The sequence below is a fragment of the Streptomyces sp. NPDC048521 genome (assembly GCF_043199855.1).
Classification (GTDB): Bacteria; Actinomycetota; Actinomycetes; order Streptomycetales; family Streptomycetaceae; genus Streptomyces.
The window spans coordinates 40,576-96,461 of sequence record NZ_JBICWR010000025.1; the positions used below are offsets into that span (position 1 = coordinate 40,576).

The 55,886-nt window shown below is 71.6% G+C and carries 53 protein-coding genes, 9 tRNA genes, 1 other RNA gene and 1 pseudogene (1 of these 64 running past the window's edge); 40 read left to right on the top strand and 24 right to left on the bottom strand.

Annotated features, from left to right (window positions below):
* The coding region (locus ACGFRF_RS37185; protein WP_393747784.1) for a DEAD/DEAH box helicase at positions 1-1,966 on the bottom strand (1,966 nt) is incomplete at its 3' end.
* A gap of 289 nt (positions 1,967-2,255) precedes the next feature.
* The gene (locus ACGFRF_RS37190) at positions 2,256-2,768 is read right to left on the bottom strand and encodes a hypothetical protein (RefSeq protein WP_393747867.1); all 513 of its coding nucleotides are present in this window, start codon (positions 2,766-2,768) and stop codon (positions 2,256-2,258) included.
* 352 nt (positions 2,769-3,120) lie between these two features.
* Between ACGFRF_RS37190 and ACGFRF_RS37195 the strand changes: the two genes are divergently transcribed.
* The 5 genes from ACGFRF_RS37195 (at position 3,121) to ACGFRF_RS37215 (ending at position 5,598) form a co-directional block, all read left to right on the top strand.
* Entirely contained in the window at positions 3,121-3,471 is a 351-nt protein-coding gene (locus ACGFRF_RS37195) for a metallopeptidase family protein (RefSeq protein WP_393747786.1), read from the top strand.
* Between the two features lie 196 nt (positions 3,472-3,667).
* On the top strand, positions 3,668-5,236 hold the full coding sequence (locus ACGFRF_RS37200) for a metallophosphoesterase (RefSeq protein ID WP_393747788.1): 1,569 nt from the start codon (positions 3,668-3,670) through the stop codon (positions 5,234-5,236).
* 80 nt (positions 5,237-5,316) lie between these two features.
* Positions 5,317-5,389, top strand: a tRNA-Glu gene (locus ACGFRF_RS37205).
* Positions 5,390-5,425: 36 nt separating this feature from the next.
* A tRNA-Asp gene (locus tag ACGFRF_RS37210) sits at positions 5,426-5,500 on the top strand.
* Positions 5,501-5,524: 24 nt separating this feature from the next.
* Positions 5,525-5,598, top strand: a tRNA-Phe gene (locus ACGFRF_RS37215).
* A gap of 198 nt (positions 5,599-5,796) precedes the next feature.
* On the opposite strand, the gene ACGFRF_RS37220 is transcribed toward ACGFRF_RS37215, so the two are convergent.
* Complete coding sequence (locus tag ACGFRF_RS37220) at positions 5,797-6,855, bottom strand: ABC transporter permease (protein WP_393747790.1); 1,059 nt, start codon at positions 6,853-6,855, stop codon at positions 5,797-5,799.
* A 144-nt stretch (positions 6,856-6,999) separates the two neighbouring features.
* Between ACGFRF_RS37220 and hrpA the strand changes: the two genes are divergently transcribed.
* From hrpA to ACGFRF_RS37235, 3 genes are all read left to right on the top strand, one after another.
* Positions 7,000-10,944, top strand: coding sequence for an ATP-dependent RNA helicase HrpA (gene hrpA, locus ACGFRF_RS37225; protein WP_393747792.1), 3,945 nt, complete (start codon positions 7,000-7,002; stop codon positions 10,942-10,944).
* A gap of 96 nt (positions 10,945-11,040) precedes the next feature.
* Positions 11,041-11,115 (top strand) — tRNA-Asp (locus tag ACGFRF_RS37230).
* Positions 11,116-11,390: 275 nt separating this feature from the next.
* Entirely contained in the window at positions 11,391-11,582 is a 192-nt protein-coding gene (locus tag ACGFRF_RS37235) for a DUF6274 family protein (RefSeq protein ID WP_393747794.1), read from the top strand.
* Between the two features lie 459 nt (positions 11,583-12,041).
* On the opposite strand, the gene bldC is transcribed toward ACGFRF_RS37235, so the two are convergent.
* Positions 12,042-12,248: a developmental transcriptional regulator BldC gene (gene bldC, locus ACGFRF_RS37240; protein WP_003949541.1), complete on the bottom strand. Its 207-nt coding sequence runs from the start codon at positions 12,246-12,248 to the stop codon at positions 12,042-12,044.
* A gap of 561 nt (positions 12,249-12,809) precedes the next feature.
* The gene (locus ACGFRF_RS37245; RefSeq protein ID WP_393747796.1) at positions 12,810-13,652 is read right to left on the bottom strand and encodes a hypothetical protein; all 843 of its coding nucleotides are present in this window, start codon (positions 13,650-13,652) and stop codon (positions 12,810-12,812) included.
* 200 nt (positions 13,653-13,852) lie between these two features.
* Here ACGFRF_RS37245 and ACGFRF_RS37250 point away from each other — a divergent pair, with 200 nt between their 5' ends.
* Both ACGFRF_RS37250 and ACGFRF_RS37255 read left to right on the top strand, forming a co-directional pair.
* Positions 13,853-14,950: a Leu/Phe/Val dehydrogenase gene (locus tag ACGFRF_RS37250; protein ID WP_393747798.1), complete on the top strand. Its 1,098-nt coding sequence runs from the start codon at positions 13,853-13,855 to the stop codon at positions 14,948-14,950.
* A gap of 319 nt (positions 14,951-15,269) precedes the next feature.
* Positions 15,270-15,521 carry a DUF3073 domain-containing protein gene (locus tag ACGFRF_RS37255; RefSeq protein ID WP_393747800.1) on the top strand — a complete coding sequence of 84 codons (252 nt, stop codon included), beginning with the start codon at positions 15,270-15,272 and terminating at the stop codon, positions 15,519-15,521.
* A 63-nt stretch (positions 15,522-15,584) separates the two neighbouring features.
* Here ACGFRF_RS37255 and purM read toward each other — a convergent pair whose 3' ends face one another.
* The 7 genes from purM to purS form a co-directional block, all read right to left on the bottom strand.
* A complete protein-coding gene (purM, locus tag ACGFRF_RS37260; protein WP_393747802.1) occupies positions 15,585-16,655 on the bottom strand; it encodes a phosphoribosylformylglycinamidine cyclo-ligase in 1,071 nt (356 codons plus the stop codon).
* Positions 16,656-16,697: 42 nt separating this feature from the next.
* Positions 16,698-18,227 carry an amidophosphoribosyltransferase gene (gene purF / locus ACGFRF_RS37265; protein WP_393747804.1) on the bottom strand — a complete coding sequence of 510 codons (1,530 nt, stop codon included), beginning with the start codon at positions 18,225-18,227 and terminating at the stop codon, positions 16,698-16,700.
* Positions 18,228-18,428: 201 nt separating this feature from the next.
* The gene (locus tag ACGFRF_RS37270; protein ID WP_393747806.1) at positions 18,429-18,884 is read right to left on the bottom strand and encodes an META domain-containing protein; all 456 of its coding nucleotides are present in this window, start codon (positions 18,882-18,884) and stop codon (positions 18,429-18,431) included.
* Positions 18,885-18,948: 64 nt separating this feature from the next.
* Positions 18,949-19,746 carry a sterol carrier family protein gene (locus ACGFRF_RS37275; RefSeq protein ID WP_393747807.1) on the bottom strand — a complete coding sequence of 266 codons (798 nt, stop codon included), beginning with the start codon at positions 19,744-19,746 and terminating at the stop codon, positions 18,949-18,951.
* A 185-nt stretch (positions 19,747-19,931) separates the two neighbouring features.
* Entirely contained in the window at positions 19,932-22,190 is a 2,259-nt protein-coding gene (gene purL / locus ACGFRF_RS37280) for a phosphoribosylformylglycinamidine synthase subunit PurL (protein ID WP_393747809.1), read from the bottom strand.
* The gene (gene purQ / locus ACGFRF_RS37285; RefSeq protein ID WP_393747811.1) at positions 22,187-22,867 is read right to left on the bottom strand and encodes a phosphoribosylformylglycinamidine synthase subunit PurQ; all 681 of its coding nucleotides are present in this window, start codon (positions 22,865-22,867) and stop codon (positions 22,187-22,189) included. Before purQ ends, purL begins: the two co-directional genes overlap by 4 nt.
* Positions 22,864-23,127, bottom strand: coding sequence for a phosphoribosylformylglycinamidine synthase subunit PurS (gene purS / locus ACGFRF_RS37290; protein WP_015659417.1), 264 nt, complete (start codon positions 23,125-23,127; stop codon positions 22,864-22,866). The genes purQ and purS overlap by 4 nt, the downstream gene beginning before the upstream one ends.
* Positions 23,128-23,437: 310 nt before the next feature.
* Here purS and ACGFRF_RS37295 point away from each other — a divergent pair, with 310 nt between their 5' ends.
* The 8 genes from ACGFRF_RS37295 (at position 23,438) to ACGFRF_RS37330 (ending at position 28,040) form a co-directional block, all read left to right on the top strand.
* Positions 23,438-23,755 carry an Lsr2 family protein gene (locus ACGFRF_RS37295; RefSeq protein ID WP_031164632.1) on the top strand — a complete coding sequence of 106 codons (318 nt, stop codon included), beginning with the start codon at positions 23,438-23,440 and terminating at the stop codon, positions 23,753-23,755.
* Positions 23,756-23,922: 167 nt separating this feature from the next.
* Positions 23,923-23,994, top strand: a tRNA-Gly gene (locus tag ACGFRF_RS37300).
* An 82-nt stretch (positions 23,995-24,076) separates the two neighbouring features.
* Positions 24,077-24,149, top strand: a tRNA-Gly gene (locus ACGFRF_RS37305).
* A 127-nt stretch (positions 24,150-24,276) separates the two neighbouring features.
* Positions 24,277-25,215, top strand: a complete 939-nt coding sequence (locus ACGFRF_RS37310) for an ABC transporter ATP-binding protein (RefSeq protein WP_393747813.1) — start codon at positions 24,277-24,279, stop codon at positions 25,213-25,215.
* The gene (locus ACGFRF_RS37315) at positions 25,212-26,000 is read left to right on the top strand and encodes an ABC transporter permease (protein WP_393747815.1); all 789 of its coding nucleotides are present in this window, start codon (positions 25,212-25,214) and stop codon (positions 25,998-26,000) included. The genes ACGFRF_RS37310 and ACGFRF_RS37315 overlap by 4 nt, the downstream gene beginning before the upstream one ends.
* Positions 26,001-26,019: 19 nt before the next feature.
* Complete coding sequence (locus ACGFRF_RS37320; RefSeq protein WP_393747817.1) at positions 26,020-27,330, top strand: sensor histidine kinase; 1,311 nt, start codon at positions 26,020-26,022, stop codon at positions 27,328-27,330.
* The gene (locus ACGFRF_RS37325; RefSeq protein WP_393747819.1) at positions 27,327-27,941 is read left to right on the top strand and encodes a response regulator; all 615 of its coding nucleotides are present in this window, start codon (positions 27,327-27,329) and stop codon (positions 27,939-27,941) included. The genes ACGFRF_RS37320 and ACGFRF_RS37325 overlap by 4 nt, the downstream gene beginning before the upstream one ends.
* Positions 27,942-27,964: 23 nt before the next feature.
* Positions 27,965-28,040 (top strand) — tRNA-Gly (locus ACGFRF_RS37330).
* Between the two features lie 42 nt (positions 28,041-28,082).
* Here ACGFRF_RS37330 and ACGFRF_RS37335 read toward each other — a convergent pair.
* From ACGFRF_RS37335 to ffs, 6 genes are all read right to left on the bottom strand, one after another.
* The gene (locus ACGFRF_RS37335) at positions 28,083-28,982 is read right to left on the bottom strand and encodes a phosphoribosylaminoimidazolesuccinocarboxamide synthase (RefSeq protein ID WP_393747821.1); all 900 of its coding nucleotides are present in this window, start codon (positions 28,980-28,982) and stop codon (positions 28,083-28,085) included.
* Between the two features lie 146 nt (positions 28,983-29,128).
* Positions 29,129-30,631, bottom strand: a complete 1,503-nt coding sequence (locus tag ACGFRF_RS37340) for a N,N-dimethylformamidase beta subunit family domain-containing protein (protein WP_393747823.1) — start codon at positions 30,629-30,631, stop codon at positions 29,129-29,131.
* Positions 30,632-30,876: 245 nt separating this feature from the next.
* Complete coding sequence (locus ACGFRF_RS37345; protein ID WP_393747825.1) at positions 30,877-32,679, bottom strand: hypothetical protein; 1,803 nt, start codon at positions 32,677-32,679, stop codon at positions 30,877-30,879.
* Between the two features lie 301 nt (positions 32,680-32,980).
* A complete protein-coding gene (purD, locus tag ACGFRF_RS37350) occupies positions 32,981-34,231 on the bottom strand; it encodes a phosphoribosylamine--glycine ligase (RefSeq protein ID WP_393747827.1) in 1,251 nt (416 codons plus the stop codon).
* 175 nt (positions 34,232-34,406) lie between these two features.
* On the bottom strand, positions 34,407-36,716 hold the full coding sequence (locus tag ACGFRF_RS37355; protein ID WP_393747829.1) for a DNA polymerase III subunit gamma and tau: 2,310 nt from the start codon (positions 36,714-36,716) through the stop codon (positions 34,407-34,409).
* A 55-nt stretch (positions 36,717-36,771) separates the two neighbouring features.
* Positions 36,772-36,870: signal recognition particle sRNA small type (gene ffs, locus ACGFRF_RS37360), an RNA gene on the bottom strand.
* A gap of 96 nt (positions 36,871-36,966) precedes the next feature.
* Here ffs and ACGFRF_RS37365 point away from each other — a divergent pair.
* The 5 genes from ACGFRF_RS37365 (at position 36,967) to ACGFRF_RS37385 (ending at position 40,033) form a co-directional block, all read left to right on the top strand.
* Positions 36,967-37,054 (top strand) — tRNA-Ser (locus tag ACGFRF_RS37365).
* A 146-nt stretch (positions 37,055-37,200) separates the two neighbouring features.
* Complete coding sequence (locus ACGFRF_RS37370; protein ID WP_393747831.1) at positions 37,201-37,542, top strand: MerR family transcriptional regulator; 342 nt, start codon at positions 37,201-37,203, stop codon at positions 37,540-37,542.
* A gap of 277 nt (positions 37,543-37,819) precedes the next feature.
* On the top strand, positions 37,820-38,023 hold the full coding sequence (locus ACGFRF_RS37375) for a cold-shock protein (protein ID WP_007383480.1): 204 nt from the start codon (positions 37,820-37,822) through the stop codon (positions 38,021-38,023).
* Positions 38,024-38,203: 180 nt separating this feature from the next.
* Positions 38,204-39,664: a DEAD/DEAH box helicase gene (locus ACGFRF_RS37380; RefSeq protein WP_393747833.1), complete on the top strand. Its 1,461-nt coding sequence runs from the start codon at positions 38,204-38,206 to the stop codon at positions 39,662-39,664.
* Positions 39,665-39,733: 69 nt separating this feature from the next.
* On the top strand, positions 39,734-40,033 hold the full coding sequence (locus ACGFRF_RS37385) for an SCO5918 family protein (protein ID WP_393747835.1): 300 nt from the start codon (positions 39,734-39,736) through the stop codon (positions 40,031-40,033).
* A 57-nt stretch (positions 40,034-40,090) separates the two neighbouring features.
* On the opposite strand, the gene ACGFRF_RS37390 is transcribed toward ACGFRF_RS37385, so the two are convergent.
* The 4 genes and pseudogenes from ACGFRF_RS37390 to ACGFRF_RS37405 all read right to left on the bottom strand — a co-directional run.
* Positions 40,091-41,824 (bottom strand): copper resistance protein CopC, encoded by a 1,734-nt coding sequence (locus tag ACGFRF_RS37390; RefSeq protein WP_393747869.1) that lies wholly within the window; start codon positions 41,822-41,824, stop codon positions 40,091-40,093.
* A 336-nt stretch (positions 41,825-42,160) separates the two neighbouring features.
* Entirely contained in the window at positions 42,161-42,922 is a 762-nt protein-coding gene (locus ACGFRF_RS37395; protein WP_393747837.1) for an SDR family NAD(P)-dependent oxidoreductase, read from the bottom strand.
* Complete coding sequence (locus ACGFRF_RS37400; RefSeq protein WP_393747871.1) at positions 42,919-43,377, bottom strand: cupin domain-containing protein; 459 nt, start codon at positions 43,375-43,377, stop codon at positions 42,919-42,921. The genes ACGFRF_RS37395 and ACGFRF_RS37400 overlap by 4 nt, the downstream gene beginning before the upstream one ends.
* Before the next feature lie 104 nt (positions 43,378-43,481).
* Positions 43,482-43,697, bottom strand: a pseudogene (locus ACGFRF_RS37405) (GNAT family N-acetyltransferase); the annotation flags it as partial.
* Positions 43,698-44,009: 312 nt separating this feature from the next.
* Here ACGFRF_RS37405 and ACGFRF_RS37410 point away from each other — a divergent pair.
* The 6 genes from ACGFRF_RS37410 (at position 44,010) to ACGFRF_RS37435 (ending at position 47,750) form a co-directional block, all read left to right on the top strand.
* Entirely contained in the window at positions 44,010-44,603 is a 594-nt protein-coding gene (locus tag ACGFRF_RS37410) for an HhH-GPD-type base excision DNA repair protein (protein WP_393747839.1), read from the top strand.
* Positions 44,604-44,905: 302 nt separating this feature from the next.
* On the top strand, positions 44,906-45,574 hold the full coding sequence (locus ACGFRF_RS37415) for an HdeD family acid-resistance protein (RefSeq protein ID WP_393747841.1): 669 nt from the start codon (positions 44,906-44,908) through the stop codon (positions 45,572-45,574).
* 94 nt (positions 45,575-45,668) lie between these two features.
* Positions 45,669-45,989: a hypothetical protein gene (locus tag ACGFRF_RS37420; RefSeq protein ID WP_393747843.1), complete on the top strand. Its 321-nt coding sequence runs from the start codon at positions 45,669-45,671 to the stop codon at positions 45,987-45,989.
* A 50-nt stretch (positions 45,990-46,039) separates the two neighbouring features.
* Positions 46,040-46,165 carry a hypothetical protein gene (locus ACGFRF_RS37425; protein ID WP_393747845.1) on the top strand — a complete coding sequence of 42 codons (126 nt, stop codon included), beginning with the start codon at positions 46,040-46,042 and terminating at the stop codon, positions 46,163-46,165.
* A gap of 551 nt (positions 46,166-46,716) precedes the next feature.
* The gene (locus tag ACGFRF_RS37430; RefSeq protein ID WP_004943146.1) at positions 46,717-47,013 is read left to right on the top strand and encodes a type II toxin-antitoxin system VapB family antitoxin; all 297 of its coding nucleotides are present in this window, start codon (positions 46,717-46,719) and stop codon (positions 47,011-47,013) included.
* Between the two features lie 98 nt (positions 47,014-47,111).
* Positions 47,112-47,750, top strand: a complete 639-nt coding sequence (locus ACGFRF_RS37435; RefSeq protein WP_393747847.1) for a LytR C-terminal domain-containing protein — start codon at positions 47,112-47,114, stop codon at positions 47,748-47,750.
* A 104-nt stretch (positions 47,751-47,854) separates the two neighbouring features.
* On the opposite strand, the gene upp is transcribed toward ACGFRF_RS37435, so the two are convergent.
* Positions 47,855-48,490, bottom strand: a complete 636-nt coding sequence (gene upp / locus ACGFRF_RS37440) for a uracil phosphoribosyltransferase (protein ID WP_393747849.1) — start codon at positions 48,488-48,490, stop codon at positions 47,855-47,857.
* A gap of 95 nt (positions 48,491-48,585) precedes the next feature.
* On the opposite strand from upp, the gene ACGFRF_RS37445 reads away from it, so the two are divergent.
* From ACGFRF_RS37445 to ACGFRF_RS37485, 9 genes are all read left to right on the top strand, one after another.
* Complete coding sequence (locus ACGFRF_RS37445; protein ID WP_393747851.1) at positions 48,586-48,849, top strand: hypothetical protein; 264 nt, start codon at positions 48,586-48,588, stop codon at positions 48,847-48,849.
* A gap of 324 nt (positions 48,850-49,173) precedes the next feature.
* Positions 49,174-49,707: a hypothetical protein gene (locus ACGFRF_RS37450; RefSeq protein WP_393747873.1), complete on the top strand. Its 534-nt coding sequence runs from the start codon at positions 49,174-49,176 to the stop codon at positions 49,705-49,707.
* A gap of 65 nt (positions 49,708-49,772) precedes the next feature.
* The gene (gene tadA / locus ACGFRF_RS37455) at positions 49,773-50,204 is read left to right on the top strand and encodes a tRNA adenosine(34) deaminase TadA (RefSeq protein WP_393747875.1); all 432 of its coding nucleotides are present in this window, start codon (positions 49,773-49,775) and stop codon (positions 50,202-50,204) included.
* Positions 50,205-50,249: 45 nt separating this feature from the next.
* Positions 50,250-50,334 (top strand) — tRNA-Ser (locus ACGFRF_RS37460).
* Between the two features lie 207 nt (positions 50,335-50,541).
* A complete protein-coding gene (locus tag ACGFRF_RS37465) occupies positions 50,542-50,721 on the top strand; it encodes a hypothetical protein (protein ID WP_366016427.1) in 180 nt (59 codons plus the stop codon).
* A gap of 10 nt (positions 50,722-50,731) precedes the next feature.
* Positions 50,732-51,025 (top strand): Dabb family protein, encoded by a 294-nt coding sequence (locus tag ACGFRF_RS37470; protein WP_393747853.1) that lies wholly within the window; start codon positions 50,732-50,734, stop codon positions 51,023-51,025.
* Positions 51,026-51,199: 174 nt separating this feature from the next.
* Positions 51,200-52,036 carry an RNA polymerase sigma factor SigF gene (locus ACGFRF_RS37475; RefSeq protein WP_393747877.1) on the top strand — a complete coding sequence of 279 codons (837 nt, stop codon included), beginning with the start codon at positions 51,200-51,202 and terminating at the stop codon, positions 52,034-52,036.
* Between the two features lie 360 nt (positions 52,037-52,396).
* On the top strand, positions 52,397-53,341 hold the full coding sequence (locus ACGFRF_RS37480) for an RNA polymerase sigma factor SigF (RefSeq protein WP_393747855.1): 945 nt from the start codon (positions 52,397-52,399) through the stop codon (positions 53,339-53,341).
* A gap of 638 nt (positions 53,342-53,979) precedes the next feature.
* Positions 53,980-54,165, top strand: a complete 186-nt coding sequence (locus tag ACGFRF_RS37485; RefSeq protein WP_393747857.1) for a hypothetical protein — start codon at positions 53,980-53,982, stop codon at positions 54,163-54,165.
* Positions 54,166-54,225: 60 nt separating this feature from the next.
* Here the strand turns inward: ACGFRF_RS37485 and ACGFRF_RS37490 are convergent, their stop codons facing one another.
* Complete coding sequence (locus ACGFRF_RS37490; RefSeq protein WP_393747859.1) at positions 54,226-54,423, bottom strand: hypothetical protein; 198 nt, start codon at positions 54,421-54,423, stop codon at positions 54,226-54,228.
* 206 nt (positions 54,424-54,629) lie between these two features.
* Here ACGFRF_RS37490 and ACGFRF_RS37495 point away from each other — a divergent pair, with 206 nt between their 5' ends.
* Together ACGFRF_RS37495 and ACGFRF_RS37500 are read left to right on the top strand one after the other, a co-directional pair.
* On the top strand, positions 54,630-55,133 hold the full coding sequence (locus ACGFRF_RS37495; RefSeq protein ID WP_393747861.1) for a MarR family winged helix-turn-helix transcriptional regulator: 504 nt from the start codon (positions 54,630-54,632) through the stop codon (positions 55,131-55,133).
* Positions 55,134-55,146: 13 nt separating this feature from the next.
* Positions 55,147-55,886 carry the start of an MFS transporter gene (locus tag ACGFRF_RS37500; RefSeq protein WP_393747863.1) on the top strand. Its footprint extends 1,792 nt past the window's final position, so 740 of the gene's 2,532 nt are visible here — the first part of the coding sequence; the start codon lies at positions 55,147-55,149; its stop codon lies beyond the right edge, outside the window.

Sequence of the window (55,886 nt, forward strand, 5' to 3'; positions counted from 1 at the left end):
CACCACGGTCACCCCGGTCGTCCCGGCGCTCGAAGCCCCGCTCGCGGTCACGGTCGAACGGACGGCGCTCGTCGCGCCGCTCGAAGGAACGGCCACCACGGTCACCCCGGTCGTCCCGGCGCTCGAAGGAGCGGCCACCGCGGTCGTCGCGGCGCTCGAACCCACGGTCGCGGTCACGGTCCCGGTCGAACGGACGGCGGTCGTCGCGGCGCTCGAAGGAACGGCCACCACGGTCACCCCGGTCGTCCCGGCGCTCGAAGCCCCGCTCGCGGTCACGGTCGAACGGACGGCGCTCGTCGCGCCGCTCGAAGGAACGGCCACCGCGGTCGCCGCGGTCCTCGCGCCGCTCGAAGCCCCGCTCGCCGCGGTCGTCCCGGCGGTCGAAGCCGCGCCGCTCCTTGCGCTCGTACGGCGCCGAGGCCGCCGGGCGCTCCTCGCGCTCGGTCTCGCGCGACGCCGACTGCTCGGTGGCGACGGACGCCTCGACCACGGCCTCCGCCGCGGCCGCCTGGGCCTCGGCCACCGCGGCCTCCGGGTCCTCGCCGCGCTCGCGGGCGACCCGGGCGACCAGCCGGTCGGCCTCCTCGCGCAGCTCGGTGGCGCGGCGCTGGGCGCGCTCCAGCTGCTTGGTGAGCTGGGCGACATCGCGCTCGGCCTGCTGGGCGGCGTTGTTCGCGGACTCGGCCTGGACCTCGGTCATGGAGCGGGCGCCGGTGATCTCGGCGACCTCCGGGTCGAAGGCGCCGGCGCCCTGGATGATGTGGCGGGCCGCGTCGACGCCGGCGTCCTCCATGAGGCGGAAGATCTGGCGCCGCTGGTGCGGCAGGGAGAGGGAGACGACCGTGCCGGTGCGGCCGGCGCGGGCGGTGCGGCCGGCGCGGTGCAGGTAGTCCTTGTGGTCACCGGCCGGGTCCACGTTCAGCACCAGGTCGATGCCGTCGACGTGGATACCGCGCGCGGCGACGTCCGTGGCGACCAGGACGTTGACGTACCCGTCCTTGAAGTCGGCCAGGGTGCGGGTGCGGGCGCCCTGGGTCATGCCGCCGTGCAGCGCGTCGGCCTTCACGCCGGCCTCGCGCAGCTGCTCGGCGACGCGGTCGGCGCCCAGCTGGGTGCGGACGAAGATGATCGTGCGGCCCTTGCGGGAGGCGATCGCGGCCGTGACCGGCGCCTTGTCCTTGGGCTTCACGATGAGGATGTGGTGCGACATGGTCGTCACCGCGCCCTGGGCCGCGTCCACCTCGTGCAGGACGGGCTCGTTCAGGTAGCGGTCGACGAGGGTCTTGATCTCGTTCTCCATCGTGGCGGAGAAGAGCATCCGCTGGCCGCCGGCCGGGACCTGGTCGAGCAGTTCGGTGACCTCGGGCAGGAAGCCCAGGTCGGACATCTGGTCGGCCTCGTCCAGGACGGCGATCTGCACGTCCTCCAGCGAGCAGGCGCCGCGGTTGATGATGTCGCGCAGGCGGCCCGGGGTGGCGACGAGGATGTCGACGCCGCGCTCGAGGGCGTAGATCTGGTTGCCCATCGAGGTGCCGCCGCAGACGACCTTCATCTTCAGGCCGAGGACGTCGCCGTACGGCTGGAGGGCGTCGGCCACCTGCATGGCCAGCTCGCGGGTCGGGGTGAGGATGACCGCGCGGGGCTTGTGCTTCTGGGTGCGGCCACCGGCCAGCGTGGCCAGGGTCGGCAGACCGAAGGAGAGGGTCTTGCCGGAGCCGGTGCGGCCGCGGCCGAGGATGTCCTTGCCGGTCAGGGCGTCCGGGATGGTCGCCGCCTGGATCGGGAAGGGGGTGGTCACGCCGTTCTGTGCGAGCTTGCGCACGATGCCCTCGGGGAGGCCGAGGTCGGCAAAGGTGGTCTGGGGGGTGTCAGCGGCCTCGGGGGCCTCGGTGACCTCGGTCGTCACGTCGGTGAGTTCGTTCTCGTTCTCGGACACGACGATCTGGTCAGTACTGGACACGGACATGCGAATGCGAAACCTTCCGGAGTCTCGTCGGCACGCGCCCGTCAACTCCGTGATTCGCTCACGACCGCCTCAATGCGGTCCGCCACGGCAAGGGAGAGTACGCGCCACACGGCGCGCTCTGTGGTGGCGCCGGGCAAATGGGATCAAACGATCTACCACCATACGCACCCACCACCCCTGAGTGCAAACCGAGCCCCGTAGCCGCAGCTCAGTGAGACTTTTCCCGTCGCGGCAGCGCTCAGCACGACGGCGGAATCCACCGGCGCCCACCGCACCTCGCCCCCGGCCGTCATACCGCCATGCCCGCCGCGGGCGCCGGTTCCCGCTGGACCAGCTGCGGCCCCGTCTCCTCGTGCGCCGAGGAGGACGGCTCGGCCGACGGGGGCTCGGAGGGGGGCGGGGGCGGCGGGGTGGAGGCCGGCGGCTCGGGCGGGGCGGAGCTGGGCGGGGACGTCGGCTGCTCCTCGGTCGGCGCCGGGTCCCCGGGCCTGACGGTCTGCCCCGGCTTCGCCGGCGCCGTGGACGAGCTGTCCGCCCCGGACGGCGTGGCCGACGCCGAGACCGACTTCCCCGGCTTCTTCTTGCCGCCGTGCCCGTGCTTGCCGTCGGCCGCCGCACCGTCGTCCCCGAAGCCGCCCGCACCGTCCACCGGACCGCCGTCCGGTGCCTCAGCGCCGCGCTGCCCCGCCGAGTGGGAGGGCCTGGCCCGGCCCGCGTCGTCACCCACGTTCACGCAGCCGGCGGCAGCGGCGACGGCCAGCACCGTGACGGCCAGACGGACGGGTACGTACAAGGGGCGCACGGCGGCCACCTCCGGGGTGGGCAAGGAAGGGAGTCAACCTCCCCAACTCCCGTCGCCCGCAGGAGGACACGCGCCGCGTTCCAACCGGCGCTCACCCGTGCCTCACGCCCGGCTCACTCGTGGCCGAGGGCATGCGGCCGGGCGTCGTCGAGTCATCGCGACCCGCGCCGTCCGCCGCATCCCGTACGCGTGGGTCCGGCAGACCGAGCCGCTCGCACTGGATCGGCGATCGACCCGCCCTCCGCTGGAAACCCCACCCACCACTGAGGGCGTGACGCCGGGGCCGCACGGACCGGCATGGAACTGTTCCGCCCGGCCCCCACTCTGCCCGGTCGTCCCGGACAATGGCACTGTGCTGGAGATGACACGCGACAGGTTCGAAGAACTCGTGAGTGAGGCCCTGGACCAGATCCCGCCGGAGCTGACGCGGGTCATGGACAACGTGGCCGTCTTCGTGGAGGACGAGCCGCCCGCCGACGACCCGGAGCTACTGGGGCTGTACGAGGGGACCCCGCTCACGGAACGCGGCGAGTGGTACGCGGGCGTGCTGCCGGACCGCATCACGATCTACATGGGCCCGACCCTGCGCTACTGCGAGACAACGGAGGACGTGGTCCAGGAAGTGGCCGTGACGGTCGTCCACGAGGTGGCGCACCACTTCGGCATCGAGGACGCACGGCTGCACCAACTGGGCTGGGGCTGACTTCCCGGCGACCCGCGCGCCCGCTCCATGAGCCGCGTCAGCTCCGCGGGATCAGGTCGAGCGCGCCGGCGACCAGCTCGTCGAACTCCGCGCGCGTCATCTCCAGCACAGGTCATGGTCCGGTACGCGTGGACGGGGCCGCGGTAGGCGCGTGTGCCGTCGCATATCCGCGCGGGGACATGGGCATACGGGACCAATGGCCCGCGTCCCCGTCGCAGCCCTGAACCGCATGCTGAACCGGACCCCGAACCGCCTACGCCCTCGTACGACCACGCTGCCCGCCCTGGAACTCGCCGCGCGTCCCCGTCCCTGGCTCCGCGCCCTCGGCCTCACGGCGGTCGTCCTCGTCGGCGCCTGGCTGGGCCTGCTGATCGTCGGCAACGTACGCGCCCCGGTCGGCCCGATGAACACGACGATGGCGCTGCGCCCCTCCCTCACCGGCGGCACGAAGATCAATATCTCCCCGCTGGGCGCGCTGACCCTGGACAGCCATGTCGCCCCCGTCCGCCTGGACGTCAACGTCGACCAGCTGGACCCGCTCCGCTCACAGGCCCTGGTCGACCACCCGGAACGGCTCTCCGGCCTCCAGGACGAGGTCGCCCAGGACGTCGAGCACGGCACGCTCGACCTGGCCGTACGGTCCTGCGTCGCCGTCGTCTCCGGCGCCACGGCCCTCGGCCTCGCCGTCTACCGCCGCCCGCGCCGGGCCCTCGCGGCCGGTGGACTGGCCCTGACCCTGCTGGCCGCCTCGGCGGCGACGGCGTACGCCACCTGGAACCCGAAGTCGGTCCTGGAGCCGAAGTTCTCCGGGCTGCTCGGCTCGGCGCCGTCCGTGGTCGGCAACGCGCGCAGCATCGTCACCGAGTTCGACGTCTACCAGAAGGAGCTGGCCCGCCTGGTGACGAACGTGACCAAGCTCTACGAGGTCACGTCCACGCTCCCGGCCTACCAGCCCGACCCCTCCACCATCCGGGTCCTGCACGTGTCGGACATCCATCTGAACCCGGCGAGCTGGAAGATCATCGCCTCGCTGGTGAAGCAGTACAAGGTGAACGTGATCGTCGACTCGGGCGACACGATGGATCACGGCACGGCGGCGGAGAACGGATTCCTGGACCCGATCGGGGACCTGGGCGTGCCGTACGTCTGGGTGCGGGGCAATCACGACTCCCGGACCACCCAGCGCTACCTGGAGCGCATGAAGAACGTGCACGTCCTGGACGACGGCCGGGCTGAGACGGTCGGCGGCCTGCGCTTCGCGGGCATCGGCGACCCGCAGTTCACCCCCGACCGCTCGGCGGTGCCCGGCGGCAACGCCTCCGAGGAACTGGCGGGCGACCGGCTCGCCAGCGCCCTGCGCGACCAGCGGGCGGCCGGCACGCCGGCGGACGTGGCGATCGCCCACGAACCGTCGGCCGCCCGTGAGACGGACGGCGAGGTCCCGCTGGTGCTGTGCGGCCACCTGCACCACCAAGGCACCGAGATGCTGAAGTACGGCACCCGGCTGCGCATGGAGGGCTCCACCGGTGGCAGCGGCCTGCGTGCGGTGGAGCGCCAGTACCCCGCCCCCATCGAGGCCTCGATCCTCTACTTCGACCGCGACAGCCGCCGCCTCCAGGCCTGGGACGCGATCAAGCTGGGCGGCCTGGGGCTGACGACGGCCGAGGTCAGCCGCCATCTCGCGGACGAGAACCGCCCCGAGACGTCCCCGAGCCCGACGCCCTCCGCCACCCCGTCCGGGGTGCCGTCGCGCCGCACTCCGTAAACGGTTTTGGCGATACCCCCCGCCATCCCATATGCTTCTCACGTCCCCGACGCGCTGAGAAGCGCCCAGGCGGGCCGATAGCCCTCATCGTCTAGCGGCCTAGGACGCCGCCCTTTCAAGGCGGTAGCACGGGTTCGAATCCCGTTGGGGGCACGCAAGATCGTGTGCGACACTGTTGCACACAAGCTTGGTCCTGTGGAGCAGTTTGGAGTGCTCGCCACCCTGTCAAGGTGGAGGCCGCGGGTTCAAATCCCGTCAGGACCGCTGGTGTTTCACGTGAAACACCGTGGCTGGGTAGCTCAGTTGGTACGAGCGTCCGCCTGAAAAGCGGAAGGTCGCCGGTTCGACCCCGGCCCCAGCCACCGCTGCCCATCAGGGCAAAGTCCCCTCCGAGGATTTTCGGGGGGGACTTTTTCGTGCCCGCGACATCACCCGGTGACACCAACGCGTCCCGTGGCACGGACGCGCGGGTGCTCGGCCGAGCTCGCAGCCGAAGTAGGCACCGGGCAAAAGGCGTTCGCGATGCGCAACGTCTGCGACCGGGGAGGCGACGGACGGGCCTAGGCCGCGTGGGCCCGGTGTGTCGGGCGGCCGCCCGGGTGCCGGTGCCGCCAGATCAGGAAGACCGCGCAGGAGACGACCGCCCAGCCCGCCAGCACCAGGAACGGGAAGGCGTGCTGGTGGCCCCGGAAGTACACCGCGGTGTGCTGGGCGTTCACCGAGGCACCGGGGGGCAGCCAGCGGCCGATCGTGCCGAGCGGGGACGGCAGCAGCGGCCAGGAGACGGCACCCCCGGACGAGGGGTTGCCCAGCAGCACCATCAGGCCCCACGTCGGCAGCATGGCCCAGCGCCCGACGAGGGTGTTGAACATCGTGAACACCATGCCGGAGGTGAACATCGTCAGGACGAGGATCAGCCAGGACTCCGCGAACGGCAGCGTGAGCGCCCCCAGCAGCCAGTCCACCACCGCGGCGATCACGAACCCGCCGAGCAGGGCATAGGCGGCGATGAAGGCGATGCGCTCCATGGGGTTCAGCTCGCGCGCGTGAACGCTGAGCTGGATGGCTCCGACAAAGCCGATGATCACGGCCGCGAGTGAGATGTAGAAGATCGCCAGACCTCTCGGGTCGCCCTTCTGCAGCGGCTTGAGGTCGCGGACGACCACCGGTGTGCCCGTGGCCTTTCCCACCTTCAGCGCCGCCTCGCCGAGCAGCTGGGCGACCGTCGACCCCGAAGCCCCCGACACGTCCAGGGTGATCACCCCACCGCCGGGGCGCGCCTCGAAGACCGCGAACACCTTCTGCTCGGCCACCGCGCGCACCGCCGTCCGCCGGCCGGCGTACGGGTGCAGCTTGAGCGAGGCGTCCAGGGCCTGCTCCATCCCCCCGATGAAGCGCCGGGCGGCCGGCTCGTGGTAGGCGCCGGTCACGGCGGTGGGGATGCTGTGCGGGGTCGGGTTGGCCATGGCGTACGTGTAGGAACCGGCGAAGAGACCGGCAGCGGCGGCCACGATCAGCAGCAGGACGGTGGCGGGGAGGAAGGGGGACGCCCGGAACGCCGCGAGGCGCTCCGCGCGGGTGGGCGGACGGCCGTGTTCTCCGTGCGGCGAGTCGGGCATAGGGATTACGCTAGGCCATTCAGTGCATATCTCTCCTGCCGGAAGCTCCGTCGACACAGTCCCGCGCCCCTTCGGGTCGGCCGGTGCGAGCCCCGGTCAAATCGTTCGCGTGTTTTTGGGGCGGGGTGAGATCCTGGATCGCGTATGTCTACGCATCCCGCCCCCGCCCTCGGCACCCTCGCCCCCCGACTGACCGAGTTGTCGCTGCGCGACGCGCACCGGCTCGGTCGTCGGCTCGAGGGCGCGCGCAAGATCCGTAAGCCGGAGGCCCGCGCCGCCGTCCTCGCCGATATCGACGCCGAGGTCGGCAAGGCCGAGGCCCGGATGGCCGAGCGGCGCTCCCGTGTGCCCGCGGTCACCTACCCCGAGCAGCTGCCCGTCAGCCAGAAGAAGGACGAGATCGCGGCCGCCATCCGCGATCACCAGGTCGTCATCGTCGCAGGTGAGACCGGTTCCGGGAAGACGACGCAGATCCCGAAGATCTGCCTGGAGCTGGGACGCGGCGTCCGGGGCATGATCGGCCACACCCAGCCCCGCCGTATCGCCGCCCGTACCGTCGCCGAGCGGGTCGCGCAGGAGATGAGGACCCCGCTCGGCGAGGCCGTCGGCTGGAAGGTCCGCTTCACCGACCAGGTGAACCAGGACGCGACCTTCATCAAGCTGATGACGGACGGCATCCTGCTCGCCGAGATCCAGACCGACCGCGAGCTGCGCGCCTACGACACGATCATCATCGACGAGGCCCACGAGCGATCCCTCAACATCGACTTCCTGCTCGGCTATCTCGCCCAGCTGCTGCCGAAGCGGCCGGACCTGAAGGTCGTCATCACCTCGGCGACCATCGACCCCGAGCGCTTCTCCCGGCACTTCGGCGACGCCCCGATCATCGAGGTCAGCGGGCGGACGTACCCGGTGGAGGTGCGCTACCGGCCCCTGCTGGAGCAGGACTCCGAGGACGCCGACCGCGACCAGATCACCGCGATCACGGATGCCGTCGAGGAGCTGATGGCGGAGGGCAAGGGCGACATCCTGGTCTTCCTCTCCGGCGAGCGGGAGATCCGGGACACGGCGGACGCGCTGGAGAAGAAGAAGTACAGGTTCACCGAGGTACTCCCGCTCTACGCCCGGCTGTCCCACGCCGAGCAGCACCGCGTCTTCCAGCCGCACACCGGGCGCAGGATCGTTCTGGCGACCAACGTCGCCGAGACCTCGCTGACCGTCCCGGGCATCAAGTACGTGATCGACCCGGGCTTCGCCCGGATCAGCCGCTACAGCCACCGCACCAAGGTCCAGCGGCTGCCCATCGAGCCGATCTCCCAGGCCAGCGCCAACCAGCGCAAGGGCCGCTGCGGACGTACGTCCGACGGCATCTGCATCCGGCTGTACAGCGAGGACGACTTCCTCGCCCGGCCGGAGTTCACGGACGCGGAGATCCTCCGTACGAACCTCGCCTCCGTCATCCTGCAGATGACCGCGGCCGGCCTCGGCGACATCGAGAAGTTCCCCTTCATCGACCCGCCGGACCACCGCAACATCCGCGACGGCGTGCAACTGCTGCAGGAGCTGGGCGCACTGGACCCGGACCAGAAGGACCCGCGCAAGCGGCTGACGGACACCGGGCGCAAGCTCGCCCAGCTGCCCGTCGACCCCCGCCTGGCCCGCATGGTCCTGGAGGCCGACAAGAACGGCTGTGTCCGCGAGGTCATGGTGATCGCGGCCGCCCTGTCCATCCAGGACCCGCGTGAGCGCCCGGCGGACAAGCAGGCCCAGGCCGACCAGCAGCACGCCCGCTTCAAGGACGAGACCAGCGACTTCCTGGCGTACCTCAACCTGTGGCGGTACGTCCGCGAGCAGCAGAAGGAGCGCGGATCCAGCTCCTTCCGCCGGATGTGCAAGCAGGAGTACCTGAACTTCCTGCGCATCCGCGAGTGGCAGGACATCTACACCCAGCTGCGCACGGTGGCCAAGCAGATGGGCATGCACCTCAACGAGGACGATGTCCCCGGCGACCGCATCCACGTCTCCCTCCTCGCCGGCCTCCTGTCCCACATCGGGATGAAGGACGTGAAGGACGGCGCCAAGAACGAGTACCTGGGCGCCCGCAGCGCCAAGTTCGCGATCTTCCCGGGCTCCGCGCTGTTCAGGAAGCAGCCGAAGTTCGTGATGTCGGCCGAGCTGGTGGAGACCTCACGGCTCTGGGCGCGGGTCAACGCCAAGATCGAGCCCGAGTGGGTCGAACCGCTCGCCGAGCACCTGCTCAAGCGGACCTACAGCGAACCGCACTGGGAGAAGGACCAGGCGGCCGTGATGGCGTACGAGAAGGTCACGCTGTACGGCGTCCCGATCGTCGCCCAGCGGAAGGTGAACTACGGCCGCATCGATCCCGAGGTCAGCCGCGAGCTGTTCATCCGCAACGCGCTGGTCGAGGGCGACTGGCGTACGCACCACAAGTTCTTCGCGGACAACCGCAGACTCCTCAGCGAGGTCGAGGAGCTGGAGCACCGCGCCCGGCGCCGGGACATCGTGGTCGACGACGAGACGCTGTTCGACTTCTACGACCAGCGGGTGCCCCAACACGTCGTCTCCGGTGCCCACTTCGACTCCTGGTGGAAGCGGAAGCGGCACGAGCAGCCGGACTTCCTGGACTTCGAGCGGGAGATGCTCATCCGGGAGTCGGCGGAGGCGGTCACCAAGGCCGACTACCCGGACACCTGGCGGCAGGGGCAGCTGAAGTTCCGGGTGACGTACCAGTTCGAGCCGGGCGCGGACGCCGACGGCGTGACCGTGCACATCCCCCTCCAGGTCCTCAACCAGGTCACCGACGAGGGCTTCGACTGGCAGATCCCGGGCCTGCGCGAGGAGGTCGTGACGGAGCTGATCCGCTCCCTGCCCAAGCCGATCCGCCGCAACTACGTGCCCGCGCCGAACTACGCGAAGGCGTTCCTGGAGAAGGCGGCGCCCCTCCAGGAGCCGCTCACCGTGACGATGGCGCGCGAGCTGAAGCGCATGGTCGGCGTCCCCTTCGAGGCGGACGACTTCGACTGGGCGAAGGTGCCGGACCACCTGAAGATCACCTTCCGTATCGTCGACGAGCGGCGCCGGAAGCTGGCCGAGGACAAGGACCTGCAGGCACTGAAGCTGCGGCTGAAGCCGAAGGCGCGCAAGGCGCTCTCCCAGGCGGCGGCCGCGACCGCGACCCGGGAGGGCGGCGAGTCGCTGGAGCGCAAGGGCCTGACCGACTGGACGATCGGCACGCTCACCCGCGTCTTCGAGACCCGCCGGGCCGGCCAGCCGGTGAAGGCGTACCCGGCGCTGGTGGACGACGGCGACACGGTCTCGGTCCGCCTCTTCGACACCGAGGAGGAACAGTCCGAGGCCATGTGGAAGGGCACCCGCCGGCTGATCCTGCGCAACATCCCGGTGAATCCGGCGAAGTTCGCCTCGGAGAAGCTGACGAACGCCCAGAAGCTCGCCCTGTCGGCCAACCCGCACGGCTCCATCCAGGCGCTGTTCGACGACTGCGCGATGGCCGCGGCGGACAAGCTGATCGCGGACTTCGGCGGGCCGGCCTGGGACGAGGAGTCGTACCGGAAGCTGTACGACAAGGTGCGCGCGGAGATCGTGGACACGACGGTCCGCACGGTGGGCCAGACACAGCAGGTTCTGGCGGCCTGGCAGGCCTGTGAGCGCCGTCTGAAGGCCGTGGGCAGCCCGGCGCTGCTGGCGAACCTGACGGACGTCCGCAAGCAGCTGGACGCCCTCGTGAAGCCCGGCTTCGTGACGTGGGCGGGCATACGCCGGCTCCCCGACCTCATGCGCTACCTGGTGGCCGCCGACCGTCGCCTGCAGCAGATGCCGACGAACGTCCAGCGGGACACCACGCGCATGGAGAAGGTCCACGAGATGCAGGACGAGTACGCCTGGCTGCTGGAACAGCTCCCGCAGGGACGGCCCGTCCCCACCTCGGTGCTGGACATCCGCTGGATGATCGAGGAGCTGCGGGTCAGCTATTTCGCCCACGCGCTGGGCACGGCGTACCCCGTCTCCGACAAGCGGATCGTGAAGGCGATCGACGCGGCGGTTCCGTAACCGCTCACGCACGGGGGGTGAGTTCGACCAGGCGGCTCACCTCCTGTACAGTCTCTTCTCGCAGCGCAAAACAGCAAGTCGAGCGCAGCGAAACCTGGTCCTGTGGAGCAGTTTGGAGTGCTCGCCACCCTGTCAAGGTGGAGGCCGCGGGTTCAAATCCCGTCAGGACCGCATATATCGAGTGAGGCCCGCGCCCGGCAAGGGATTGCGGGCCTCACTCATGTCCCGCCACCTCCGGGTGCTCGCCGAGCTGTCGAGGTGGCGGCCGCGCCCGCGGCGGAGCCGCCAACGGATGCAGCGCATCCCGTCAGGACCCCAGGGACAACCGCCCCGCCGGGGCCCTTCCGCGTCGTCCGCACAGCCGCCTGCGCCCTTGACGGCGTCACGGTCCGCCGGTACCCAGAGAACAGGGCCCGTTCCTCCTGTGCGGCCCCTGGAGGTGGCGTATGGCGGCATCGGCCAGGCACGAGACGCGGGCGCTCCTGAGGGCGCATCTGTCGGCCGCCTCGTCCTACCGGCATCTCACCCGCCACTGCCCCATCTGTCATCGCCTGCAGCGGCTGGCGATGGACGCCGGCCCCCGGCCCCAGGACACGAGCGAAGACGCCGTCGAGGACGAAGGTCCCCGCAGCGCGTGACCGACGGTGGCGCCAACCCCGGTCGGGGCGTGGGACGCTGGAACACCTGCTTCCACTAGCGCACCGGAGCCACGGGCAACAAGCGGCCCGGCGTGTGACGGGAGTCACCGCATGACTTTTTGCAGAGGTGGCATTTACCCCCGTCATACAACTGGTCAATTTAATATGTGCAATTGCACCTGACCCAGAGGCCACCCACAGGGCTTCCGACACCCCTCCCCAGACTCCGACAAGCCCGCTCACAGCGGGGCCCGCACGGCCGCGACCAGCGCACAAAAAAGATCGCGCTGGACTCGGCGGAGTCCAGCGCGATCCACGACGCACCCTGTGTCGCTGCCTACAACGTTCTCTTCGGCTTGGGCGAGGGCCCTGTTGGGGCAGGTCCCGCGTCGCTTGGAGCTAGGGTTTCGGGCGCCTTGGCGGGTTGGGGGAACCAGCCGTATCGCCCGTTTTCAGTTGTCAGGCCTCGCTGCGCTGCTGCGGAATGCCCGCGAGCAGAGCGCGGACCTCGGCCTCGCGGTAACGGCGGTGCCCGCCGAGCGTACGGATGGACGTGAGCTTGCCGGCCTTCGCCCACCGCGTGACCGTCTTGGGGTCGACGCGGAACATGGTGGCGACCTCAGCCGGGGTCAGCAGCGGCTCGGCATCAGGGGTGCGAGCGGTCATGAGCGGCCTCCTCGGGAGAACCGAACCTTCTCGGTTCTTTCCTCTAAATTCTGCACCTTGACCCGCGTTGCCCGAAATGGCGGACGCGAGTCGAGTCGGTTATAGGACGAACGGCTTGTCCTCGGCACTACAACTACACCATCTGTCCAGCCCGGTCGGCCAAACCGATGGAATTGCCCTCCCAGGTGTTCATCAGCGACGGAAGCCGATGGACCATGCCATAGCGGACAGTCACGCCACTGTGACGATCAGTCACAGGACGATCAGGAGTCACCAGACCCCCCAAAGCATGCAATGCGGAGATTCCGCCCACAATGGCGCATAGCTGGGCGGACGGAGCCCTCCCCGGGCTCCTTGTCCTATTTTGGCATGAGGAGGGGCAAGAGGCGCAAGGGCCCAGTACGTGCGGTCCATCACGCTTCAGCCATCCTGGACGCAAAAGCCCGGATCGGGACCAACGTCCCATCAACTGGTGAAGTGCCGTTGACCGTACGCTGTTCGACGACGTCTCAGCTGTGACCTAGGTCACCTTTTCGGTGTTTCTGTTGAAACGTCAGTTCGTCAGTTGGCCGATCGTCGGTCCCGTACCGCCCGCCACCGCTCCACGAGCCGCCCGTAGGCCTCTCCGGCCGCCGCCCCGTCGCCCCGGCGCAGCGCCTCGACACCGTCGGCCACATCCGCCGCCGAGTGATCGCCCTCCAGCTCACCGGCCGGCAGCACATGCACCAGGCCGCCGTAGTCCAGCTCCACCAGCGAGCGCGGGTGGAACTCCTCCAGCCAGCGGCCGACGTCCACCAGCCCGTCGATCAGCGGGCCCTCCTCGACGGTGTCCTTCAGCGTGCGCAGCGCCCGCGCCACCCGGCGGCGGGCCTGCACCATGGGCGTGCGGTACCGCAGCACCGGGGGCACCTCGGCGGTCCCCTTGTCGTACCGGCGCTCGTCGTCGGAGACCAGCACGAACCAGTTCAGCGGCACCTGCCAGGTCGCCGTGCGGATCCAGGGGCGGGCATCGGGGTTGCGGGCCAGCCAGCGCTCGTAGTCCTGGGCGGCCTGGAGCCGCACCACCGGCGGCAGCACCGCGTCCAGCACCGGCGGGGGCAGCTCCTCCGCGAGTTCGCCGAGGGCCTGCCAGCCGCGCAGCCGGGTCCGCCAGGGGCACACACAGGTCACCCCGTCGACCTCCAGCACGAACGCGTCCCCGCTCTCGTGCACCGGTACCGCGATCGGCGGGGTGGGCAGCAGGTCGGCGAGCGAACGGCGCAGTTCGTCCTGGTAGGAGGGGCGGTCGGGGCGGCGGGCGTAGCGCGCCCAGTGGCCGCGCTCCGGCTCCGGGAAGGCGCCCAGCGGCTCGTACACGCGCAGATACGCGGCGTAAGGGACGACCACGGAGGACACCTTGGGCACGCCTGCTCCCTCCCCATCGGATCCGGCTCGAAACCACTGCAAATCGTGCCACGGTCATGCGTGCGTGGAGGGCACGGGAGAGTGATCCTTAACACTGCGCGGATGGTGGTCGTGCGGAGGCTCTACGCTCATGCCCCAGCACCCGCCACCCGCACGGGGGCTGAGCCCCACCCGCCGCTACTTACACAGGAGTCACCACAGTGACCGACGTAACCGGCGCACCTGCTGATGTCCTGCACTCCCTGTTCCACTCGGACCAGGGCGGCCATGAGCAGGTCGTGCTCTGTCAGGACCGAGCGACCGGTCTGAAGGCCGTGATCGCCCTCCACTCCACCGCCCTGGGACCGGCCCTGGGCGGCACCCGCTTCTACCCCTACGCGACCGAGGCCGAGGCCGTCGCCGACGCCCTCAACCTCGCGCGCGGGATGTCGTACAAGAACGCCATGGCCGGACTGGACCACGGCGGCGGCAAGGCCGTGATCATCGGCGACCCGGAGCGCGACAAGACCGAGGAGCTGCTGCTCGCCTACGGGCGCATGGTCGCCTCGCTCGGCGGGCGCTACGTCACCGCCTGCGACGTCGGCACCTACGTCGCCGACATGGACGTCGTCGCCCGCGAGTGCCGCTGGACCACCGGGCGCTCCCCCGAGAACGGCGGGGCCGGCGACTCCTCCGTACTCACCGCCTTCGGCGTCTACCAGGGCATGCGCGCCTCCGCGCAGCACCTGTGGGGCGACCCCTCGCTGCGCGACCGCAAGGTCGGCATCGCCGGCGTCGGCAAGGTCGGCCACCACCTGGTCCGGCATCTGCGCGACGAGGGTGCCGAGGTCGTCGTCACGGACGTGCGCGCGGACGCCGTCCAGCGGATCGTCGACCAGTACCCCGAAGGCGTGACGGCCGTCGCCGACACCGAGGCGCTGATCCGCGTCGAGGGGCTCGACATCTACGCCCCCTGCGCCCTGGGCGGCGCCCTGAACGACCTCTCCGTGCCGGTGCTCACCGCCAAGGTGGTCTGCGGCGCGGCCAACAACCAGCTCGCCCACCCGGGCGTGGAGAAGGACCTCGCCGACCGCGGGATCCTCTACGCGCCGGACTACGTGGTGAACGCCGGCGGGGTCATCCAGGTGGCCGACGAGCTGCACGGGTTCGACTTCGACCGGTGCAAGGCGAAGGCGGCGAAGATCTTCGACACCACGCTGGCCATATTCGCACGTGCGAAGGATGACGGGATTCCGCCGGCCGCCGCGGCCGACCGGATCGCCGAGCAGCGGATGGCCGAGGCCCGCACGGCACGCTGAGCCGGGCCGCGCAGGACCCCGACCGGGCGTCCGATCGCACAGGTGAGCGGTACCCGTCGGCGGGAACTTAGAGAGAACTCTCACTTCCCCCGGCGGGTCGTTCCCCGATAAGTGGTTAAAATCGCCACTGACCAGCGAGGACAGGGCGCCTCGAAGGTCCTGGGCACACGCGCGTGCTGCGGGCGACGTACCGTATGGGCGCGGGCTCAGGTACCGTGGAAGCCCTACGGACCGGCCTCTCCATGGAGAGTCCGTTCCAGATCATGAACGCGTGTCAGACTCTGGGGCCGTCGAGCCCCGTCGTTGAGGGGGTCGAGCCATGGGGCGCGGCCGGGCCAAGGCCAAGCAGACGAAGGTCGCCCGCCAGCTGAAGTACAACAGCGGTGGGACGGACCTCTCACGCCTGGCCGAGGAGCTGGGCGCATCGACGTCGAACCAGTCGCCGAACGGCGACCGTTTCGCGGACGATGAGCATGACGACGACGACCTGTACTCTCGCTACGCCGACCTCTATGAGGACGACGACGAGGACGAGGACCAAGGTCCCTCACAGCACCGTCGCGGGGCTTGACTTTGTTTTGACCAGACCGGTCGGTGGCACTGCCACCGACCGGCTTCTGTGCTGTCCGCGCGGTCAGGCGGCGTAGTCCCCCACCAGCTCCGCGCCGGTCTCCTTGTCACCCCGGTCGGTGATCTCACCCGCGACCCACGCCTCGACACCTCGGTCGGCCAGCGTCGCGAGGGCCACGTCGGTGGACTCCTCCGGGACGATCGCGATCATGCCGACGCCCATGTTGAGGGTCTTCTCCAGCTCCAGGCGCTCGACGTTCCCGGTCTTCCCGACCAGGTCGAAGACGGCGCCCGGGGTCCAGGTGGTGCGGTCGACCACGGCGTGCAGGTCGTCCGGGATCACCCGGGCCAGATTGGCCGCGAGTCCGCCGCCGGTGATGTGGCTGAAGGCGTGCACCTCGGCGGTGCGCGTCAGCGCCAGGCAGTCCAGCGAGTAGATCTTCGTGGGCTCCAGCAGCTCCTCGCCGAGGGTGCGGCCCAGCTCCGCGATCTCCGCCTCCAGGGCCAGGCCCGCGCGCTCCAGCAGGACGTGGCGGACCAGGGAGTATCCGTTCGAGTGAAGACCGGAGGCCGCCATGGCGATCACCGCGTCACCCTTGCGGATACGATCCGCGCCCAGCAGCCGGTCGGCCTCCACGACGCCCGTACCGGCGCCGGCGACGTCGAAGTCGTCCTCGCCCAGCAGGCCGGGGTGTTCGGCCGTCTCACCGCCCACCAGGGCGCATCCGGCCAGCACACAGCCCTCCGCGATGCCCTTCACGATGGCGGCGACCCGTTCGGGGTGGACCTTGCCGACGCAGATGTAGTCCGTCATGAACAGCGGTTCGGCACCGCACACCACGATGTCGTCCATGACCATGGCGACCAGGTCGTGGCCGATGGTGTCGTAGACGCCCAGGCGGCGCGCGATGTCGACCTTCGTGCCGACGCCGTCCGTGGCGGAGGCGAGCAGCGGGCGCTCGTAGCGCTTGAGGGCGGAGGCGTCGAAGAGCCCGGCGAAGCCGCCGAGGCCGCCCAGGACCTCGGGCCGCTGGGTCTTCTTCACCCACTCCTTCATGAGTTCGACGGCGCGGTCGCCCGCCTCGATGTCGACGCCCGCGCTCGCGTAGCTGGCACCAGTGGTCTCAGAAGACATGACCGTGAGAACTTTCGTGTCGTACTGCGTGAACAGCGGGGCTTACGGACGGCGGATCGCGTCCGTCGCGGCCGTGGCGGCGGGCCCGGCGGCCAGCTCGGTCTCCAGAAGCTGCTTGCCCAGCAGCTCCGGGTCCGGCAGCTCCATCGGGTACTCGCCGTCGAAGCAGGCGCGGCACAGGTTCGGCTTGGCGATCGTGGTCGCCTCGATCATGCCGTCGATGGAGATGTAGGCCAGGGAGTCGGCGCCCAGGCTGGTGCCGATCTCCTCGATGGTCATGCCGTTGGCGATCAGCTCCGCCCGGGTGGCGAAGTCGATGCCGAAGAAGCAGGGCCACTTCACGGGCGGGGAGGAGATCCGGATGTGGACCTCGGCCGCGCCCGCCTCGCGGAGCATGCGGACCAGGGCCCGCTGGGTGTTGCCGCGCACGATCGAGTCGTCCACCACGACCAGGCGCTTGCCCTTGATGACTTCCTTCAGCGGGTTCAGCTTCAGGCGGATGCCCAGCTGGCGGATGGTCTGCGAGGGCTGGATGAAGGTCCGGCCCACGTAGGCGTTCTTCACCAGGCCCGCGCCGAAGGGGATGCCGGAGGCCTCCGCGTAGCCGATGGCGGCCGGGGTGCCGGACTCCGGGGTCGCTATGACCAGGTCGGCCTCGACCGGGGCCTCCTTGGCCAGACGGCGGCCCATCTCCACGCGGGAGAGGTACACGTTCCGGCCGGCGATGTCGGTGTCCGGGCGGGCCAGGTACACGTACTCGAAGACACAGCCCTTGGGCTTCGCTTCCGCGAATCGTGAGCTGCGCAGACCGTTCTCGTCGATGGCGACGAACTCGCCCGGCTCGATCTCCCGCACGAAGCTCGCGCCGGTGATGTCCAGGGCGGCGGTCTCGGAGGCGACCACCCAGCCGCGCTCCAGGCGGCCGAGGACCAGCGGGCGGATGCCCTGCGGGTCACGGCCGGCGTAGAGGGTGTGCTCGTCCATGAAGACGAGGGAGAACGCGCCCCGCACCTTCGGGAGCACCGCGTGCGCGGCCTCCTCGATGGTGAGCGGCTTGCCGTCCTCGTCGACCTGGGCGGCGAGCAGCGCCGTCAGCAGGTCGGTGTCGTTGGTGGCCGCCACCCGGGTGGAGCGGCTGTTGTTGTCGTTCGGCAGGTCGGCGACCATCTCGGCGAGCTGCGCCGTGTTGACCAGGTTGCCGTTGTGGCCGAGCGCGATCGAGCCGTGCGCGGTGGCCCGGAACGTCGGCTGGGCGTTCTCCCACACGGAGGCGCCGGTGGTCGAGTAGCGGGCGTGTCCGACCGCGATATGACCCTGGAGCGAACCGAGCGAGGTCTCGTCGAAGACCTGGGAGACCAGGCCCATGTCCTTGAAGACGAGGATCTGGGAGCCGTTGCTGACCGCGATTCCCGCGGATTCCTGACCCCGGTGCTGGAGGGCGTAGAGCCCGAAGTACGTGAGCTTTGCGACCTCTTCACCCGGAGCCCAGACGCCGAAGACGCCGCAAGCGTCCTGGGGGCCCTTTTCGCCGGGAAGCAGATCGTGATTGAGTCGACCGTCACCACGTGGCACGTTTCCGAGTGTAGGCGAGGTCGACCACTGGTCCGAATTGGGGATACGCGCCCGCAACGGGCCGGGTCGGTTCGATCACCTTGGTGGATTCTGCGTTTCCCCAGGTCAGGTGGGTTTCGCAGCGGTTGGTCCGGGTTCCGGGCGGGCCGCAGGGGGCGGTTGCGGTCCGCTGCACGGCATCCATGAGTGAGGTGTCGCACATCATTCGGGGGTGCTCCGGCTTAGGTGGACGCGGTCGCCGTCGCCGTCGGTGAGGGTCAGCTTCCGCTCGTCGGCCGCGGCGGTGAGCGTGCCGGTGGTGAGGGTGCGGGCGAGGGCGCGCTCGAAGTCCATCCGCGCCTGGTCGCAGGCCATCCTGGTCGTCCGCAGCTCACCGAAGGTGATGCGGTCGCCGTGCACGGTGGCCCGGGCGCTGAACTGGTTGCAGCCGAGGTTGCCGGCCGCCTTGCCGTCCTCGTCGATGCGGAGGTGGGCGGTGGCGGGCGCCTGCCGGGTCGTACCGCCGACGGTGACGCCGTCGACCCGCCAGTCGATCCCGGTCACCGGCTGCTGGACGCTCACCGAACCACTGTCCGCCTTCCCGCTGCCGCAGGCCACCGCGAGCAGGACGAGCGCGGCGGCCGCCATCAGGGTCATGCGCTGCTTGTACCGGTTCATACGGATTCGACGGGCCACCGGTACGACCGGTTCCGCTACGACCGGTTCCGTACAGCCGCTTCCGCTACGACATCAGTGGCAGCAGATCCCCGATGTCCGCGCGCTCCCCGCTCGCGCTGACCTTCGCCTCCGCCACCGCGTCCTTCCACGCCACGCGTCCGGTGGCGAGCCGGATCCAGGTCAGCGGGTCGGTCTCCACGACGTTGGGCGGGGTGCCCCGGGTGTGCCGGGGTCCCTCGACGCACTGCACGACGGCGTACGGCGGCACCCGCACCTCGGTGGAGCCACCGGGCGCCTTCACGGCGAGGGCGTCGGCGAGCAGCCGGGTGGCGGCGGCCAGGGCCTGACGGTCGTACGGCACCTCGAGGCCCGCGACCGCGGCGGTGAGGTCGTCGGTGTGGACGACGAGTTCGACGGTGCGGGTGACGAGGTAGTCGTCCAGGGGCAGCGCGCCCGCGTTGGTCGCCAGAAGCCGGCCTCCGGGATGCTCGGCGAGCAGGGCGCGCAGGCTCTCGTCGATGTCGGCGAGGTAGGTGTCGAGGTCGGCGTGCTCGGCGACCAGACCGCGGGTGAACTCGTCGATGGCGCCGGAGCTCGCGGCGGTGGCGAACGGCCACTCGACCACCGTGACGTCCTGCTTGGCCGGGGCGGGCTCGTCCAGGGCCCGGTGCACGGCCGTGAGCGCCATCCCGATGTGCGCGACCAGCTCGCGCACGCTCCACTCGCCGAGCCGCGTCGGCAGCGCGAGCTGCTCGGGGGTCAGGCCGCGGACGGCCTCCCGTACGTGTCCGAACTGGGCGAGGACCGCCGCGCGGGTCTTGGCTGGGTCGTAGCTGCGGGCGCGCTTCTTGGCCGGAGACATGACAGTGACCCTATGCCCTGACCTGTAGCCCTTCAGGCCGTTCGTGAGCGGCTCTGTCCGGGCGGGAAGGGGCGTCGGGCGGGATCCGAGGCCGGTGCGGTGACGGCGGGCCGCACCCGGCCGGAGCCGACACGCGAAGGCCCCGTCCGGCGGTGCGGACGGGGCCTTCGCACGGCGGGTGGTGACTACGCCAGCAGCGCCGGGATCGTGCCCTCGTGGGCCTCGCGCAGCTCGGCGAGGGGGAGGGCGAACTCGCCCTGGACCTCCACCGCGTCTCCGTCGACGACACCGACCCGCGTGGCCGGCAGGCCGCGCGCACCGCACATGTCGTTGAAGCGGACCTCCTCCGAGCGCGGCACGGCGACGACCGCGCGGCCGGCGGACTCGGAGAACAGGAAGGTGAACGCGTCCAGACCGTCCGGGACGATCAGCCGCGCGCCCTTGCCGCCGAGCAGCGCGGACTCCACGACCGCCTGGATCAGACCGCCGTCGGACAGGTCGTGCGCGGAGTCGATCATGCCGTCGCGGGAGGCGGAGATCAGGATCTCGGCCAGCAGCCGCTCACGCTCGAGGTCGACCTTCGGCGGCAGACCGCCGAGGTGGTCGTGGATCACCTGGGACCAGGCCGAGCCGCCGAACTCCTCACGGGTGTCGCCGAGGAGGTAGAGCAGCTGGCCCTCCTCCTGGAAGGCGACCGGGGTGCGCCGGGCGACGTCGTCGATGACGCCGAGGACGGCGACGACCGGCGTCGGGTGGATGGCCGCCTCGCCCGTCTGGTTGTAGAGCGAGACGTTGCCGCCGGTCACCGGGGTGCCGAGCTGCCGGCAGCCGTCCGCCAGGCCGCGCACGGCCTCCGCGAACTGCCACATGACCGCCGGGTCCTCCGGCGAGCCGAAGTTCAGGCAGTCGGAGACCGCGAGCGGCTTGGCGCCGGTGGTCGCCACGTTGCGGTAGGCCTCGGCGAGCGCCAGCTGGGCGCCGGTGTACGGGTCCAGCTTGGCGTAGCGGCCGTTGCCGTCCGTCGCGATGGCGACGCCGAGCCCGGTCTCCTCGTCCACGCGGATCATGCCGGAGTCCTCCGGCTGGGCGAGGACGGTGTTGCCCTGCACGAAGTGGTCGTACTGGGAGGTGATCCACTTCTTGGAGGCCTGGTTGGGGGAGGCCACCAGCTTCAGGACCTGGTCCTTCAGCTCCTCGCTCGTCCGCGGGCGGGGGAGCTTGTTGGCGTCGTCGGCCTGGAGGGCGTCCTGCCACTCGGGGCGGGCGTAGGGACGCTCGTAGACCGGGCCCTCGTGCGCGACCGTGCGCGGGTTGACGTCGACGATCTTCTCGCCGTGCCAGAAGATCTCCAGCCGGTCGCCGTCGGTCACCTCACCGATGACGGTGGCGATGACGTCCCACTTCGCGCAGATCTCCAGGAAGCGGTCGACCTTGTCCGGCTCCACGACCGCGCACATGCGCTCCTGCGACTCGCTCATGAGGATCTCCTCGGGCGAGAGCGTGGAGTCGCGCAGCGGGACGTCGTCCAGGGTGACGCGCATGCCGCCGGAGCCGTTGGAGGCCAGCTCGGACGTGGCGCAGGACAGACCGGCCGCACCGAGGTCCTGGATGCCGACGACCAGCTTCTCCTGGAAGGCCTCCAGGGTGCACTCGATGAGGAGCTTCTCCTGGAAGGGGTCGCCGACCTGGACGGCGGGACGCTTGGAGGGCTTGGCGTCGTCGAAGGTCTCGGACGCGAGGATCGAGGCGCCGCCGATGCCGTCGCCGCCGGTCCGGGCCCCGTAGAGGATGACCTTGTTGCCCGCGCCGGACGCCTTGGCGAGGTGGATGTCCTCGTGCCGCATCACACCGATGGCTCCGGCGTTGACCAGCGGGTTGCCCTGGTAGCAGGCGTCGAAGACGACCTCACCGCCGATGTTGGGCAGGCCCAGGCAGTTGCCGTAGCCGCCGATGCCGGCGACGACACCCGGCAGGACGCGCTTGGTGTCGGGGTGGTCGGCCGCGCCGAAGCGCAGCGGGTCCACGACCGCGACCGGGCGCGCGCCCATCGCGATGATGTCGCGGACGATGCCGCCGACACCCGTGGCCGCGCCCTGGTAGGGCTCGACGTAGGAGGGGTGGTTGTGCGACTCGACCTTGAAGGTGACCGCGTAGCCCTGGCCGACGTCCACCACACCGGCGTTCTCGCCGATGCCGACGAGCAGCGCGTCCGACTGGGGCGCCTTCTCGCCGAACTGGCGCAGGTGGACCTTGGAGGACTTGTACGAGCAGTGCTCGGACCACATGACCGAGTACATGGCGAGTTCGGCACCGGTCGGGCGGCGGCCGAGGATCTCCACCACCCGCTCGTACTCGTCCTTCTTCAGGCCGAGTTCGGCCCAGGGCAGCTCGACGTCGGGGGTCGCGGTCGCGTGCTCGACCGTGTCCAGAGGCGTCCGGCTCATGCGTTGACCAGCTTCTTGAGGATCGAGGTGAAGAAGGGCAGGCCGTCGGTGCGGCCGGACCCGATGAGGGGCTCCACGGCGTGCTCCGGGTGCGGCATGAGGCCTACGACATTGCCCGCCTCGTTGGTGATGCCGGCGATGTCCCGCAGCGAACCGTTCGGGTTGAAGTCCAGGTACCGGAAGGCGACCCGGCCCTCGGCCTCCAGCTTGTCGAGCGTGTACTCGTCGGCGACGTACCGGCCGTCCATGTTCTTCAGCGGGATGTGGATCTCCTGGCCCTGGCGGTAGTCGCCGGTCCAGGAGGTCTCCGCGTTCTCCACCCGCAGCTTCTGGTCGCGGCAGATGAAGTGGAGGTGGTCGTTGCCGAGCATCGCACCCGGAAGGAGGTGGGCCTCGGTGAGGATCTGGAAGCCGTTGCAGATGCCGAGGACCGGAAGGCCGGCCTTCGCCTGCTCGATGAGGGGCTCCATCACCGGCGAGAAGCGCGCGATGGCACCGGCGCGCAGATAGTCGCCGTAGGAGAAACCTCCGCACAGGACAACGGCGTCGACCTGCTTGAGGTCCTTGTCCTTGTGCCACAGGGCGACCGGTTCGGCACCCGCGAGGCGGACCGCGCGCTGAGTGTCCCGGTCGTCGAGACTGCCCGGGAGAGTGACGACGCCAATACGAGCGGTCACTTGGCCGCCTCCGCCACTTCTTCGACCTTGACGGTGAAGTCCTCGATCACGGTGTTGGCGAGGAAGGATTCCGCAAGATCGTGGATGCGGGCGAGTGCGGCCTCGTCGACCGGCCCGTCAACTTCCAGTTCGAAACGCTTTCCCTGACGTACGTCCGAGATCCCTTCGAATCCCAGGCGCGGCAGCGCACGCTGGACCGCCTGGCCCTGGGGGTCGAGGATCTCCGGCTTGAGCATGACGTCGACTACGACGCGTGCCACTGGCACTCCCGGTGTGTGGTGCTGAGCAGGTTCCTTCAGACTACCCGCACAAAATTTCTACGCGAGTAGAGTTGTAGGAAACTACGTGAGGCGCGTCACGATCGGGTGTCGAAGCCGCGTGGTCGTGAAAAATTCTGGGAAAGTTCGGGAGTCCGTCGGCGGCACCTATTGTGCTCGGACACGCGGACGGATTTAGTCGGGCTTCACTTTGCATTGCCGGGCACTGTACAAATGAATTGGCAATAGCCGATACTCGGCACGTCATCGCCGTTGAGCTGTATCGACGTGCCGCACGAAGGGACCGATATTCGTGGCGCAAAAGGTCGTGGTCACTCTCTTTGACGACATCGACGGCTCGGAAGCGGCGGAAACGATCGCCTTCGGACTCGACGGCAAGTCGTACGAGATCGACCTGAACGAAACCAACGCCAAGAAACTGCGCAAGGCGCTCGCGCCCTACGTCGAGGCCGGCCGCAAGCGGTCGAGGTCCGGCAAGGCGTACAAGCAGACGGAGGTCGCCCCCGACCCGGCGGCCGTCCGCGCCTGGGCCCAGGCCAACAAGATGGACGTCCCGGCCCGCGGACGCATCCCCAAGAAGGTCTACGAGGCGTTCAGCGCCGCGCAGTGAAGCCCGCGAAGGGGCAGTCCTCAGGGTCCGTCAGCGGGCCCTGAGGACCGTGCACTTGGGGCATACGGGGCCGCGGAGGGGGTCGACTTGCGCTACCCCCCTGCCGATCAGCTAATGTCTGGGACACGCCGAGGGGCGAGGCCGAGAGGCCGGATCCCGAGGACCATGCGGGTGTAGTTCAGTAGTAGAACATCCCCCTTCCAGGGGGAAGGCGCAGTGTGCAATTCCTGTCACCCGCTCTGGCGTCGGCCGTCACGACCACTCTTGTGGATCAGGTAGGCTGGTGCTCGCACCGATCGGTGGGAGCCGGTCGGGAGCAGTGCGGACGTAGCTCAGTTGGTAGAGCGCAACCTTGCCAAGGTTGAGGTCGCGAGTTCGAGCCTCGTCGTCCGCTCGGGAAGAAGGCCCCGGTCCTCTGGACCGGGGTCTTTTCGTATGCCCCGCGGCTCTCTGACATTTGTCATGCTCAGCGATGACACCGCGCACTGCCGGGGCGTCCCCGCCGCCGGGACGCTGATGTCATGGACAAGGACGAACACGAGCACGTGATCGAGGTCACCGACCTCAGGCGTGTCTACGGGGGCGGGTTCGAGGCCGTGCGCGGAATCAGCTTCTGCGTGGCGCGCGGGGAGATCTTCGCCCTGCTGGGCACCAACGGCGCGGGCAAGACCTCCACGGTGGAACTGCTGGAGGGGCTCGCCGCACCGGCCGGGGGCCGGGTGCGGATCCTCGGCCACGACCCCTACCGCGAGCGGGCCGCCGTACGCCCCCGCACCGGCGTGATGCTCCAGGAGGGCGGCTTCCCGGCCGAGCTGACCGTCGCGGAGACCGCCCGGATGTGGGCGGACTGCACCAGCGGCGCGCGGCCGGAGCAGGAGGTGCTGGAGCTGGTCGGCCTCGCGGACAAGCACGCGGTGCGGGTCAAGCAGCTGTCCGGCGGGGAGCGGCGCCGCCTGGACCTGGCGCTCGCCCTGCTCGGCGATCCCGAGGTGCTCTTCCTCGACGAGCCGACGACCGGGCTCGACGCGGAAGGCCGCCGGGACACCTGGGAGTTGGTACGGGGCCTGCGCGAGGCGGGTACGACCGTGCTGCTCACCACCCACTACCTGGAGGAGGCGGAAGGCCTCGCCGACCGGCTCGCCATCCTGCACGAGGGCCGCATCGCCGCTTCCGGAACCCCGGCCGAGGTCACCGCGGGCCGCCCCTCCCGGATGTCCTTCGAACTGCCCGCGGGCTACTTCCTCGGCGATCTGCCCCCGCTCGCCGACCTCGGCGTCTGCGCGCACGAGAGCGACGGGAGGGTCGTCCGGCTACGCACGACGCAGTTGCAGCGGACCGCCACCGGAGTGCTGACCTGGGCCGAACGGGCCGGGGTCGAACTGCGCGGGCTGGATGTGCGGTCGGCCTCGCTGGAGGAGGCGTTCCTCGGCATCGCGCGGGAGCGGGAGGTGGCGGTATGAGCGGGGTGGCCCTCGAGGCGTTCGGGCCCACGGCACGACGGCTGCGGGCGCTGGCGCGGGCCGAGCTGGCCCTCCTCGGCCGGAACCGGGGTGTCGTCCTGACCGCGCTGGCCGTACCGCTCGCCCTGCCCTTCAGCATGCGGCCGGCCCTCGACGAGCTGGACCTGGAGAAGGCGGGCCTGAGCATCGGCACGGTCCTGCTGACGACCGCCATCGGCTTCTCCTTCCTCTTCGCCGTCTACACCTCCCTGGTCAGCGCCTACGTCGCCCGCCGCGAGGAACTCGTCCTCAAGCGGCTGCGCACCGGCGAACTGTCCGACGGCGAGATCCTCATCGGCACCGCCCTGCCCGCGACCGCCCTCGGTCTCGCCCAGGCCGTGGTGCTGTGCGCCGGCTGCGCCGCGCTGCTGCACACCGGGGCACCGAAGGCGCCGTACCTGCTTCTGCCCGGGCTGCTGGCCGGACTCGCGGTCAGTGCCGCGCTCGCCGCGCTCACCGCGTCCTTCACCCGGACCGCCGAGAGCGCCCACGTGACCGCGCTGCCCCTGGTGTTCGTGTCCATGGCCGGCTCCGGGATCGCGGTGCCCACCGAGGTCATGCCCGACCTGCTCGCCTCCGTGTGCGAACTCCTCCCGCTGTCCCCGGCGATCCGCCTCGTCCGGGCGGGCTGGACCGGCCAGTTGAGCGCGTACGAGGCGCTGGGCGCCCTCGCCACCGCGCTGGCCTGGACGATCGTGGCGGTGTTTGCTGTACGACGGTGGTTCCGCTGGGAGCCACGGCGCTGAGGAACGGGGGGACGCGCTGATGCTGGGGCGCATACGGCGGTGGCAGCAACGGCACTGGAGGGACCGGAGCAAGGCCGAGCGGGTCGAGCTGTACACGGTCGTCACCTGGTACGCCACCACGTGGTTCTTCGCGCTCGGCTGGCTGCTGCTGCCCCTGGTCGGAGGGCTCGACCACCGGCCCGTGGCGGTCGTCCTCGGCGCCCTGCTCGCCGTCGTGGCGGCCTTCCAGTGCACCGCCTCGAACCGGCTCACCCGGCCGGCGCTCGACCACTACCTGGGGCGCGCCGAGCTGCCGGCCGGCGGACACCGGACACCGGCCGTCCTGCTGGGGCTGGCGCTGACGCTGATCGTGACCCTCTCCGCGCTGGACGCGGCCGACCCGATGACGATCCGGCTCGCGATCGGCGCCTCCCTGCTGCCCTTCGGGCTCCTCTACGGACTCACGGTCCCCGTCCGGGTGTTCCTGCGCCGGTCGGCGGTGCTCTCGTTGCTGCTCATGGGCGTCATCTGGCTCACCGACCGGGACGGCGTCGGCCTCCTGGCGACCGGCCTGATGACCGCCTTCCACACGCTCTTCTCGCTGCTCGCCTGCCGCTGCGGCGCCTGGACCCTGTCCGTGCTCTGGGAGGCGGAACGGGCCCGCGAGGTCGAGGCCCGGCTCGCCGTCGCCGAGGAGCGGCTGCGGTTCGGGCGGGATCTGCACGACGTCCTGGGGCGGAACCTCTCCGTGATCGCCCTCAAGAGCGAGCTGGCCGTACAACTGGCCCGGCGGGGCCGGCCGGAGGCCGTGGAGCAGATGATCGAGGTGCAGCGCATCGCGCAGGAGTCCCAGCGCGAGGTCCGGGACGTCGTACGCGGCTACCGGGAGGCCGACCTCGGGGTCGAACTCGCGGGCGCCCAGGGGGTGCTGACGGCCGCCGGCATCGACTGCGAGGTGCGCGCGGAGGCCGGGGAACTGCCCGCCGAGGTGCAGTCCGCCCTCGGCTGGGTGGTCCGCGAGGCGACCACCAACGTGCTGCGGCACGGGGACGCGAACCGCTGCGCGGTGGGGCTGCGGATGCGCCAGGGGCATGTGGTGCTGACGGTCGAGAACGACGGGGTGACCGGTGCGAGCGGCAGCACCGGCACCGGAGCCGACCGGGCGGGGAGTCCGAGCGGCGGCGGCTCGGGACTCGCCGGGCTGCGGGAACGGCTGGCCGCCGTGGACGGAAGCCTGGTGGCGGGGGTCGTCGGCGCCGGCCGGTTCCGGCTGGTGGCGGAGGTGCCGCTGGGCGACAGCGCGGCATCCGCGGGCACTACGAGGGAGAGAGTGAGCGAAGTCACGTCATGAGCGGTCCCGTACGGCTGTTGCTCGCCGATGACGAACATCTGATCCGGGGTGCGCTGGCCGCCCTGCTCTCCCTGGAGGACGACCTGCTCGTCGTCGCGGAGGCGGCGAGCGGGCCCGAGGCGCTGGCGATGGCCCGGGCGCACGAACCCGACGTGGCCGTGCTGGATCTCCAGATGCCGGGTGCGGACGGTGTGAAGGTCGCCACATCCCTGCGCGCCGAGCTGCCCCGCTGCCAGGTGCTGATCGTCACCGGTCACGGGCGGCCCGGGCACCTGAAGCGGGCGCTCGCGGCCGGTGTGCGGGGATTCGTCCCGAAGACGGTCAGCGCCCAGCAGCTCGCCGAGATCATCCGGACCGTGCACGCCGGGAACCGGTACGTGGACCCGGAGTTGGCCGCCGACGCGATCTCCGCCGGGGACTCCCCGCTGACCGCGCGGGAGGCCGAGGTGCTGGAGCTGGCCGCCGACGGCGCCCCGGTCGCGGAGATCGCCGAGCGGGCCGCGCTGTCGCCGGGGACCGTGCGGAACTACCTCTCCTCGGCCGTCACGAAGCTCGGTGCGGAGAACCGTCACGCGGCAGTACGTCTCGCACGCGAGCGAGGTTGGGTATAGTTGCTCTCGCGCCACGGCGCAACGCGGACGTAGCTCAGTTGGTAGAGCGCAACCTTGCCAAGGTTGAGGTCGCGAGTTCGAGCCTCGTCGTCCGCTCCAGAGCGAAGGCCCCCGGTTCTCACCGGGGGCCTTCTCCCGTGTCTACGACCAGCTCGTGCCCGTCAGCCGCTCGTACGCCTCCACGTACTTCGCCCGGGTCGCCTCCACGACCTCCTGCGGCAGCGGCGGCGGAGGCTGCTCGCTCTTGCGGTCCCAGCCGGACTCGGCGGAGGTCAGCCAGTCCCGGACGAACTGCTTGTCGTACGACGGCTGCGCGCGGCCCGGCTGCCACTGGTCGGCCGGCCAGAAGCGGGAGGAGTCCGGGGTGAGGACCTCGTCGGCGAGGACGAGGCCGTCACCGTCGAAGCCGAACTCGAACTTGGTGTCGGCGAGGATGATCCCCCGGTCGCGGGCGATGTCCCGGGCGCGGGAGTAGACGGCGAGGGTGGCCTGGCGCAGCTGGGCGGCGGTCTCCGCGCCGACCTGGCGGGCCACCTCCTCGTAGGAGACGTTCTCGTCGTGCTCGCCGACCTCGGCCTTGGTGGCCGGGGTGAAGATCGGGGCGGGCAGCTCGGAGCCGTCGACCAGGCCTTCGGGGAGGGCGAGGCCGCAGACCGTACGGGACTCGTTGTACTCGAGCAGGCCGGAGCCGGTGAGGTAGCCGCGGGCCACGCACTCGACCGGGACCATCTTCAGCGACCTGCAGATCAGCGTGCGGCCCGCCCAGTCGGCCGGGGCGCCCGCGGGCAACTCGGTGCTGAGCACGTGATTCGGGGCCAGGTCACGCAGCTGGTCGAACCACCACAGGGAGAGCTGGGTGAGGACGCGGCCCTTGTCGGGGATCTCCGTGGGCAGCACCCAGTCGTAGGCGGACATGCGGTCGCTCGCGACCATCACGAGGTCGCCCGCCTCGTTCTGGTACAGCTCGCGCACCTTTCCGGTGTGCAGGTGCACCAGGCCCGGGACCTGGATCGGCTCGGGCTTTTCTACGAATCCGGACACGGTTCCTCCCCGTGGTTGCATCAGAAGGGGCGCCCGCAGGGCCCGGACAGGGCGGTGGTGGGCGACGGGCGGGCCCAAGTGCCTCGATTCTCCCTTATCGGGGCGATCGATTGGAGCCAGGGGGTCGGCCGCGGTCCGCGGCGGGATCAGTCGCGTTTGCAGATACGGTCCAGCAGATTCGCCGTGGCGCGCTGGATGCGGGTGTCCACATGGCCGGGTCGGTCCAGGGCAGGGGACCAGGCGAAGGTGCCGGAGGCGAAGACCCAGGCGCCGGAGGGGGCGCGGTAGAGAGAGGTCTCCTGGTGGCGCAGGGCGCCGTCGTTGTCGGTGTACGGGGAGTGGGCGAGCAGGATGCGCTCGTCGTGCTCGGGCAGCGGGGTGCGCGGGAAGTACCGGTCGGCCTCGCCGGCGACCAGGCCCTCGATCTCGTCGCCCTCCTGCGCGCCGGTCGCCTCCCACAGCCAGTGGCCGGCGTTGCGGACGATCAGCGGGTGCGGCTCGGGCACCCGGCCCGCGTACTGGATGCCGACCAGTTGCTGCTCGGGCCGGTCGATCTCCCGCCACAGCACCGGCTTTCCGGGGCCCTTGCGCTTGCGGCAGGTCAGCAGCCGGTCCGGGACGCCCGACGGGGAGGGCCCCAGCTCCACCTGCCAGTACATGGTGTTGGCGGAGAGGAAGACCAGCGAGGTACCGCGGTCCCGGGCGTCCTCGACGGCGCGGCGCATCGCCACCGACCAGTACTCGTCGTGCCCGGGGAAGACCAGGCCCCGGTAGCGGCTGGGATCGACACGGCCGGCGTGCAGGTCGCGGGCGTCGGCGTAGGCGAGGTCGTAGCCGTAGCGCTCGGCCCAGCGGATGAAGTCGTAGGCGTGGCCGACGTGCAGGGGCAGGCCCGCGCCCGCGTACGGGCGGTCGAAGGAGACGGTGGTCGCCGCGTCGGCCTCGCCGAGCAGCCGGCCCCGCTCGTCCCAGGCGTGGTAGAGGCTGGCGCCGGTGCGGCCGTCCTCCGGGTAGAGGTTGTACGCCTGCCAGGTGATGTCCGGCAGCAGCAGGAGCAGGTCGGCGGGGTGGTCGTCGCGGACCGTGAACGGCACGTGGGAGCGGTAGCCGTCGGCGGTGGTCAGGACGGCCACGTAGGCGCCGATGCTCCAGTGGGAGGGCACCTGGAGGCGCCAGGACAGCCACCAGTGGTGGCAGGAGACCGTGCGGTCGGCGGTCAGCGGCGGGGGCTGGACGATGCCGGACAGGCGCGGGCTCGTGGTGATCTTGGCCGCGCCGTCGCCGCCGTAGTGGCCGATCCGGTAGATGTCGACGCTGAACTCCTGCGGCGGGTCGACCGTGATGTGGAAGTCGATCGCCTCGCCGGGCGTGACCGCGCCGGTGGCGGTGAAGCCCTTGATCTGGCGGTGCACGTCGTCCGCCGAGCGGGGCCCGGAACCGGCCGAACGCGGGGCCGGAACGCGCGGGCGGCCGTCGGCGCCGGCGAGCGGCTGCGGGCTCGGGTCGACGTACCAGGGCACGACGTGGCCCGTGTCGTCGAAATAGGTCTCACTGCCACGCAACCAGGGCACCGGGCCCTGCCCGAAGGGGTCCGTGACGGCGTGCGCGAGTGCTCCGGACTCCCAGCGGCGGATCTGGTCCGAGGCCATGGTCGCTCCCCTCCCTCGTGCCCCCGTGTCCCTGTCTCGGCGGTGCTCGGTGTACGCGGTGTGCTCGGCCGTGGTGTCGTATGTCGCAAGCCTTTGCCAAAGGCGTGGTCGGTCCCAGCACATCACATAACGCACGGGCCCGGTCACTACTCGTTGCGAATTGACCTGAAGTGGAAGTCCCATTTCCGTTACGTCGGTGGGGGCGGAGCCGTACGACGGTGCCCCACCGGGCCGGAGGAGACGGGTCAGAAGAGGCGTACGGGCTTCTCCGGCCGTATCCCGGTCGCGCTCAGCCAGTCGCGCAGCGGGCCCGGGTCGCCCTCCTCGATCAGCCTGAGCACCTTGGGCGTCAGGTCGGCGGCCCGCTCACCGTCCAGCAGCAGGGACGGGCCGTCCAGCCAGTCCAGGGCGGGGACCGCGCCGGCGGTGTCGACGGCCGCACAGCACACCATCGCCGTGACGTGATCGGTGAGCAGCTCGCGGGCGGTGCGGGGGGCCTGCAGGGGGAACAGCGGCAGACCGCCGTCGTCCCACAGGGCGCTCGTGGGGCTCTGCCCGGCAGCGCCGGCGCCCCTCGGCACGACGGCCTCCTCACGGGCCAGCTCGGCGCTCAGACCGGCGGCGAGAGCGGCACTGCGCTCGGTACCGGGGTCGGTGTCCTCGTCGTCGTAGGCGGGGGACATCAGGGAGGGGTCGGAGGCCGGCGAAGCGTGCGGAGCGTGGGAGGCCTCGGGGACGGGGGAGGCGGCGCAGGCTCGTGTGGTCGGCTCGGTGAGGTGGTCCAGGACGCGGGCCAGGGTGGGACCGCCGGGGTCCGGGGCCGTGGGGTCCAGGGAGGGGCGGACCCCGAGGGCGTCCAGGACGCGGTGCAGGCGGGCCGCGTCGGCGCGCCAGGTGCGGTCCACGACCTCCTCCGGATACGCCTGCCAGTCCACCGGCGCCCAGTCGGGGCCGCACTCGGCGGGGCCGCCGTGGAAGAGGCGCGCGGCGAGCAGCGAGGCCGCCTCGTCCACCGTGCCGGGCTCCTCCAGCAGGTCGCAGGCGGGCCGCTCGCCGAGCCGGGAGGCGAAGCCCTCGGCCAGGCGGTCGCGCCGGGACAGCTCGGTGAGCGCCGCCACCACGCCCGCGTCCAGCCGGGCGGGCCAGCGACCCATGCGCCAGGCGGGCAGCGCCACCCTGGTCAGCAGCCGGTCCCAGCCGGCGTAGGCGAGGCCGACCTGCTCCTGGGCGACGATCCGCAGGCCGTAGTCGACCGTCTGCGCCCGCTCGGCCGCCGCCGCGGCGACCCCGCGCTCCATCTGCGTCGCGTGCTCCCGGCAGCCGCGCAGCAGCAGCCGGGCCACCCAGCCGAGGACGCCGCGAACCCCGCGGGTCAGCGCGCGGCGGCCGGGCACCGAGGCGACGGCCACCGCCGCGTCGAGCCCGCGGACGAAGCGGCGGGCGGCCGCTATGTCCGGGTGGGCCGAGGGGCCCGTACCGGCGATGACCGGGGCGAGGACCGCGCGCAGCTCGCCGACCCGCATCCACCACAGGAACGGGGAGCCGATGACGAGGACCGGTGCGACGGGGGTGCGGCGGTGGGCGCGGTGGCCCGGGCCGGTTATCTCGTCGGGCGCCGGCGGCGGGGGCGGGCCGTGGGCCGAATGGGTGCGGTCCTCCAGCCAGCTGTCGCAGTCCGGGGTGAGCGCTATGGCCGACGGGGCCGGCACGTCCAGCCGGTCGGCGAGGTCGCGCACCATCCGGTACAGGTCCGGGGCGGACTCCTCCGGGACCGGCACCGTGGGGCTCACGGCGGGGCGGGCCCGGGCCACGACCAGGGTGATACCGGCGGCGGCCAGCAGCACCAGCACGGCGAGCACGCCCACGCCCCAGCGGGCGGCGTCCCAGCCCCGGCCGACGAGATGCCCGGTCGGACCGCCGGTCAGCAGGATCACCGCCGCGCCCGCGGGCAGCAGGGACACGGCCAGCGCCCGGCCCCGGACCCGCAGCACGGCGAGGGCCCGGGAGCGCGCGGCCTGCGCGCCCATCTCCACACCGATTCCGGTCACGTGCCGACCTCACCCCCTCGCTGCCGATGCCGTGCTGTCCTGGTCCTGCTCACTCCCCCACTGTGGCACCCGCCACTGACATCGCAATGTCGTAAGGGCCAAGTGCCGGAACGCTTGCGCGGCACCCTAGTTGGGGCCCCGGCCCCCGTCAGCCGGATGGGCGATTGCTCACTCGATGGAATGGCTTTGGTCAGAGGTGAGTGACAGACAGCAAAGATCGGGCCCCGGATCTCGTCCGGGGCCCGATGGGGTACGAGGGTGCGCGCGACCGGCGCGTTCGGGCGTGTGCCCCGCGGTCGCCCTACGCCTGCGCCGCCTTCGCCGCGATGTCCGTGCGATGCTGCGAGCCGTCCAGGCCGATCCGGCCCACCGCCCGGTACGCCCGCTCGCGCGCCTCGGCGAGATCCTTGCCGGTGGCCGTGACGGAGAGCACCCGCCCGCCGGCGCTGACGATCGCGTCGCCGTCCCGCTGGGTCCCGGCGTGCAGCACGTACGCGTGCGGGGCGTCCTCGGCGGCCACCTCGTCCAGGCCGGTGATCGGATCGCCGGTGCGCGGGGTGCCGGGGTAGTTGTGCGAGGCGACGACGACGGTGACGGCCGCGTCCTCGCTCCAGCGCAGCGGCGCCAGGTCGGCGAGGTTGCCGGTGGCGGCGGCCATCAGGACACCCGCCAGCGGGGTCTTCAGGCGGGCCAGCACCACCTGGGTCTCCGGGTCGCCGAAGCGCGCGTTGAACTCGATGACCCGGACACCGCGCGAGGTGATCGCGAGCCCGGCGTAGAGCAGACCGGAGAAGGGCGTGCCCCGGCGGCGCATCTCGTCCACCGTCGGCTGGAGCACGGTCTCCACCACCTCGTCGACCAGCTTCGGGTCGGCCCACGGCAGCGGTGAGTACGCGCCCATGCCGCCGGTGTTCGGGCCCTCGTCGCCGTCCAGGGCGCGCTTGAAGTCCTGGGCCGGCTGGAGCGGGACGACCGTCACGCCGTCGGTGATGGCGAACAGGGACACCTCGGGGCCGTCGAGGAACTCCTCGACCACCACACGCTCGCAGGCGGCGGCGTGCGCCTTGGCGGCCTCGGCGTCCGAGGTCACCACGACGCCCTTGCCGGCGGCGAGTCCGTCGTCCTTGACGACGTAGGGGGCGCCGAAGGCGTCGAGGGCCTCGGCGGCCTCCTCGGCGGTGGTGCAGACGTAGGAGCGGGCGGTCGGCACCCCGGCGGCGGCCATGACGTCCTTGGCGAAGGCCTTGGAGCCCTCGAGGCGGGCGGCCTCCCCGGACGGGCCGAACACCGGGATGCCCGCCGCGCGGACGGCGTCGGCCACGCCGGCGACCAGCGGGGCCTCCGGGCCGACGACGACCAGGTCGGCACCGAGGCCGGTGGCCAGCTCGGTCACCGCGGCGCCGTCGAGCGCGTCGACCCGGTGCAGCTCGGCGACCTCCGCGATACCGGCATTGCCGGGGGCGCAGTGCAGCGCGGTGACGTCGGGGTCGAGGGACAGGGAGCGGCACAGGGCGTGTTCGCGGGCGCCGCTGCCGATGACGAGGACCTTCACGGGGGTCAGCCTAATGGCAAGGTTGCCGAAGGTCGGGGGCCGGGTTTGTTGGGCTTTCCTCCAAAGGCACCCGGTGCCGACGTGACCGCCCCTCGAGACCGCCGCCCCGGACCGCCGCCGTCGGACCGAACGGCCTCGTCCTCACTCGCCGTCGGACTGCCTCGGCCGGCGCCGGCTATTCGTTGGAGAACTCCTCCACCACCGTCGCCCCCAGTTCCCGCACGATCAGTTCGTGGCCGGACAGGGCCGACTCGTCCAGGTCCGGGTCGTCGTCCTCCGGGATGTCGTCCTCGGGGGCGACCGGGGGCGGCTCGGGCGCGGCCGCGGGCCGGGGGGCAGGGGTGGCCGCCGCAGGGGCGGGAGCGGGACCGCCCTGCGGGGAGGGTTGCGCCTGCGGGGGCCGGGGAGCCGCGGAGGGAGGTGCGGCCGGGGCGCCGTAGCCACCGCCGCCGCCCGGAGCGCCGCCGAAACCGCCGCCCTGGCCGAAGCCCGACGGGCCGCCGGCCGCCGGGGCGGAGCCGCCGCCGGACGGGTCGACGACCGCCTCGATCTTCCACTGCACGTGGAACTGCTCGGCCAGCGACTGCCGCAGCACGTCCTCGCTGCCGCTGCTCACGAAGTTGTCACGGGCGCCGGCGTTGACGAAGCCGAGTTGGAGCGTGGTGCCGTCGAAGCCGGCCACCTGGGCGTTCTGGCTGAGCAGGATCCAGGTGAAGCGACGGCGGTTCTTGACGGCCTCCAGGATGTTCGGCCAGAGCGCGCGGGGGTCGAGGCCGCCGGTGGGCGCGCCCGGGGCCGGGGCCGCGGGCGCCGTCGGGGCTGCGGACGCCTGGTGCGGCGGCTGCGCCGGGGCCGGGGCCCGGCCGGGCGCCTGAGCCCGGGACGCCTGGCCCTGCGGGGCAGCCGTGGGAGCGGCGGCCGTGGGCCAGCCGCCGGGGCGCCGTCCGCTGCCGGCGGGAGCGGCGGTGGGCCAGGCGCCGGGGGCGGCGGGGGCGGGACCGGCAGCGGCCGCGGGGGCGGCCGGAGGCGGCACCGGGGCCTGCGCGGCGGGCGTGGAAGGGGCGGGGGCCGAAGCGGCGGGCGCGGGCGCCGGGGCTGCGGGAGCATGCGGTGCCGCAGGGCCTGCCGGGGCAGTCGGGCCGGTCGGGGCCGCCGGGCCGCCCGATGCCGCCGGGCCGTCGGCTCCGTCGGCCGGACCCCCCGTGGCCCGCACGGCCGCACGGGCAGCGGCCGGGCCGCCGCCGGGCGGTACGGGTGCGCCGCCCCCGTGGGCCCCGGGGCCGGGGACGTAGCCCATGGCGGGCGCGCCGCCACCGGCCGAGAAGCTGACGCCGCGCTCCAGACGGTCGAGGCGGGCCATCACCGACCGCTCGTCGCCGTAGGCGGCCGGGAGCAGCACGCGCGCGCAGATCAGTTCCAGCTGGAGGCGGGGCGAGGTGGCACCGCGCATCTCGGTCAGGCCGTCGTTGACGAGGTCGGCGGCGCGGCTCAGCTCGGCGGCGCCGAAGGTGGCGGCCTGGGCCTGCATGCGCTCCAGGACGTCGGCGGGGGCGTCGATGAGTCCCTTGTCGACGGCGTCCGGGACCGCGGCGAGGATCACCAGATCACGCAGCCGCTCCAGCAGATCGGCGACGAACCGGCGCGGATCGTTGCCGCCCTCGACAACCCGGTCGACGACCTCGAAGGCCGCGGCCCCGTCACCGGTGGCGAAGGCCTCGACGACGGAGTCGAGGAGGGAGCCGTCGGTGTAGCCGAGGAGAGAGGTGGCCATGGCATACGTCACACCCTCCTCTCCGGCACCGGCGAGGAGCTGGTCCATGACGGACATGGAGTCACGCACGGACCCGGCGCCCGCACGCACGACGAGCGGGAGCACGCCCTCCTCGACCGGGATGTCCTCCCGCCCGCACACCTCGGCGAGATAGTCCCGCAGGGTGCCCGGCGGGACCAGCCGGAAGGGGTAGTGGTGGGTCCGCGACCGGATGGTCCCGATGACCTTCTCGGGCTCGGTGGTCGCGAAGATGAACTTCAGGTGCTCGGGCGGCTCCTCGACGACCTTGAGCAGCGCGTTGAAGCCGGCCGACGTGACCATGTGGGCCTCGTCGATGATGTAGATCTTGTACCGGCTGCTCGCGGGCCCGAAGAAGGCCTTCTCGCGCAGCTCACGGGCGTCGTCCACGCCACCGTGGGAGGCGGCGTCGATCTCGATGACGTCGATCGAGCCCGGTCCGTTCCTGGCCAGGTCCCGGCACGACTGGCACTCCCCGCACGGCGTGGGAGTGGGACCTTGCTCACAGTTCAGGCAGCGGGCCAGGATGCGCGCACTGGTGGTCTTCCCGCACCCACGCGGACCGCTGAACAGGTACGCGTGGTTGACCCGGTTGTTCCGCAGCGCCTGCTGCAGCGGGTCGGTGACATGCTCCTGCCCGATGACCTCGGCAAAGGTCTCCGGGCGATAGCGGCGGTACAGCGCGAGAGACGACACGCATACGAGGTTAATGGCGCCCACTGACAACGGGCTCCGCCCGCAGAGCCCCGGGAACGCAAGCGCCCCCCACGCACCCGCCAGAGCCGACCTACCCTTGCTGCCTTCCGGCCCTGGGGGAGTTCAGTCAGATAGCGCCGCGTGAGGGGCTGCGCCCACAGTACCCGATCGCGGCCCGCGGGCAGTACCCGATGCGGGCCTGCGGGAACGGGTTCGCGAGCACTCCCCTCGGTCATGTAATGTTTCCGGCGGAGGATTCGCCTAGAGGCCTAGGGCGCACGCTTGGAAAGCGTGTTGGGGGCAACCCCTCACGAGTTCGAATCTCGTATCCTCCGCCAGCCCAGAGGGCCGGACCGCACAAGCGGTCCGGCCCTTTGGCGTTCGTCCCGCCCTCCGGCGTTCGTCCGGACCGGTGGCCGGCCCGCCGACGCTACGGTGGTGAGCATCACGACCCCTCGCCAGTGGACCCCAAGACGAAGGTGCCATGCCCGCCGAGAACTCCACCGCCGGCAACCTCGACGACGACGACTACCCCGCCTACACGATGGGGCGTGCCGCCGCCGTTCTCGGCACCACCCCGGCCTTCCTGCGGGCCATCGGCGAGGCGAAACTGATCACTCCCCTGCGCTCGGAGGGTGGCCACCGCCGCTACTCCCGCCACCAGCTGCGTGTCGCCGCCCGCGCCCGTGAACTCGTCGACCAGGGCACACCCGTCGAAACCGCGTGCCGCATCATCCTCCTCGAGGACCAGCTGGAGGGCACCCTCCGGCTGAACGAGGAGATGCGCCGCAAGCTGGACGGTTCCGGCGGCAACGGCCGTTCGTGAGCGCACGGCGGCTCGGTCGGGAGAATATCTGTTCCGGCCGTTGCAGAGTTACATGCCGCGCGCCACGAGTTTCCCCACCACCGCCGGCGGAGAATTACGGTAAACACGGCCGACCTGGGGGTGCCTGTGTTACCGTGATAACAGTTGCAGTTTTGATTGGCCGGAGCTTCCTCGTGATTCCTCCGGGTCTTTCCGGGTCTTCCGGAGGGGTGATCATCGCGGCGACTCGGGGTCCGCACAGTGCGGATCCCGGCACTGCCCCCAAGGGAGATTCAATATGGCATCTGGCACCGTGAAGTGGTTCAACGCGGAAAAGGGCTTCGGCTTCATCGAGCAGGACGGCGGCGGCGCCGACGTGTTCGCGCACTACTCGAACATCGCCACCTCCGGCTTCCGCGAGCTTCAGGAGGGCCAGAAGGTGACCTTCGACGTCACGCAGGGCCAGAAGGGCCCGCAGGCCGAGAACATCGTTCCCGCCTGACGCTGACGCGTACGACGTGGCTGGGGCCCGCGCTCTTGGGGCGCGGGTCCCAGCCCGTTTCTTTGCCCCCACCCCCAGGTTTCCGTTTCCCTTCGGCTCTTTCTTGCGAATTCTCCCGCGGTTCCGCACCGCCGAAAGGAATTCCTCGACACGTGCCGCACGCATCGAGGAAGGTCCCCGATGAACCGCACCCGCCGTACCGGCGACGACTCCTCCCGGTTCCGTTCGCGGGGGACGAGCCCGCAAGGACGGCAAGGGTCCCGTCCCGTTTTCGCCGGAAAGAGCGGCCAGAGCTCGCGGCGATCCCGGCCCGCCGCGCCCCGCGGTGAATTCGCCCTTCCCACCACTCTCACCGAGGCACTGCCGGCGGTGGAGGCGTTCACCGACCTCGAGCTGCCCGAGCGTCTGCAGGCCGCGCTGCGCGCCGAAGGCGTGACCGTGCCCTTCCCGATCCAGGCGGCGACCCTGCCCAACTCGCTGGCCGGCCGGGACGTCCTGGGCCGCGGCCGCACGGGTTCGGGCAAGACACTCGCCTTCGGACTGCCGCTGCTGGCCCGCCTGGACGGCCGACGGGCCGAACCCCGGCAGCCGCTCGCCCTCGTCCTCGTACCCACCCGTGAACTCGCCCAGCAGGTCACCGAGGCGCTCACCCCCTACGCGCGGGCCCTGCGCCTGCGGTTGGCCACGGTGGTCGGCGGCATGTCGATCGGCCGGCAGGCGGCCGCTCTGCGGGCCGGTGCCGAGGTCGTCGTCGCCACCCCCGGCCGTCTCAAGGACCTCATCGAGCGGGGCGACTGCGGGCTGCACCACGTGGCGGTCACCGTGCTGGACGAGGCCGACCAGATGACCGACATGGGCTTCCTGCCGCAGGTGACCACCCTGCTCGACCAGGTGCGTCCCGATGGCCAGCGACTGCTGTTCTCGGCCACCCTCGACCGCAACATCGACCTGCTGGTGCGCCGTTACCTGCACGACCCCGTGGTGCACTCGGTGGACCCGTCGGCGGGCGCGGTCACCACGATGGAGCACCACCTGCTGCACGTGCGCGACGACGACAAGCACACCACCGCCACCGAGATCGCCGCTCGCGACGGGCGGGTGATCATGTTCCTGGACACCAAGCACGCGGCGGAACGACTGGCCAAGCACCTGCTGTCGGTCGGCGTGCGCGCCTCGGCCCTGCACGGCGGCAAGTCCCAGCCGCAACGCACCCGGACCCTCGGCCAGTTCAAGGACGGCCAGGTGACCGTTCTGGTGGCCACCAACGTCGCCGCCCGCGGCCTGCACGTCGACAACGTCGATCTCGTCGTGAACGTCGACCCGCCCGGTGACCACAAGGACTACCTGCACCGTGGCGGCCGTACCGCCCGCGCCGGCGAGTCCGGCACCGTCGTGACACTGGTCCTGCCGCACCAGCGGCGCACGGTGGACCGGCTGATGGCCGACGCCGGCATCACCCCCCACACCACCCGGGTCCGCCCGGGCGGGGCCGACCTGAGCCGTATCACCGGTGCCCGGACGCCCTCCGGAGTGCCCATCACGCTCGCCGTCCCGGCCGCCGAACGCCCCGAGCGGACCCGGTCCACCGGGCGCGGCCGCGGCGGGCGGTCCCGGCGTCCCCACTCGCGCACGACCGGATAGCCACGCGAACCGACGGTGGGCCGGCCCCCGCCTCCCGTCACACCCCGACCCGCTCCCCGTGGAGGCACCATGCGCTGCGTCATCGCCCGTTTCCCCTTCGACCTGGTCAAGAGCGAGGTCGAGCAGTCGATGGAGGGCATCCCGCCCGAGCCCGCCATCGGGTCGTGCGTGACCATCGGCCGCCGGATCTACCCGGTCAAGCAGGTCGGGCAGGTGATCACCCGGCAGGACCGGCGTGACTTCACGGCGAGCGAAGTCAGCAGGGCACTGACCCGGCTCGGGTTCACCTGCCACGAGGCCCCGCCGGCCCGGCCGCAGAGCCCCGTCGAGCCCTCGTCGCTTCCCTGGGCCGACACCCCGCTGGGCTAGGCCCGCGGGCCGCCCTTCCGCTGCTCCCGGCCGGGTCCACGCCTCCGTGGACCCGGCCTAGCGCGTCACCCGTACCGGGCGGGACACCGTCACCTGGTCCACCTCCGACACCCGGACCGTCACCTTCATCGTCCAGGTCCCCGGCATGGGCAGGGCGAAGGAGTCGGTGGCCCAGTAGCCGCCGCGGTCCGTGACCTTGGTGTCCAGGGGGCCGAGCCGCCGGGCGGGGAGGGTGAGGGCGACGCGGAGTTCGGGGACGGTGGCCAGGCCGCCGTCGGGGCCGTAGACCACCGCCTGCACGGAATTCCCGCCGACCCGGCCCGGGTCCAGGGTGACCTGCACCGTGCCGCGGCCGCCGGGTGTGCCGACGTCGAACGGGATCGTCGTGACGGACGCCGTCGGGACGCCCGCCGTGGTCGCGCCGGAGTCCGCTGCCTCGATGGCGGCGCGGCCGGGCAGCGTGCTGGTCAGGAGCGTCGTCAGGACCAGGACCAGTACGCCCACGGCCGCTTCGGCCAGCACCGAGCGGCGCAGCAGGCGCCAGGAGACCGCGGGGTGCGGCACGGGCGGGGACTGCTCCGGGGGGAGAGCAGGGCCGGTGGCCGGCTCGGGGACGCGGGCGAGGGCGGTCGCCCCCGGCGCGCCCGCCCGGGCCAGGCGGGCGGTCCAGGTGCGGGAGCAGGCGGCCGCCAGGAGCAGCGCGGTCACCGCCGCCAGTTTGGCCAGCAGGGTACGGCCGTACGTCGTGTCCGTGAGCGCCTGCCAGGAGCCGAGGCCTCGCCAGGACTGGTAGACGCCGGTCAGGGCCAGGACCGTCACGGCGGTGAGGGCGAGGCCGGAGAAGCGGGTGAGGACCGTGACCGGCGTCGGTGAGGTGCGGTGCAGCGTGCGCAGCAGCGCGGCCAGGCCGCCGAGCCAGGCCGCCATGGCCAGCAGGTGCAGGGCGGCCGAGGTGATCGCCAGGGGGACCTGGACGCCCGCCGAGGCGTGCTCGGCCGCCGCCCAGGTCAGCGAGAGGACCACGGAGAACACCGCTGCCGACACCAGGGTGACGCGGCGCGGGGGCTTGGTGCGGCGCGTCCTCGGGAGCACCGCGACGGCTCCGGCCACCAGCAGCAGGACCAGGCGGGCGAGCAGCAGTTCCCCGGGCCGGGTCGTCACCGTGTGGGCGAGGGAGGACAGCGACAGGGCGTTCGCCGGGGAGGTGCCCTCCTCGTACGGCGCCCGCAGCAGCAGGAGGGCCGTCGTCGAGGCGAGGAGCGTGCCGGCGGCGGCCCGGGCGGGGGTGCGCAGCGGGGCGGTCGTGGGCGGACGGCAGTAGGCCACGAACGCCGCCGCGCCCAGGAGGAGGGCCACGGAGAGGTAGGCGAGGTAGCGCGCGATGGTGTACAGGGCCGTGGTGGCGGGGTTCTCCGTGCGGTCCGGTGCCGGGCTCGCCGTCGTCGCCGTGCGTTTGCCGATCGAGAAGGTGAGCGCGCCGGACACCGGGTGGCTGTCGGCCGACACCACCCGCCAGGCGACCGTGTAGGTGCCCTCGGCCGGCTTGGCGGGGAGGGCGACGCGGGCCGTGTCGGAGCGGCCGGGGGCGTGGTCGGCGGGGCCGGTGCGGACGCGGTGGTTCTCGGGGTCGTAGACCCGGAAGGAGTCGGTGAGCAGACCCACCGACTCGGTGAAGGTGAGGGTCAGGTACCGGGGTGCCGCCCTGAGGAGGGCCCCGTCGGCGGGGTCGGTCCCCCGCAGGGCCGCGTGGGCGGAGGCGGGCGCCGCCGCACCGAACAGCACCAGCAGCATGCCCGCGCAGAGCAGCGTCAGCCGCCCCAGCCATCGGCGTCCGTCCCGCACCGCGCCCCTCCCGTCGTCCGCCGGCCCGCGGAGTCTTCCTCCACCGGCGGAGCGTCCCGTCGTCCGCCCGCTCGGTGGCCGCCGTCCGGTCGCCCGCCGTCCGGCCGGTCCTCCGCCCGGTTGCCCCGGGCCGTCCGACCGCCCGCCGACCGGGATGGCCGTCCGCCCGCGCCCCTCCGCAGCCATGGGGCTCCGCAGGCCCTCCGTATACGTACGGAGGGACCGGCTGTCGTGCTCACCGCGTCATGCTCACCACGTCTTACGTACGGAGGACCGGCTGTGTGCTCACCACGTCGGGCGGGCCGTCACACCGCCGTCGACCACGAGGTCGTGGCCGGTGATCCAGGAGGCGAGCGGTGAGGCCAGGAAGACGCAGGCGTCGGCGACGTCCTCGGGACGGCCGAGGCGGCCGGTGGGGGCGGCGGCGAGCCAGCGGCGCACGCCGTCCGGCCAGGCCTCCGCCAGACCCTCCCGCTCGATGAGGCCGGGCGAGACCGTGTTGACGCGGATGCCGGCCGGGCCGTACTCCAGGGCCGCCGCGCGGGCGTGCGTCACCACCGCCGCCTTGACCGCGCCGTAGTGGGCGTGGCCGGGGGCGGGGTGGCCGGCCTCGATGGAGGCGATGTGGGTGATGGTGCCGCCGCCGTGTGCGCGCAGGTGCGCGGCGGCGGCCTGGGTGCAGGCGAACACGCTGGTGAGGTTGGTGTCGACCACCGTGCGCCACTCGGCCGCCGTCATGCCGGGCAAGGGCTGGACCGGCTGGACGGCCGCGTTGTTGACGAGGGCGGTGAGGCGGCCGCCGGACCAGTCCGTGGTCTGCCGGATCAGGCGGTGGCAGGCGTCCTCGTCCGTCAGGTCCGCCCGCAGTACGACCGCCTCGCCGCCCATGTCCCGGATGCGCGCGGCCACTTCCCCGGCCGCGTCGAGCGCCGTACGGCAGTGGAGGGCCACCGCCGCGCCCTCCTGGGCGAAGCGCAGGGCGATGGCGCGGCCGATGCCGCCGCCCGCGCCGGTCACCAGGGCGGTCTGTCCGTCGAGCAGGCTCATGGGCGGCACAGTCGCCTGATCAGCGCGGCCTCGGAGGGGTAACGCGCCGTGAGCTCCTCGGCGTTGCCGTGTTCGTAGTCCGCGTAGGTGAATCCGGGCGCCATCGTGCAGCCGAAGAAGGTCCAGGCGCCGCCCGGGGCGACGCGCGCGCCCATCCAGGTGCCGGCCGGCACGGTCAGCTGGACGTGCTGTCCGGACCGCGGTGCGGGGCCCAGGACGGCGGTCCGGGTCGTGCCGTCGGGGGCGAGGAGAAGGAGGTGGAGCGGGTCGCCCAGGTAGTGGTGCCACACCTCGTCGGAGGGCAGGCGGTGCAGGGCGGAGAAGTCGTCCGCGGTGAGCAGCGCGACGATGGCGGAGCCCTCGGGTCGGCCGTCCGGCCGTTCGGGTCCCGCCCAGGTACGCCGGAACAGACCGCCCTCGCGCGGGATGGGTTCCAGTCCGTAGTGCGCGATCAGTTCCCGCGGCGTCGTCCCGCCGAGCGGTGTCTCCTCAGGCGGTGTCCCCTCAGGCGGTGTCCCGCCACGCGGTGTCCCGTCAGGCGTCGATTCGTCGGGCCTCGTCACCCGGGGAAGGCTACCTCCCGGCCCAGGAACGCCAGTTGGGCGCGCTTCTCCGGGAGGTGGACGTCGGGGAGGTCCACCTCGGGGAGGACGACCGCCGACCCGCGCCGGAAGCCCTGGCGTTCGAGGCGGGCGAGGGCCTTGGCGTTGCGGACGTCCGGGTCCACCACGATCCGGCGCCGGTCCAGGGCCAGCAGCGTGTACGACGTGATCGCCAGCGTTGCCTAATTTCTTGTAGGGGAATCGTACGCGGGCGGTGAAGGGGCCGTGGGGCAGGGCCCGGGTCGGGAAGGCGCGGTCCTCCGCCTGCTGCGCACGAAGCACTGCGTGTCCACCGTCACCGAGGCCGATGCGCGGGCCGAGCGGGGCGCGGGGCTGACGTACAGCCGCGACCTGGCAGGCACGCGGACCGAGACGGGCACACGGGGCGAGGCGGGCACGCGGGGCAAGACGGGCGCGCGGGGCGAGACGGGGGCGCGGACCCAGGCGGGCGCGCGGGGCGAGGCGGGGCGGGGGATCATCGACGCATGGACGTCACTCTGCATCTCGCCCAGGACCCGGAGGCCGACGCGCTGCTCGGGCGCTCCCCGCTCGCCGCGCTGGTGGGGATGCTGCTCGACCAGCAGGTGCCGATGGAGTGGGCGTTCAAGGGGCCCCGGACCATCACGGACCGGCTCGGGGCCGAGGACCTGGACGCGCACGAGATCGCCGCGATGGACCCCGAGGCCTTCGCCGCGCTGCTCTCCGAGAAGCCCGCCGTGCACCGCTACCCGGGCTCGATGGCCAAGCGCATCCTGCAGCTGTGCCAGTACCTGGTCGAGCACTACGACGGGGACGCGGAGGCCGTCTGGCGGGGCGTCGGCAGCGGGGCCGAGCTGCTGAAGCGGCTGGAGGACCTGCCGGGGTTCGGCCGGCAGAAGGCACAGATCTTCCTCGCGCTGCTCGGCAAGCAGCTCGGGATCACGCCCCAGGGCTGGCGGGAGGCCGCGGGCGCGTACGGCGAGGCGAAGTCCTTCCGGTCCGTCGCCGACATCACCGGGCCGGAGTCACTGGCCAAGGTGCGCGCCCACAAGCAGGAGATGAAGGCGGCGGCGAAGGCCGCCAAGGCCGCGGGCAAGTAGCCGGGGTGGCCGGCGAGCAGCGGACACCCCGGGTGGGCCGAGCGATAAGTGATCGGCCGGGGCTGGGCCGAGCCACCGTAAGGGATACGCCGGTCGGCGCACCGGACCAGGGAACGCCTGGTCACCCACGCGTAGAGGCACGCCTGAACGCCCACCCGTAACGGCACCCCTGAACGCCGAATCCCTGAAGGCAACACCCGGTCGCCGACCCCTGCGGGACACGCCGGGCGGGTCGCCGTAAGGGGTACGCCGGTCGGCCCACCCGGGTGGCGGGGCCGTCTGCCGCGTTCCCAGCATGGACCATGACCGAGGCACCGAACAGCGGCCCCGAATGGGGCCGCGAGTACGACGACCGGCACGTCCACACGGCACGCGCGACGAGCGGGCACCACGAGCCCGAACCGCCGTTGGAGGGCCCCCTGCACGCCCTGTCGCGGGCCGCCTGGCAGGTGGTCCTGGTGACCGGCATCGCCTCGCTGATCCTGGGGATCCTGGTCCTGATCTGGCCCGGCGCCTCCCTGTTCGCGGCCGGTGTCCTCTTCGGCCTCTACCTCGTGATCAGCGGCGTCTTCCAGCTGGTGTCCGCGTTCGGCACGCACAAGGCGACCTCGCTGCGCGTGCTGGCCTTCATCAGCGGTGCCCTGTCGATCCTGCTCGGCCTGTTCTGCTTCCGCGGGCCCATGCAGTCGACCCTGCTGCTCGCCCTGTGGATCGGCATCGGCTGGCTGATCCGCGGCATCACCCAGACGCTGGCCGCGGCCTCCGACTCCCGGATGCCCGCCCGCGGATGGCAGATCTTCCTCGGGGTGCTGACCTTCGTCGCCGGCATCGTGCTCATCGACTCGCCCTTCGAGTCCGTCGCCGTGCTGACCCTCGTAGGCGGCATCTGGCTGGTCGCGGTGGGGGTCGTGGAGATCATCACCGCCTTCGGCATGCGCGGCCGGGCCCAGCATGTACCGCAGACGGTGTGACCGTCGGCCACCTCACGCCCCCCGGCTACGCCGAGCAAGCGAATCCCGCGGCCGGAGTGCTGCGTTCCGCGCCCGCCCCGGGGAGAGACCAGCCGTGAGCAGGACCACGAGCATCCCCCGGGGCCGTACCTGGCTGCGGGTGCTCGTGCTGCTCCTGGCCCTGTGGGTGCCCGGTGCCCATGTGCAGGCCCAAGCGGCCCCGGCCCTCGGCGTGGCCGCCGAGACCGCCGAGCACGACGTCCTCGACACCGTCCTGCGGCCGTCCGCCCGCGCCGTGCACCGGTCCGACGTGCCCGAGCGCCCCGCTCCCCTCCCCGACCCGGCGCCCGCCCGGCCCGCGACACATCCGTGCCCCGGCACGCCGAGGGCGCCGTACGCCACTCCCCTGCTGCGCACGGTGGTCCTGCGCTGCTGACAGACCCGCGCCCCGCCCAGGTCAGTCGGCTCGACGCAAGGAGCACAGCCATGCCCATGGACCCCTACGCCGTCCTGCGCGCCCTGCTGCGCGCTGAGGCCCGACGCGGTACGGCGGCCAAGCCGGACACGCGGCAACAGCAGCCGCAGCGGCCACCCGAGGAACGGGACCGCTGAACCGGAACCGGCGGGGGCGGGTCGGCGCCTCCGCCGCGCCGTGCCGCACAGAAGGCGGGCGATCTCGCGGCCGGTCCGGGTGACGCCCGAGCGGGCCGGGGACCTGAACCTGCCGCTGCTCACTACCTGTTCGGCCGGCGACGGCTGCTCCTCGGGGGCCTCGGCCCTCGGCTCCTCGCGAGGGGGCTGCTCCTCGGGCCGTGCGCTCAGCCTCCCGTACGCCGACCCGCGGTCCACAGCCTGTGCACAACGGCCGTGGAACGATGACCCGGCCGCGTCCGCCGGGCCCGTCCGGGACTCCGTGGGCGCCCTCGCACAGGAGCGTGCCGAGGCCGAGGGCGGGAGCGGCGAAGGCGTACCCGAGGGTGATCCGGTTCGGCCGAGGGCGCGGCGGCCTTCGGTGGGGTGGTGGGCGGCACGGTCTCGCTGCCGCTCAGCTCCCGCCCCCGCTCCCGGTACTAGCCCATTTGACTGTTTTGCGGCACCTTTTCAAGCGGTGCACTCCGCCGCCATGGCTGCGCCCGGAACGTCTGGGCCGGTAGGCTTTCCGTGTGATCTTCAAGCGCATCGGAAACGGCCGGCCGTACCCCGACCACGGCCGGGAAAGCACCCGGCAGTGGGCGGACGTCGCGCCGCGCCCGGTCCGCCTCGATCAGCTCGTGACCACCAAGCAGCAGCTCGATCTGGAGACGCTGCTGGCGGAGGACTCGACGTTCTACGGCGACCTCTTCGCGCACGTCGTGAAGTGGCAGGGCGACCTGTACCTGGAGGACGGCCTGCACCGCGCGGTCCGCGCGGCCCTCCAGCAGCGCCAGGTGCTGCACGCGCGCGTGCTCGAACTCGACTGACCCGGTGCCACACGACCGTTGGCCCTTTCGGGTTCCGCTGAGCGGCATCGGCTGATCATCAGATAGGCATCGCCGCCCCGGCGCACTACGCTGCGCTCATGAGCATGCTGACTCCCCCCGGCATGGGTGGCAAGTACCGGATCACGGGGGACACATACCCGCGCATGCGACCGCCCCGGCGCCATGCCAGGCTCGTGGCCGCCGTGGTGGCGTCCGTCGCGGCGCTCGGTCTCGTCGGCTGGGGCACCCTGCAGCTCATCGACGTCTTCACGGGCGGCGGCAAGAAGTCCTCGGCATCCGGCACCGCGGCGAACTGCCGCACCGAGGCCGCGCACGCCACCCGGGCCGTAGCGCTGCCCAAGCCCGGCACGATCACCGTGAACGTCTACAACGCCACCAAGCGCAGCGGGCTCGCCAAGAACACCGCGGACGAGCTGAAGAAGCGCGGCTTCAAGATCGGTGACGTGGGCAACGCGTCCAAGGAGTTCGACAAGAAGGTCAAGGGCACCGGGATACTCCTCGGCCCCGCCTCCGCGCGGAACACCTCGCTGCCGGTGCTCGCCACCCAGCTGACCGGCGCCGAAACCCGCGTCGACGCCGGGCGCAAGGGGGCCGTCCTGGATCTGATCCTCGGGAACGGGTTCAAGGCCCTGGACAAGCAGGCGTCCGCCGATCATGCCCTCGCCCAGCTCAGTGCGCCGGTGCCTTCGGCGGATCCGGCGAAGAAGGGCTGCTGAGGTTCACCGGCCGAGTGCCGGGAACTGCGCGTGGTCGTCGGCCGCGGGCCGTCCCGGCTGGTCGCGCAGTTCCCCGCGCCCCTCCGGGGCGCTCGGCGGTTCGGTTATTCCGCCGCGCCGTACAGCCGGTCGCCCGCGTCGCCGAGGCCCGGGACGATGTAGCCGTGCTCGTTGAGGTGGTCGTCCACCGCCGCCGTGACCACCGTCACCGGGGTGCCCGCCAGATCGCGCTCCATGACCTCGACGCCCTCGGGGGCGGCCAGCAGGACCACGGCCGTCACATCGTCGGCGCCGCGCTTGATCAGCTCCTGGATCGCCGCGACCAGTGTGCCGCCCGTGGCCAGCATCGGGTCCAGGACGTACACCTGGCGGCCCGAGAGGTCCTCCGGCATGCGCGTGGCGTACGTGGAGGCCTGCAGCGTCTCCTCGTTGCGGATCATGCCCAGGAAGCCCACCTCGGCCGTCGGCAGCAGCCGCATCATGCCGTCCAGCATGCCGAGACCGGCCCGCAGGATCGGCACGACCAGCGGGCGGGGCCGGGCGAGCTTGACGCCGGTGGTGGTGGCCACCGGCGTGTCGATGTCGACCGCTTCGGTGCGCACGTCCCGCGTGGCCTCGTAGGCGAGCAGGGTGACCAGTTCGTCGGCGAGCCTGCGGAAGGTCGGGGAGTCCGTGCGCCGGTCGCGCAGCGTGGTGAGCTTGTGGGCGACCAGGGGATGGTCGACGACGTGGAGACGCATGCCCATAACGGTACCTGCGCTCCGGCACCCCCTGGTCCTGGCGTCAAACCGTCCGTCCGAGGGAAAGTGGGAGGGACGGACTGGGGTGGTGTGACGTGTCTGACCTGCCTGATCTTCCTGAGGACGCGCCCGGGGCCACCGGGGACGCGGACGAGTCCGCGATGGCCGGCTCCGCGCGGGCCGACGCCGCGGCCTGCGGTCCCCCGGCGCCCGAGACGGACGCCGAGCGCCGGCGCCGGCGCGCCCAGTTCCTGCGCGACCTCGCCGAGGCACGCGCGCTGCGCGCAAGGGTCCAGCCGCGACGCGCCAAGGCCGCACGGCTGCGCCACGCGATGCGGATGCGGACGTTCCGCTGGTAGGGAGGAAAGCCGTGAGCAAGGCCCGATAAGGAAGTTGGCGATCCGGTGGATCCACGCCCGCGCCGGTGTTCGCGCGGTGGGAGTGCGTGAGTGCCGGGAAAAGCCGCGTACGATCCGCAGGTGGCGGCAATGAGTGCGCTGCTGAGTCGATGACGGATGCACGATCGAAACAGCCAGACACAGGGAGCCGAAGACGTCCCCTGAACGCCTTGTTTCTGCCACGATTCCGAGTGGGTGGGGCTCGGAGCCCAAGCTCTCCCCGCTCATGTACCTCCGCCGGGGGGACCCCCAACCGGCACGCCTATGACCAGTGGGAGAGTCACGGTGTACTTCGCCGCACTGCTCGCGCGCACCGAAGACGGGTGGGAAGCGAGCGACACAGAGCTCGACGATGTGGAGACCCTGTCGGATCTGGCCGACCTGGCCCGGGAAGCCTCTCCCGACGAGGACACGGTGCTCGTCCTGATCGAGCAGGAGGACTCCTGGTTCGGTGTCGTCCGCGTGGACGGCGAGGACGACCCTCGCATCTACGTCTCGGACGCCGCAGCCGCCGCCCGCAGCGCCTACGGTGAGCTGCTGCTCACCGACGAACTGCTCGGCCGGGAACCCGGCGCCGACGACGGCCCGGACCTGGACGCCCTCGACCTCGACGGCACGGAGGACGGTGAGTCCGAGGACGGCGACGAGGAAGAGGGTGCTGCCGCCGACGCCGTGCCGCACAGCCCGGTGGGCGACAGCGAGATCCTCGACGACCTGGGCATCGGCGAGAAGGAACTGCGCGCCCTGGACGCCGACGACGCGCTCAACTCGATCGCCGAGGCCCTGGGTGCCTCGGAGGTGCTGGAGACCGTCCGCTGACCGCTCAGGACCCCGACGGCACGGCAGGCGTACCGGACCCGGTGCGCGACCGCTGGCGGGCCGCGATGCGGCTCGCGCTGGAGGAGGCCGAACGGGCCGTCCGGGGCGGGGACGTCCCGGTCGGCGCCGTCGTGCTGTCCCCGGACGGTACGACGGTGCTCGCAGCCGGGCACAACGAGCGCGAGGCCACCGGCGATCCCACGGCGCACGCGGAGGTCCTCGCGATCCGGCGGGCGGCCGCGAGGCTCGGGCAGTGGCGGCTGACCGGCTGCACGCTGGTGGTCACCCTGGAACCGTGCACGATGTGCGCGGGTGCGATCGTGCAGTCACGGGTGGACCGGGTCGTCTACGGCGCCCGGGACGACAAGGCGGGCGCGGCCGGCTCCCTGTGGGACGTGATCCGTGACCGCCGGCTCAACCACCGGCCCGAGGTCATCGAGGGCGTTCTCGCGGAGGACTGCGCCCATCTCCTCACGGAGTTTTTCCGGGACCGCTGAATACCGATTTCAAACGATGCCCCACCTTGCTGTAAGGTCTCCCTCGGTAGCGTGTCCGAGCGGCCGAAGGAGCTCGCCTCGAAAGCGAGTGTGGCGCAAGTCACCGAGGGTTCAAATCCCTCCGCTACCGCTCGAAAAAGGACCCCGTCTCGCGACGGGGTCCTTTCGCATGCCTGACGGGGGCCTTTCGCATGCCCGGGCAGAGGACTCCGCACCGCCCGCGCAGGCCCGGCAAAAGACCTGCGGCGGCGGGCCGTTGGCCCCCGAAAGAGGCGTGAAGGTTACACTCGCCGCCGGCAGCAGGGGCCCACGAGGCAGAGGCACAGGGGAGGCCGCGGTGGCGGTGAACGCCAAGAAGATCGCCGTGTACGCGCTCGTGGTCTTCGCGCTGTACGTGATCATCACGGACCCGGCCAAGGCGGCCGACTACGTCCAGATAGGCTTCGAGGGCATATCGGACGCCGCCAAGGCCATAGGCGACTTCATGACCTGGGTCGCCCACGGAGGAAAGAGCTGAGGTACCCCCCATGATCCGCCACCTGGCCCTCTTCAAGCTCAACCAGGGCGTCGAGCGCGACGATCCGCGGGTCGTGGCGGGCGTGGAGGCCTTCGAGGCCCTCGGCGGCCAGATCGAGGAGCTGCGCTTCTGGGAGTGCGCCTGGAACATCAGCGACCGGCCGATCGCCTACGACTTCGCGATCAACTCGGCCGTCGAGGACGCGGACGCCCTCAAGCGCTACCTGGAGCACCCGGCGCACCAGGCCGGCGTCGCGCTGTGGCGCGAGTTCGCCACGTGGGTGATCGCCGACTACGAGTTCTGAGCCCTTCCGCCCACGAGCCCCCCGTCGGCACGGCGGGGGGCTCTCGTGCGTCCCGAGCCCCAACTTCTCGAAATACGGCCACAACACGGCGTTATACGGTGCTTGCACACAGTGCACATGTCTTGTGATGCTATGACCGCTTTTGACGGATGATTGACCGAAGAAGAGGTGGCGTTGACCGTGTCGGCCAGTACTGCGCCGCCCCAGGAGGAGGCGCCCGCCCCGGCCCCTCCGGCTCCCGAGAAGCGCCGTGGCGCCGACACCCGGGCCCTCACGCAGGTGCTCTTCGCCGAGCTGAAGGAGCTCAAGCCGGGCACTCCGGAGCACAACCGGGTGCGGGGAGCGCTGATCGAGGCGAACCTCCCACTGGTGCGCTACGCGGCCGCCCGCTTCCGTTCCCGCAACGAGCCGATGGAGGACGTGGTCCAGGTCGGCACCATCGGGCTGATCAACGCCATCGACCGCTTCGATCCGGACCGGGGGGTGCAGTTCCCGACCTTCGCGATGCCGACCGTGGTCGGGGAGATCAAGCGGTACTTCCGGGACAACGTCCGCACGGTCCACGTACCGCGCCGGCTGCACGAGCTGTGGGTACAGGTCAACAGCGCGACCGAGGACCTCACCACGGCCTTCGGTCGCTCGCCGTCCACCGCCGAGATCGCCGAGCGGCTCCGCATCAGCGAGGAGGAGGTGCTGTCCTGCATCGAGGCGGGCCGGTCGTACCACGCCACCTCGCTGGAGGCCGCGCAGGAGGGCGACGGACTGCCCGGGCTGCTGGACCGCATCGGCTACGAGGACCCGGCCCTGGACGGCGTGGAACACCGCGACCTGGTCCGCCATCTCCTCGTCCAACTGCCCGAGAGGGAACAGCGAATCCTTCTGCTGCGCTACTACAGCAATCTCACCCAGTCTCAGATCAGCGCGGAACTCGGCGTCTCCCAGATGCATGTCTCACGGCTGCTCGCCCGTAGCTTCCAGCGGCTGCGCTCCGCGAATCGGATCGACGCATAGCCCTGCGGACACAGCCGTGGTCGGACCGGTGCACGGGGGGTGTTCGGCCGATGCATAGCGGGCGCACGGAAGCACGGCCCGAACAGCATTGCATCGCATACTCGAGCGATCGGTAACCGGCACGAGCGAATCGCTCACCAGCGCGGTTGCCGACAACCGCGCTCCGAAAAAGCGTCAGACCCCCTCTTTCCAGGGCGGATTCACATCTCGCATGTCGACATGTCACTACAGCGCGTTGCCGACATGTGACATTCTGCGGGAAGCGCGTTTGCCGTGGCTCCGGCTCCGGTATTCAGGTGAAGGCTGCGTTGCTCGAAAGGCAGCACCGCCGCGACCGTCCCGCGACCCAAAGGGGGTGGCATGTCCGCAGAACAGGGCAGCTCGAAGGTGCTGACGCCCACGCTGAGCGAGGCAGCGCCCAAGGAGCTCGACGCTCTCGACGCTCTCGACGTCCTCGACGTCACGGCCCTCGACGCCGTGCCGGCCCCGGCCGGTCCCTCCGCCGAGCCCATGGAGGCCGCCCCCGCCGTGCAGGTCTCGGCGGACATCGACACCCGCACCCTGTCCCGCTCCCTCTTCCTGCGGCTCGCCGCACTCGGTGAGGACAGCCCCGAGCGGGCCTACGTCCGGGACACCCTGATCGAGCTGAACCTGCCGCTGGTCCGCTACGCGGCCGCCCGCTTCCGCTCCCGCAACGAGCCGATGGAGGACATCGTCCAGGTCGGCACCATCGGCCTGATCAAGGCGATCGACCGCTTCGACTGCGAACGGGGCGTGGAGTTCCCCACCTTCGCGATGCCGACGGTCGTCGGGGAGATCAAGCGGTTCTTCCGCGACACCTCCTGGTCGGTGCGCGTCCCGCGCCGGCTCCAGGAGCTGCGCCTGGCCCTCACCAAGGCCAGCGACGAGCTGTCCCAGAAGCTGGACCGCTCCCCGACGGTGACGGAACTGGCCGCGGTGCTCGGCGTCTCCGAGGAGGACGTGGTCGACGGCCTCGCGGTCGGCAACGCCTACACCGCCTCCTCGCTCGACTCCCCGGCCCCCGAGGACGACGGCGGCGAGGGCTCGCTGGCCGACCGCCTCGGCTACGAGGACAGCGCGCTGGAGGGCGTGGAGTACCGCGAGTCCCTCAAGCCGCTGCTGGCCAAGCTCCCGCCGCGCGAGCGCCGGATCATCATGCTGCGCTTCTTCGCCAACATGACCCAGTCGCAGATCGGCGAGGAGGTCGGCATCTCCCAGATGCACGTCTCCCGGCTGCTGACCCGGACCCTGGCCCAGTTGCGGGAGGGCCTGATCTCCGACTGAGCGCCGAGCGCTCCGCCGGGAGTGCGGCGGTCGGAAGAGCCGGGACTCTGTCGTCGGCCGGCTGCTGCGCCGTCATGGCCGGGGGTGCTTCATACCGGGATGTTTCGTACGACGACATGGACAGGTGGCCGCCGAGGCGCCGTTACGGCAGCGTCGGCGGCCGTCGTCCGTCTGGGCGGGGTGGTGGCCGCGCGCGGTGACGGTGGCCCGGGCGGCAGTCATATCGCGGTCGGCGCGGGGGGCGGTGCGGGGCGAAGCGGTCCGGCCGCCGCTCCCAGCGGCTCGGTGACGCTGGTGCCGCTCGACGGAGGGCACGGCGAAGGCGGTGACGGAGGCGGCAACTTACGGTCCGGCATTGCCGGTCCGGCATTGCCGGTTCGGCTGGCACCAACAGCCGGGAGCGGACCGGCGGGTCCCCCAACGGTCCGCGCGGGACGGCGCATCCGGCAAGGGCGAGGACACCCCCGTCGCCACCCCGGGGCCGACCGGTGGCACGGACGGTGGGCCCGGCCGCACGACACCGGCGCGCGCCTCGACCGCCCCGGCTCCCGGCCGCACCACGGCCCCGCCCGCGTCACCGACGACCTCTCCTGGGCAGAGCCCGCGACCGGGACACGGACAAGCGCGGGTGCCAGAAGGTGACCGTCGCCTGCCACAACTCCCGTGACATGGCGGTGCGTTCGGGTCCGGTGACGTTCGGGACGCACATCAGCGGCGCGGGGGGCGTCGGCTCGGGGACGGTCGAGCCGACCGAGGACCTGCCGGTACCGATCGGGCCGGGGGTGCGCACGGACCGCGTCTGGACGGTGTGCGTCGATGCCTGACGCGTCCCGCTCGGCCTGCACATCGAGAGGCGGGACGCGTCCGTCCGGTGGGAGTGATCCCTACTTCAGCGCCAGCCAGGCGACGCCGGCCACCACCGCGAGCGCGACGATGACACCGATGATCAGGCCGATCCGGGGACCGGAGGAGGCGGCCGCCTGCTGCTGCCGCGCCTGGGGAGCCTCGTCGACGAACGCGCGGAACATCTGGGTGCTGCCGGCGGGGTCGTAATTGCCCTGGGGGCCCTGGGTGTTAGCCATGCCCCGAGACCCTAGCGAATCCAGGGGACCGACCCAAGTGCGGGGCCACCGGGACAGACGGGGGCACGCCGCCCGGGGACCACCTGCGCATTTACACTCGCAATACTTGCCTTTGCCAAGTTTTTGCGTCAGCGGACCCCGATTTGTTTGCCTGCAGCAACCAAGCAGACTTATGGTTGCCCCAAGCAACGAATACGGGAGGTGTGATGGCCGAGCAGGCGCAATTCGAAGAGCTGGCGCGTCAGCTCAGTGCCGTCGGGGCCGTGAACCGGGACATGGGGCGGATCCTGCCGCCCGACTGCCCGGCCGGCTCGGCCGCCGTGCTGACGCTGCTCGGCCGCCACGGAGACATGCGCATGAGCAAGCTCGCGGAGCTGCTCGCCGTGGACATGTCGGTGACCAGCCGGCATGTCGCGCACGTCGCCGCACGCGGCTGGATCGAGCGGTCCCCGGACCCCGCGGACAAGCGCTCGCGCATCCTGCGGCTGACACCCGAGGGGCTCGAGCAGCTCGACGAGCTGTCCCGGCGGACCACGCGTCTGCTCTCCGAGCGGCTCGCCGACTGGACCGACGAGGACGTCGGCCAGCTGACCCGGCTGATGACGCGCCTGCGCGCGTCCTTCGGCGACTGCCGGTCCGCCCCGGTCCGGCACGCCTCCGCAGCCGCCCCCGTGTTCGAAGAGACCACCCGTACACCCGCAAGCACGTAAGAAAAGGAAGCCCATGGCAACGACCACACCAGCCGGTGTGCGGGCTCACGCCAAGCACGGGGGAGGCTCAGGTCACGCCCCGATGACGCACCGGCAGATCATGGAGGCCCTGTCCGGGCTGCTGCTCGGCATGTTCGTGGCGATCCTGTCGTCCACGATCGTCTCCAACGCCCTGCCGGAGATCATCAGTGACCTCGGCGGCGGTCAGTCCGCCTACACCTGGGTGGTCACCGCCGCCCTGCTGTCGATGACCGCGGCCACTCCCCTGTGGGGCAAGCTCGCCGACCTGTACAGCAAGAAGGCGCTCGTCCAGATAGCGCTGATCATCTACGTGGTCGCCTCGATGGCGGCAGGTCTGTCGCAGAACCCCGGCATGCTGATCACCTTCCGGGTGTTCCAGGGCATCGGCGTCGGCGGTCTGTCCGCCCTGGCGCAGATCGTCATGGCGGCGATGATCTCCCCGCGCGAGCGCGGCCGGTACTCCGGCTACCTCGGTGCCACCTTCGCCGTCGCCACCGTCGGCGGCCCGCTGCTCGGCGGTGTCATCACCGACACCTCCTGGCTGGGCTGGCGCTGGTGCTTCTACGTCGGCGTCCCCTTCGCGGTCATCGCGCTGATCGTGCTGCAGAAGACCCTGCACCTGCCCGTGGTCAAGCGGGAGGTCAAGGTCGACTGGGGCGGCGCCACCTTCATCTCCGCGGCCGTCTCGCTGCTGCTGGTCTGGGTCACCTTCGCCGGTGACAAGTACGACTG

Bases quoted from the DNA above. Each gene is read 5' to 3' on its own strand.
- ACGFRF_RS37200 (WP_393747788.1), top strand. From the start codon at position 3,668: ATGGCCCGCGTCCCCGTCGCAGCCCTGAACCGCATGCTGAACCGGACC.
- ACGFRF_RS37220 (WP_393747790.1), bottom strand. From the start codon at position 6,855: ATGCCCGACTCGCCGCACGGAGAACACGGCCGTCCGCCCACCCGCGCG.
- hrpA (WP_393747792.1), top strand. From the start codon at position 7,000: ATGTCTACGCATCCCGCCCCCGCCCTCGGCACCCTCGCCCCCCGACTG.
- ACGFRF_RS37235 (WP_393747794.1), top strand. From the start codon at position 11,391: ATGGCGGCATCGGCCAGGCACGAGACGCGGGCGCTCCTGAGGGCGCAT.
- bldC (WP_003949541.1), bottom strand. From the start codon at position 12,248: ATGACCGCTCGCACCCCTGATGCCGAGCCGCTGCTGACCCCGGCTGAG.
- ACGFRF_RS37255 (WP_393747800.1), top strand. From the start codon at position 15,270: ATGGGGCGCGGCCGGGCCAAGGCCAAGCAGACGAAGGTCGCCCGCCAG.
- purM (WP_393747802.1), bottom strand. From the start codon at position 16,655: ATGTCTTCTGAGACCACTGGTGCCAGCTACGCGAGCGCGGGCGTCGAC.
- ACGFRF_RS37270 (WP_393747806.1), bottom strand. From the start codon at position 18,884: ATGAACCGGTACAAGCAGCGCATGACCCTGATGGCGGCCGCCGCGCTC.
- ACGFRF_RS37275 (WP_393747807.1), bottom strand. From the start codon at position 19,746: ATGTCTCCGGCCAAGAAGCGCGCCCGCAGCTACGACCCAGCCAAGACC.
- purL (WP_393747809.1), bottom strand. From the start codon at position 22,190: ATGAGCCGGACGCCTCTGGACACGGTCGAGCACGCGACCGCGACCCCC.
- ACGFRF_RS37310 (WP_393747813.1), top strand. From the start codon at position 24,277: ATGGACAAGGACGAACACGAGCACGTGATCGAGGTCACCGACCTCAGG.
- ACGFRF_RS37315 (WP_393747815.1), top strand. From the start codon at position 25,212: ATGAGCGGGGTGGCCCTCGAGGCGTTCGGGCCCACGGCACGACGGCTG.
- ACGFRF_RS37320 (WP_393747817.1), top strand. From the start codon at position 26,020: ATGCTGGGGCGCATACGGCGGTGGCAGCAACGGCACTGGAGGGACCGG.
- ACGFRF_RS37325 (WP_393747819.1), top strand. From the start codon at position 27,327: ATGAGCGGTCCCGTACGGCTGTTGCTCGCCGATGACGAACATCTGATC.
- ACGFRF_RS37340 (WP_393747823.1), bottom strand. From the start codon at position 30,631: ATGGCCTCGGACCAGATCCGCCGCTGGGAGTCCGGAGCACTCGCGCAC.
- ACGFRF_RS37370 (WP_393747831.1), top strand. From the start codon at position 37,201: ATGCCCGCCGAGAACTCCACCGCCGGCAACCTCGACGACGACGACTAC.
- ACGFRF_RS37375 (WP_007383480.1), top strand. From the start codon at position 37,820: ATGGCATCTGGCACCGTGAAGTGGTTCAACGCGGAAAAGGGCTTCGGC.
- ACGFRF_RS37380 (WP_393747833.1), top strand. From the start codon at position 38,204: ATGAACCGCACCCGCCGTACCGGCGACGACTCCTCCCGGTTCCGTTCG.
- ACGFRF_RS37385 (WP_393747835.1), top strand. From the start codon at position 39,734: ATGCGCTGCGTCATCGCCCGTTTCCCCTTCGACCTGGTCAAGAGCGAG.
- ACGFRF_RS37390 (WP_393747869.1), bottom strand. From the start codon at position 41,824: ATGCTGCTGGTGCTGTTCGGTGCGGCGGCGCCCGCCTCCGCCCACGCG.
- ACGFRF_RS37395 (WP_393747837.1), bottom strand. From the start codon at position 42,922: ATGAGCCTGCTCGACGGACAGACCGCCCTGGTGACCGGCGCGGGCGGC.
- ACGFRF_RS37410 (WP_393747839.1), top strand. From the start codon at position 44,010: ATGGACGTCACTCTGCATCTCGCCCAGGACCCGGAGGCCGACGCGCTG.
- ACGFRF_RS37415 (WP_393747841.1), top strand. From the start codon at position 44,906: ATGACCGAGGCACCGAACAGCGGCCCCGAATGGGGCCGCGAGTACGAC.
- ACGFRF_RS37425 (WP_393747845.1), top strand. From the start codon at position 46,040: ATGCCCATGGACCCCTACGCCGTCCTGCGCGCCCTGCTGCGCGCTGAG.
- ACGFRF_RS37435 (WP_393747847.1), top strand. From the start codon at position 47,112: ATGAGCATGCTGACTCCCCCCGGCATGGGTGGCAAGTACCGGATCACG.
- upp (WP_393747849.1), bottom strand. From the start codon at position 48,490: ATGCGTCTCCACGTCGTCGACCATCCCCTGGTCGCCCACAAGCTCACC.
- tadA (WP_393747875.1), top strand. From the start codon at position 49,773: ATGCGGCTCGCGCTGGAGGAGGCCGAACGGGCCGTCCGGGGCGGGGAC.
- ACGFRF_RS37470 (WP_393747853.1), top strand. From the start codon at position 50,732: ATGATCCGCCACCTGGCCCTCTTCAAGCTCAACCAGGGCGTCGAGCGC.
- ACGFRF_RS37480 (WP_393747855.1), top strand. From the start codon at position 52,397: ATGTCCGCAGAACAGGGCAGCTCGAAGGTGCTGACGCCCACGCTGAGC.
- ACGFRF_RS37490 (WP_393747859.1), bottom strand. From the start codon at position 54,423: ATGGCTAACACCCAGGGCCCCCAGGGCAATTACGACCCCGCCGGCAGC.
- ACGFRF_RS37495 (WP_393747861.1), top strand. From the start codon at position 54,630: ATGGCCGAGCAGGCGCAATTCGAAGAGCTGGCGCGTCAGCTCAGTGCC.